Source organism: Streptomyces sp. NPDC007875, from assembly GCF_042868035.1.
Classification (GTDB): Bacteria; Actinomycetota; Actinomycetes; order Streptomycetales; family Streptomycetaceae; genus Streptomyces; species Streptomyces antimycoticus.
This window is the reverse complement of sequence record NZ_JBIADZ010000025.1, coordinates 57,672-114,856: the sequence shown is the minus strand read 5'-3', so window position 1 is coordinate 114,856 and position 57,185 is coordinate 57,672. Positions and strand designations below refer to the sequence as shown.

General features: G+C 71.7%; 46 protein-coding genes, 1 tRNA gene and 1 other RNA gene (1 of these 48 only partly in view). 16 read left to right on the top strand and 32 right to left on the bottom strand.

Annotated elements, in window-relative coordinates; all coding sequences use genetic code 11:
- Positions 1-48 precede the first annotated feature (48 nt).
- Complete coding sequence (locus tag ACFYOY_RS37430; protein WP_211125312.1) at positions 49-954, bottom strand: LysR family transcriptional regulator; 906 nt, start codon at positions 952-954, stop codon at positions 49-51.
- 180 nt (positions 955-1,134) lie between these two features.
- Here ACFYOY_RS37430 and ACFYOY_RS37425 point away from each other — a divergent pair, with 180 nt between their 5' ends.
- The 3 genes from ACFYOY_RS37425 to ACFYOY_RS37415 all read left to right on the top strand — a co-directional run bounded on the left by ACFYOY_RS37425 (position 1,135) and on the right by ACFYOY_RS37415 (position 6,654).
- Positions 1,135-2,010, top strand: coding sequence for an alpha/beta hydrolase (locus tag ACFYOY_RS37425; protein ID WP_351895828.1), 876 nt, complete (start codon positions 1,135-1,137; stop codon positions 2,008-2,010).
- A 175-nt stretch (positions 2,011-2,185) separates the two neighbouring features.
- A tRNA-Cys gene (locus ACFYOY_RS37420) sits at positions 2,186-2,260 on the top strand.
- A 320-nt stretch (positions 2,261-2,580) separates the two neighbouring features.
- Complete coding sequence (locus tag ACFYOY_RS37415) at positions 2,581-6,654, top strand: amino acid adenylation domain-containing protein (protein WP_388592089.1); 4,074 nt, start codon at positions 2,581-2,583, stop codon at positions 6,652-6,654.
- 135 nt (positions 6,655-6,789) lie between these two features.
- Here ACFYOY_RS37415 and ACFYOY_RS37410 read toward each other — a convergent pair whose 3' ends face one another.
- The 10 genes from ACFYOY_RS37410 to ACFYOY_RS37365 form a co-directional block, all read right to left on the bottom strand.
- Positions 6,790-9,111 carry a xanthine dehydrogenase family protein molybdopterin-binding subunit gene (locus tag ACFYOY_RS37410; protein ID WP_093462213.1) on the bottom strand — a complete coding sequence of 774 codons (2,322 nt, stop codon included), beginning with the start codon at positions 9,109-9,111 and terminating at the stop codon, positions 6,790-6,792.
- Positions 9,108-11,228, bottom strand: coding sequence for a 2Fe-2S iron-sulfur cluster-binding protein (locus tag ACFYOY_RS37405; RefSeq protein WP_388592087.1), 2,121 nt, complete (start codon positions 11,226-11,228; stop codon positions 9,108-9,110). The genes ACFYOY_RS37410 and ACFYOY_RS37405 overlap by 4 nt, the downstream gene beginning before the upstream one ends.
- Positions 11,225-12,124, bottom strand: coding sequence for a xanthine dehydrogenase family protein subunit M (locus ACFYOY_RS37400; RefSeq protein WP_043237255.1), 900 nt, complete (start codon positions 12,122-12,124; stop codon positions 11,225-11,227). The genes ACFYOY_RS37405 and ACFYOY_RS37400 overlap by 4 nt, the downstream gene beginning before the upstream one ends.
- A gap of 303 nt (positions 12,125-12,427) precedes the next feature.
- Positions 12,428-14,083, bottom strand: a complete 1,656-nt coding sequence (locus ACFYOY_RS37395; RefSeq protein ID WP_351895852.1) for a beta-N-acetylhexosaminidase — start codon at positions 14,081-14,083, stop codon at positions 12,428-12,430.
- 96 nt (positions 14,084-14,179) lie between these two features.
- On the bottom strand, positions 14,180-15,049 hold the full coding sequence (locus ACFYOY_RS37390; protein WP_351895858.1) for a carbohydrate ABC transporter permease: 870 nt from the start codon (positions 15,047-15,049) through the stop codon (positions 14,180-14,182).
- A complete protein-coding gene (locus tag ACFYOY_RS37385; RefSeq protein ID WP_351895864.1) occupies positions 15,046-16,044 on the bottom strand; it encodes a sugar ABC transporter permease in 999 nt (332 codons plus the stop codon). Before ACFYOY_RS37385 ends, ACFYOY_RS37390 begins: the two co-directional genes overlap by 4 nt.
- Positions 16,041-17,378 (bottom strand): extracellular solute-binding protein, encoded by a 1,338-nt coding sequence (locus tag ACFYOY_RS37380; protein WP_351895870.1) that lies wholly within the window; start codon positions 17,376-17,378, stop codon positions 16,041-16,043. Before ACFYOY_RS37380 ends, ACFYOY_RS37385 begins: the two co-directional genes overlap by 4 nt.
- A gap of 157 nt (positions 17,379-17,535) precedes the next feature.
- Positions 17,536-17,946 (bottom strand): hypothetical protein, encoded by a 411-nt coding sequence (locus tag ACFYOY_RS37375; protein WP_208519710.1) that lies wholly within the window; start codon positions 17,944-17,946, stop codon positions 17,536-17,538.
- 138 nt (positions 17,947-18,084) lie between these two features.
- Positions 18,085-18,375 carry a DUF3039 domain-containing protein gene (locus ACFYOY_RS37370; RefSeq protein ID WP_079059403.1) on the bottom strand — a complete coding sequence of 97 codons (291 nt, stop codon included), beginning with the start codon at positions 18,373-18,375 and terminating at the stop codon, positions 18,085-18,087.
- A 21-nt stretch (positions 18,376-18,396) separates the two neighbouring features.
- A complete protein-coding gene (locus ACFYOY_RS37365) occupies positions 18,397-18,984 on the bottom strand; it encodes a YqgE/AlgH family protein (RefSeq protein ID WP_059144558.1) in 588 nt (195 codons plus the stop codon).
- Positions 18,985-19,238: 254 nt separating this feature from the next.
- Between ACFYOY_RS37365 and murA the strand changes: the two genes are divergently transcribed.
- Positions 19,239-20,582: a UDP-N-acetylglucosamine 1-carboxyvinyltransferase gene (gene murA, locus ACFYOY_RS37360; RefSeq protein WP_351895887.1), complete on the top strand. Its 1,344-nt coding sequence runs from the start codon at positions 19,239-19,241 to the stop codon at positions 20,580-20,582.
- 287 nt (positions 20,583-20,869) lie between these two features.
- Here murA and ACFYOY_RS37355 read toward each other — a convergent pair whose 3' ends face one another.
- On the bottom strand, positions 20,870-21,151 hold the full coding sequence (locus ACFYOY_RS37355; RefSeq protein ID WP_009717479.1) for an HU family DNA-binding protein: 282 nt from the start codon (positions 21,149-21,151) through the stop codon (positions 20,870-20,872).
- 255 nt (positions 21,152-21,406) lie between these two features.
- Positions 21,407-22,828: an NAD-dependent malic enzyme gene (locus ACFYOY_RS37350; protein WP_351895896.1), complete on the bottom strand. Its 1,422-nt coding sequence runs from the start codon at positions 22,826-22,828 to the stop codon at positions 21,407-21,409.
- 269 nt (positions 22,829-23,097) lie between these two features.
- Between ACFYOY_RS37350 and ACFYOY_RS37345 the strand changes: the two genes are divergently transcribed.
- A complete protein-coding gene (locus ACFYOY_RS37345; RefSeq protein ID WP_014061093.1) occupies positions 23,098-23,307 on the top strand; it encodes a cold-shock protein in 210 nt (69 codons plus the stop codon).
- Positions 23,308-23,584: 277 nt separating this feature from the next.
- On the opposite strand, the gene ACFYOY_RS37340 is transcribed toward ACFYOY_RS37345, so the two are convergent.
- The 6 genes from ACFYOY_RS37340 to ACFYOY_RS37315 all read right to left on the bottom strand — a co-directional run bounded on the left by ACFYOY_RS37340 (position 23,585) and on the right by ACFYOY_RS37315 (position 31,598).
- Positions 23,585-26,101 carry a HelD family protein gene (locus ACFYOY_RS37340; protein WP_388592081.1) on the bottom strand — a complete coding sequence of 839 codons (2,517 nt, stop codon included), beginning with the start codon at positions 26,099-26,101 and terminating at the stop codon, positions 23,585-23,587.
- 63 nt (positions 26,102-26,164) lie between these two features.
- Positions 26,165-26,926, bottom strand: a complete 762-nt coding sequence (locus ACFYOY_RS37335) for a zf-HC2 domain-containing protein (protein WP_351895905.1) — start codon at positions 26,924-26,926, stop codon at positions 26,165-26,167.
- The gene (locus ACFYOY_RS37330) at positions 26,923-27,444 is read right to left on the bottom strand and encodes a sigma-70 family RNA polymerase sigma factor (RefSeq protein WP_020870913.1); all 522 of its coding nucleotides are present in this window, start codon (positions 27,442-27,444) and stop codon (positions 26,923-26,925) included. Before ACFYOY_RS37330 ends, ACFYOY_RS37335 begins: the two co-directional genes overlap by 4 nt.
- Before the next feature lie 272 nt (positions 27,445-27,716).
- Positions 27,717-28,310 (bottom strand): ABATE domain-containing protein, encoded by a 594-nt coding sequence (locus ACFYOY_RS37325; protein WP_351895916.1) that lies wholly within the window; start codon positions 28,308-28,310, stop codon positions 27,717-27,719.
- A gap of 568 nt (positions 28,311-28,878) precedes the next feature.
- Positions 28,879-30,045, bottom strand: a complete 1,167-nt coding sequence (locus ACFYOY_RS37320; RefSeq protein WP_351895923.1) for a uroporphyrinogen-III synthase — start codon at positions 30,043-30,045, stop codon at positions 28,879-28,881.
- Between the two features lie 155 nt (positions 30,046-30,200).
- Positions 30,201-31,598: a nitrate/nitrite transporter gene (locus ACFYOY_RS37315; RefSeq protein ID WP_351895929.1), complete on the bottom strand. Its 1,398-nt coding sequence runs from the start codon at positions 31,596-31,598 to the stop codon at positions 30,201-30,203.
- A gap of 216 nt (positions 31,599-31,814) precedes the next feature.
- Between ACFYOY_RS37315 and ACFYOY_RS37310 the strand changes: the two genes are divergently transcribed.
- Complete coding sequence (locus ACFYOY_RS37310; RefSeq protein WP_351895934.1) at positions 31,815-32,084, top strand: hypothetical protein; 270 nt, start codon at positions 31,815-31,817, stop codon at positions 32,082-32,084.
- Here ACFYOY_RS37310 and ACFYOY_RS37305 read toward each other — a convergent pair.
- Entirely contained in the window at positions 32,059-33,048 is a 990-nt protein-coding gene (locus ACFYOY_RS37305; protein WP_388592078.1) for a LysR family transcriptional regulator, read from the bottom strand. The genes ACFYOY_RS37310 and ACFYOY_RS37305 overlap by 26 nt on opposite strands.
- A 114-nt stretch (positions 33,049-33,162) precedes the next feature.
- On the opposite strand from ACFYOY_RS37305, the gene ACFYOY_RS37300 reads away from it, so the two are divergent.
- Positions 33,163-34,467, top strand: coding sequence for an MFS transporter (locus ACFYOY_RS37300; RefSeq protein WP_351895944.1), 1,305 nt, complete (start codon positions 33,163-33,165; stop codon positions 34,465-34,467).
- A 56-nt stretch (positions 34,468-34,523) separates the two neighbouring features.
- Here the strand turns inward: ACFYOY_RS37300 and ACFYOY_RS37295 are convergent, their stop codons facing one another.
- A complete protein-coding gene (locus tag ACFYOY_RS37295) occupies positions 34,524-35,390 on the bottom strand; it encodes an alpha/beta fold hydrolase (protein WP_351895951.1) in 867 nt (288 codons plus the stop codon).
- A gap of 93 nt (positions 35,391-35,483) precedes the next feature.
- On the opposite strand from ACFYOY_RS37295, the gene ACFYOY_RS37290 reads away from it, so the two are divergent.
- From ACFYOY_RS37290 to yicI, 5 genes are all read left to right on the top strand, one after another.
- Positions 35,484-36,377: a LysR substrate-binding domain-containing protein gene (locus ACFYOY_RS37290; protein WP_351895956.1), complete on the top strand. Its 894-nt coding sequence runs from the start codon at positions 35,484-35,486 to the stop codon at positions 36,375-36,377.
- Between the two features lie 240 nt (positions 36,378-36,617).
- Entirely contained in the window at positions 36,618-37,922 is a 1,305-nt protein-coding gene (locus ACFYOY_RS37285; protein ID WP_388592076.1) for an extracellular solute-binding protein, read from the top strand.
- Positions 37,919-38,839: a carbohydrate ABC transporter permease gene (locus ACFYOY_RS37280; RefSeq protein WP_388592074.1), complete on the top strand. Its 921-nt coding sequence runs from the start codon at positions 37,919-37,921 to the stop codon at positions 38,837-38,839. The genes ACFYOY_RS37285 and ACFYOY_RS37280 overlap by 4 nt, the downstream gene beginning before the upstream one ends.
- A gap of 71 nt (positions 38,840-38,910) precedes the next feature.
- Entirely contained in the window at positions 38,911-39,675 is a 765-nt protein-coding gene (locus ACFYOY_RS37275; RefSeq protein WP_050994104.1) for a carbohydrate ABC transporter permease, read from the top strand.
- A gap of 14 nt (positions 39,676-39,689) precedes the next feature.
- A complete protein-coding gene (yicI, locus tag ACFYOY_RS37270; protein ID WP_388592072.1) occupies positions 39,690-41,960 on the top strand; it encodes an alpha-xylosidase in 2,271 nt (756 codons plus the stop codon).
- 34 nt (positions 41,961-41,994) lie between these two features.
- Here the strand turns inward: yicI and dacB are convergent, their stop codons facing one another.
- A complete protein-coding gene (dacB, locus tag ACFYOY_RS37265) occupies positions 41,995-43,560 on the bottom strand; it encodes a D-alanyl-D-alanine carboxypeptidase/D-alanyl-D-alanine-endopeptidase (protein ID WP_351895982.1) in 1,566 nt (521 codons plus the stop codon).
- 124 nt (positions 43,561-43,684) lie between these two features.
- Between dacB and ACFYOY_RS37260 the strand changes: the two genes are divergently transcribed.
- Positions 43,685-44,092 carry a DUF3592 domain-containing protein gene (locus ACFYOY_RS37260; RefSeq protein WP_351895988.1) on the top strand — a complete coding sequence of 136 codons (408 nt, stop codon included), beginning with the start codon at positions 43,685-43,687 and terminating at the stop codon, positions 44,090-44,092.
- An 85-nt stretch (positions 44,093-44,177) separates the two neighbouring features.
- On the opposite strand, the gene ACFYOY_RS37255 is transcribed toward ACFYOY_RS37260, so the two are convergent.
- The gene (locus ACFYOY_RS37255) at positions 44,178-44,837 is read right to left on the bottom strand and encodes a TetR family transcriptional regulator (RefSeq protein WP_351895993.1); all 660 of its coding nucleotides are present in this window, start codon (positions 44,835-44,837) and stop codon (positions 44,178-44,180) included.
- 98 nt (positions 44,838-44,935) lie between these two features.
- Between ACFYOY_RS37255 and ACFYOY_RS37250 the strand changes: the two genes are divergently transcribed.
- Positions 44,936-45,862: a zinc-binding dehydrogenase gene (locus ACFYOY_RS37250; protein WP_388592069.1), complete on the top strand. Its 927-nt coding sequence runs from the start codon at positions 44,936-44,938 to the stop codon at positions 45,860-45,862.
- Positions 45,863-45,925: 63 nt separating this feature from the next.
- Here the strand turns inward: ACFYOY_RS37250 and ssrA are convergent.
- From ssrA to ftsE, 5 genes are all read right to left on the bottom strand, one after another.
- Positions 45,926-46,295: a transfer-messenger RNA gene (gene ssrA / locus ACFYOY_RS37245) on the bottom strand.
- A 106-nt stretch (positions 46,296-46,401) separates the two neighbouring features.
- Complete coding sequence (gene smpB / locus ACFYOY_RS37240) at positions 46,402-46,881, bottom strand: SsrA-binding protein SmpB (protein ID WP_211125280.1); 480 nt, start codon at positions 46,879-46,881, stop codon at positions 46,402-46,404.
- Between the two features lie 18 nt (positions 46,882-46,899).
- Positions 46,900-48,111, bottom strand: a complete 1,212-nt coding sequence (locus ACFYOY_RS37235; RefSeq protein WP_351896008.1) for a S41 family peptidase — start codon at positions 48,109-48,111, stop codon at positions 46,900-46,902.
- Positions 48,112-48,179: 68 nt separating this feature from the next.
- On the bottom strand, positions 48,180-49,091 hold the full coding sequence (ftsX, locus tag ACFYOY_RS37230; RefSeq protein ID WP_020870885.1) for a permease-like cell division protein FtsX: 912 nt from the start codon (positions 49,089-49,091) through the stop codon (positions 48,180-48,182).
- Positions 49,092-49,100: 9 nt separating this feature from the next.
- Positions 49,101-49,790 (bottom strand): cell division ATP-binding protein FtsE, encoded by a 690-nt coding sequence (gene ftsE, locus ACFYOY_RS37225; protein WP_078641768.1) that lies wholly within the window; start codon positions 49,788-49,790, stop codon positions 49,101-49,103.
- 329 nt (positions 49,791-50,119) lie between these two features.
- Here ftsE and ACFYOY_RS37220 point away from each other — a divergent pair, with 329 nt between their 5' ends.
- A complete protein-coding gene (locus ACFYOY_RS37220; protein ID WP_059144539.1) occupies positions 50,120-50,314 on the top strand; it encodes a hypothetical protein in 195 nt (64 codons plus the stop codon).
- 107 nt (positions 50,315-50,421) lie between these two features.
- Here ACFYOY_RS37220 and ACFYOY_RS37215 read toward each other — a convergent pair whose 3' ends face one another.
- From ACFYOY_RS37215 to ACFYOY_RS37200, 4 genes are all read right to left on the bottom strand, one after another.
- Positions 50,422-51,075, bottom strand: coding sequence for a PT domain-containing protein (locus ACFYOY_RS37215; RefSeq protein ID WP_388592065.1), 654 nt, complete (start codon positions 51,073-51,075; stop codon positions 50,422-50,424).
- Positions 51,076-51,366: 291 nt separating this feature from the next.
- Positions 51,367-52,479: a peptide chain release factor 2 gene (gene prfB / locus ACFYOY_RS37210; protein ID WP_093462255.1), complete on the bottom strand. Its 1,113-nt coding sequence runs from the start codon at positions 52,477-52,479 to the stop codon at positions 51,367-51,369.
- Between the two features lie 40 nt (positions 52,480-52,519).
- Positions 52,520-53,857 (bottom strand): protein kinase, encoded by a 1,338-nt coding sequence (locus tag ACFYOY_RS37205; RefSeq protein ID WP_351896035.1) that lies wholly within the window; start codon positions 53,855-53,857, stop codon positions 52,520-52,522.
- Between the two features lie 218 nt (positions 53,858-54,075).
- A complete protein-coding gene (locus tag ACFYOY_RS37200) occupies positions 54,076-55,788 on the bottom strand; it encodes a protein kinase (RefSeq protein ID WP_388592062.1) in 1,713 nt (570 codons plus the stop codon).
- A gap of 500 nt (positions 55,789-56,288) precedes the next feature.
- Between ACFYOY_RS37200 and ACFYOY_RS37195 the strand changes: the two genes are divergently transcribed.
- Positions 56,289-57,185: the 5' portion of an FtsK/SpoIIIE domain-containing protein gene (locus tag ACFYOY_RS37195; RefSeq protein ID WP_388592060.1), read on the top strand. Its footprint extends 3,777 nt past the window's final position; only the first 897 of its 4,674 coding nucleotides appear in the window; it begins with the start codon at positions 56,289-56,291; the stop codon falls past the right edge of the window.

Genomic DNA, 57,185 nt, shown 5'->3' with positions numbered 1-57,185 from the left:
GCCTCTATGGATGGCGCTTATGGACAAGCGGTCAGCGCACGGCCGGGCTCAGCATCCGACCCGGTTCCCCGCCACCGTCTTCAGTTCCTCCAGCACCCGCGCGGTGGCCGGTATCTCCAGGTGTTCGCGCAGCACATACGCCGAGACATGGCGGCGCGAGGCGGGGTCCAGGGCGCGCCCGGTGACCTTCTGGTGGCACAGGAACGAGAGCACCAGCCCTGGCATCATCGCCACGCCCAGCCCCGCCGCGACCATGCTCTGCACCACCAGATTGTCGTCGGTGGTGAAGGCGATGTCCGGGGCGAAGCCCTGCTCCGCGCATTCGTGCAGGAAGTTGGCGCGGCACCGCAGACACCCGGCGATCCAGCGCTCCTCGCTCAGCTCCGCCAGCTTGACCGCCCGCCGTCTGGCCAGCGGATGCCCGGTCGGCAGCAGCACCGTCAGCTGGTCCTCCAGCAGCGGGATCTCCACCAGCTCGGCGGGGGTCTCCTCGCGCAGCCCGGGATAGGTGAAGGCGAGCGTGATGTCGCACTCCCCGCGCACCACCCGCCCCAGCGAGTCAGGCGGCTCGCCCTCCAGCAGCTCCACCCGCACCCCCGGATGGGCGGCGGCGAGCCGGGCCATGGCCTCGGGGATGAGGGTCGCGTTGGCGCTGGGGAAGGCGCAGACGCGCACCCGGCCCGAGCGCAGCCGGGTGATGGCGCTCATCTGCTGCTGGGCGGTGGAGATGCTGGTCAGGATGGTGTCGGCGTGTCGGGCGAGGGTCTCCCCCGCCTCGGTCAGCCGCATCCCCCGGCCGACCCGGATGAACAGCGGACTGCCCACGGCCCGTTCCAGCGCCTTCATCTGCTGGGTGATGGCCGGCTGGGTATAGCCGAGCGCGCGGGCGGCTCCGGAGTAGGAGCCGGAGCGGACCACCTCGTGGAACGTCTTGACGTGCCGGGAATCGAACACATTCGCATCATACGGAGAAGCGGACGGAAACCATAAGCGTAATTTGGGTCCGCACAAGATCGCCCCAACCGAAGCTTTTGCGTCATGCGGACCGCCGCCCACGGCTCATGCGCCACACCCGGCACACCACGCCCCCGGTCAAGCACGGTCAAGATGACGATGCTGGGGCAAGCTGACTCCATGCCGCACTACACCTCGTACGACGGAACCGAGCTGGCCTACCGCGTCCTGGAGGCCCGGGACGGCTCAGCGGGGCCGCCGCTGATCTGCCTGGCGGGCGGGCCGGGGCGCAGCGCCGCGTATCTGGGCGACCTCGGCGGGCTGAACGCCCATCACACCCTCGTCATCCCCGACAGCCGCGGCACCGGGGACTCCCCGCCGGCCGTCGACCCCAGTGGCTACGCCTTCCCGGGGCTCGCCGAGGACCTCGAGGCGCTCCGCCGCCACCTGGACCTCGCCCGCTTCCCACTGCTCGCCCATGACGCGGCCGCCGCGACGGCCCAGGCGTACGCGGCCGCCCACCCCGAGCGGCTCGCCCGGCTGATCGTGGTGTGCCCGGGCGCGCGACTGCAGGGCGAACTCCCCGAGGACGCCCGGGAGATCTTCGAGTCCCGCGCCGACGAGCCCTGGTTTCAGGAGGCGTATACGGCGGTGCAGCTACTGCCCGACACCACCGACCTCGCCGAGATGCGCAGGCTGCTGCTCCAGGCCGCCCCCATGGCCTACGGCCGCTGGGAGGAGCCCCAGCGGGCGCACGCCGAGAGCGAGGGCGAGCAGCTGGGTCCCGTGGCGCGGGCCGGTTTCTGGCAGGGCGTCGACGAGGCGGGGCGGCGCGCGGTGCTGGCCCGGCTGCGCGAGGTGCCGTGCCCGGTGCTGGCGATCACCGGCGACCGGGACGCGGTGACCGGGATGCGGGCCGGGGAGCTGGTCGCCGAGTCCTTCCCGGACGGACGGGTGCGGCCCCTGCCCGGGGTGGGCCACTATCCGTGGGTCGACGACCCGGATCTCTTCCGCCAGGTGGTCGAGGACTTCCTGGCGGATCGCCCCGCGCCGTGAGCCGGGGCCCGGCCGCCCCCGGACGGGCGTATCCGGACGGGCGTATCCGGGCGGGCGTATCCGGGCGGGCGTATCCGGCGGCCATGAACGCAGTGTGTCAGTCGTATGGCAGCCCCCGCCTCGGCGTTGTGCCCGCCCCACCCCCGTCCTATCGTCGGGAACAGAGCACGACATCGGCCGTGTGCCCGAGTGGTTGAGGGGCTCGACTGCAAATCGAGTTACGTGGGTTCGATTCCCGCCACGGCCTCCACACACCTTGCGCGGGCGCCCTCAGGGGCGCCCGCGCAATGGGTTGCCGCTCGGTGAACTCTCGGACATGCTCTGGACACATGCGCCCTCCTGGCGCATGCTCATCCACGCCATCCAGCCACCTCGGCGCCAGGGATACCCCAGGTAAATCCCTAGGACTTCGGCGATTTTCACACTCTCGCCACCGAACGGTCTCCTGACCCCCTCACTGAGTGCAATTGCGTCTCATAGGGTCAGTGTGGTGCCTGCGGCCGCGCGGAAAACGACTCCCGGTCGGCAGGCACCTTTTTCGACCGTGGTTCCATCCTCAATGGGGGAAATGTGCAGCCCGCCGCACCGGCCGCCCGTCTGCCGCTCTCGACCGGCCAGAGTGAGATCTGGTTCATTGAGCAGCTGGAGCCGCCGGAGAGCACCACCTTCAGGGTCGGCGAGTACCTGGAGATACAAGGACCGATAGACACCGAGATATTCGAGCGGGCGTTGCGCCGGGCCGTGGCGGAGGCCGAGCCCTACAACGTGCGGGTCGGCGAGGACGACGGGGAGCCCTGGCAGATCCTGGACCCGGTGACCGACTGGGAGCTGCCGAAGCTGGACCTCACCGGCGAGGACGACCCCTGGGCCGTGGCCGAGCGGTGGATGAAGAACGACCTGGCCACGGGGGCGCTCAAGCTGGGCGACTACCCCGCGTTCTCGTTCGCCCTGCTGAAGGTGGAGCCCGAGCGCTTCCTCTGGTACCAGGGCACGCACCACATCGTGTCGGACGCCGGATCGGCCGCCCTGCTGGGCCGGCGGACCGCCGAGGTGTACACCGCGCTCATGGCGGGGACCGACCCGGCCGAGGGGGAAACGGTCTTCGGCTCCCTGCAGGCGATGGTGGACCAGGACGCGGAATACCGGGCCTCGCCGGATTTCGCCAAAGACCGCGCGTACTGGCTGGAACACGTCGGCGATTCCCCGCGCCCGGCGCGGCTTTCCACCCACCCCACCAGGGAACTTTCCACCGTCCTGAGGCAGACCGCCTACCTGACCGAGGAGGAAGCGGTCGAGCTGCGGGCCGCCGCGCGTAAATACGCCACCCACTGGTCGGCTATGATCATCGCAGCGACCTCCCTTTATCTGCATCGATTGACCGGTAAATCGGACATCATTCTCACGCTGCCGATCTCGGGCCGTACCGATGCCACCGCCCGCGCCATTCCCGGGATGTTCGCCAATGTGGTGCCGCTGCGTATACAGGTGCGCGCCGATATGCGAATACGGGAGCTGGTACGGCAGATCTCACGGGAAGTCAGGCAGGCCCTGCGCCATCAGCGTTACCGCCGTATCGACCTGGCCCGGGATCTGCGACTTCCGGACGGCGGAAACGGATTGCTCGGCCCGCACGTCAACATCATGACGTACGACTACGACTTCCACTTCGCCGGTCACCGGGTCAAGGGCCACAACCTCTCCAACGGAACCGTCGAGGACCTCTCGATCATGGGATACGACCGGTCCGACGGGACCGGTATCCGGATCGACCTCAACGCCAATTCCAACCTCTACACCGAGGACGCCCTCATCGCCCACCGGGAGCGCTACCTCGGCCTGCTGCGCTCCCTCTCCGACACCTCGGACCTGCAGCGCACCGTCGGCTCCCTGGAACTGCTGTCCGCCGAGGAGCGCCGGCGGGTCCTGGACGCGCCGGGCGAGACGGCGCATCCGACCTCCGGCGCCCTCCTCCCGGAGCTGCTGGCGGCCCAGGCCGCCCGGACCCCCGACGCCCAGGCCCTGGTCTGCGATGACACCGTGCTCAGCTACGCGGAGCTGGACCGGGCGGCGAACCGGCTGGCCCGGGTGCTCATCGCGCGCGGCGCCGGGCCCGAGCGCATCGTCGGCGTGGCTCTGCCCCGCTCCGCCGACCTGGTCATCGCGCTGATCGCGGTACTGAAGACGGGGGCCGCGTATCTGCCCCTGGACCTGGACTACCCGGCCGAGCGGCTGGCGTACATGCTCGACGACGCGGGCCCCGCCCTCGTCGTCACCCGCGCCGACAGCGCCGGGGCGCTGCCCGCGCGCCACGGTGTGGGGCGGCTGCTGCTGGACGTCGTGGACATCACGGGCGCCCGGGGCGCGGCGCACGTTTCCGCTCCGGCGGTGGCGATCGACCCCGAGCACCCCGCGTACATCATCTACACCTCGGGCTCCACCGGCCGTCCCAAGGGCGTCCTCGTGCCCCACCGGGCCGTCGCCAACTCCCTGGAGTGGATGCGGGACGCCTACCACCTCACCCCCGGGGACCGGATGCTGCAGAAGACCCCGGCCGGGTTCGACGCCTCGGTCTGCGAGTTCTTCCTGCCCCTGCTCAGCGGCGCGGCCCTGGTGGTCGCCAAGCCCGGCGGCCACAAGGACCCGGCGTATCTGGCGCGCACGGTGCGCGAACAGGGCATCACCGCACTCCAGTTCGTACCGTCGATGCTCCAGGCGTTCCTCGCCGACCCGGACGCCGCCGACGCGTGCGCGGGCATCCTGCGACGGGCGTCCAGCGGCGGTGAGGCGCTGCCGCGCGAGACCGCCGAGCGGTTCCACGAGCGGTTCCCCGGCGTGCCGCTGAACAACCTCTACGGGCCCACCGAGACCACCATCCAGATCGCCCACCACCCCTCCGCGCCCGGCGGTGAGGGGCCGGTGCCGATCGGCCGGCCGGTGTGGAACACCCGGATGTACGTCCTCGACACCGCCCTGAAGCCCTGTCCGGCCGGGGTCACCGGCGAGCTGTACGTGTCCGGGGCGCAGCTGGCCCGCGGCTATCTGGGCCGACGGGCCCTGACCGCCGAGCGGTTCGTCGCCGACCCCTACGGCCCGCCCGGCACCCGGATGTACCGCACCGGCGATCTCGCCCGCCGGCTGCCGGACGGCGACGTCGAGTACGTGGGTCGCACCGACGGCCAGGTCCAGCTGCGCGGTTTCCGCATCGAGCTGGGCGAGGTCGAGGCGGCGCTGCGGACGCTCCCCCAGGTCGCCGAGGCCGCCGCGGCGATCCGCACCGACCGGCCCGGCGACCAGCGGCTGGTCGCCTATGTGACGTCCGCCGGGGACACCCCGCCGGACGCCGCCACGGCCCGCGAGGCCCTGGGCGAGGTGCTGCCCGAGCACATGGTGCCCAGTGCGGTCGTGGTGCTCGGCACCCTCCCCCTGGACGCCAACGGCAAGCTGGACCGGGCCGCGCTGCCCGCGCCCTCCTTCGAGGCCGCCACGGGCGGCCGCGCGCCCCGCACCCCGCGCGAGGAGACACTGTGCGCGCTCTTCGGCGAGGTCCTGGGGGTCGACGGCGTCACCATCGACGACGACTTCTTCCTGCTCGGCGGCCATTCACTGCTCGCCTCCAAACTGGCCAGCCAGGCCCGCGCCGCGCTGGCCACCGAGCTGTCGATGCGCGACCTCTTCGAGGCGCCGACCGTCGCCCGGCTGGCGGCCCGCCTGGACGCCGCGGGACCGGCCGCGGCGCAGCGGCAGCAGCCGCTGGACATCCTGCTGCCGCTGCGCGGCGAGGGGCAGCGCCCGCCGCTGTTCTGCGTCCACCCCGGCGGGGGTCTGGGCTGGTCGTACACCGGGCTGCTCCGCCATCTCGCCCCGGACCAGCCGGTGTACGCCCTCCAGGCGCGCGGGCTGACCGAACCGGACATCCTCCCGGCGAGCGTCGAGGAGATGGCCGCCGACTATCTGCGGCAGATCCGGACCGTCCAGCCGGCCGGTCCGTACCATCTGCTCGGCTGGTCCTTCGGCGGGCTGATCGCGCACGCCATGGCCACCCGGCTGCAGGCCCAGGGCGAGGAGGTCGCCGTACTGGCCGTGGTCGACGCCTACCCCGACAACGCCCAGGCGCTGCCCGAGGCACCGGAGCTCAGCAAGCGTCAGTGGCTGGGGGTGCTGCTCGACGACATCGGGGGCGGCGACATCTTCGCCCCGGGCTGGCTGGAGGCGCACCCCGACGGGGCGGACGGCACCGCCGACCTGGTGGCGGACCTCTGCCGGGAGACCGGGCTGCCCGCCCGGCTGCTGGAGGGCGAGACCAGCTTCCCGCTGCTCGACATCCTGCTCAACGACCAGGAGCTGATGCGGAAGTTCGCGCCCGAGCGGTTCCACGGCGACATGCTGCTGTTCTACGCGGCGGAGGAGATTCCCGGCTACCGGCGCGATCCGCTGCATGTGCCGGAATCCTGGCGCCCCTTCGTGGACGGCGCCCTTACGGTGCACGGCATCCCCGACCACCACTACCGGATGATGCGGGAGGAGTCCCTGGACCGGATCGGCCCGGTGGTGGCGGCGGCGCTCGAACCCGGCCGCCCCGCGCTCGGCACCGGCCGCCCGGCCGGGCGCGACCGCCCCGTGCTGAGCGCGGCCGCCATGCGCTGAGCCCGGAAGCCGGGCCCGGAAGCCGAGTACGAAGGCCGGGCCCGGAGAACGGGCGCCCCGCGACGGCGGGGCGCCCACGGCCGACGCCTTACGGACGCGTCGGCTGCCACGGCCGGCGTCTTACGGACGCGCCGGTTACGTGCGGTTGACGACCGCCGCCTGGGGGCGGATCGGGAGGCGGTTGACCGGACGGCCGGTGGCCGCGCGGACCGCCGCCGCCACCGCCGCCGGGGAGGTGACCACCGGCACCGCGCTGACCGGCTTGGCGCCGAAGGGGGCCACCACGTCCCGCTCCTCGACCAGCTTGACGATGCGGATGTCGGGGACGTCCAGGGCGGTCGGCAGGGCGTAGCCGGTCAGGTCCGGGTGGCGGACCACACCGCGCGAGGTGCGCAGGTTCTCGGTGAGCGCCGCGCCGATGCCCTGGGCGACGCCCGCCTCGATACGGGCCCTGAGCTGACGGGGGTTGAGGATCCGGCCCACGTCCTGGGCCACCGTCATGTCGACGACCCGTACCGCGCCGATCTCGATGTCGACGTCCACCACGGCGCGCACCGCGCAGTAGGCGAGCCCGACGAAGGCGTCACCCTGCCCGGTCTCGTCCAGCGGCTCGGTGGGATGCGGACGGCACTGCGCGGTGGCCCACAGCTCCTTGCCCTCCAGGGCCTCCTCGACGGTGGTGCTGAGCACCCCGTCATACGAGGTGATCTTGCCGTCGGCGATGCTGAGCAGCTCGGTCGACATGCCGAACGTATGCGCGAGGGGCTGCAGGAGCTGGGTGCGGACCATCTTCGCGGCCCGCTCGACCGCACCGCCGGAGACCCAGGTGTGGCGGCCGCGCGAGGCGGGCCCGGCCGGGGGCTGATCGGTGTCGATGGGCGCGATATGGACCTCTTCGATACCGAGGACGTCCTGGACGATCTGGCGGGCCAGGGTGGCGAAGCCCTGGCCGGTCTCGACTGCCGCGCAGATGACCGTGGCCACCGGGCCGGTGACCTTGACGGTGGCGGTGGAGACCTCGTCGGCCCCCTCGGCGCCGAGCATATGGACCATGCCCAGTGCGTAGCCGACCCCGCGCCGCACGGCGGCCGGGTCGCCCGCGCCCTCCAGGCCGCCCGGCAGCAGCCACTCCTCCTCCGGGTCGTCCTTGGGGAGGGCGGGCAGCGGTGCGTCCCTTACGGCCTGCAGCAGTTCGGCGACCGGCGCCGGGCAGGTGACGGTCTGTCCGGTGGGCAGCAGATCGCCGGTGGCCATCACATTGCGCATCCGGATCTCGACGGGGTCGATGCCCAGCTTGGCCGCCAGCTTGTCCATCTGGCCCTCGTACGCGGCGCACACCTGCATGGCGCCCTCGCCGCGCACATGGCCGGAGGGCGGGTTGTTGGTGCGCACGGCCCAGCCCTCGATGAAGGCGTGCGGGACGACGTAGGGGCCGCAGGCGAAGGAGACGGCGGCGGCCAGGGTGTCCCCCGAGGAGTCGGCGTAGGCCCCCGCGTCCAGCAGGATCTGCGCCTCGACCTTGACCAGCTTGCCCTGGGCGTCCGCGTGGTGGCGGTAGCGCAGCAGCGTGGGGTGGCGGTGGGCGTGGCCGAGGAAGGACTCCTCACGGGTCGCGGCCAGCTTCACCGGATGGCCGGTGCGCAGCGCCAGCAGCCCGAGCGGCAGCTGCATCCCCGGGTCCTCGCGCTCGCCCATGGCGCCGGGGACGCCGGTGACGACGACCTTCACCCGCTCCGGCTCCAGCCCGAAGCAGGCGGCGGCCAGGTCGCGGTCGGCGTGCGGATCGGTGGAGGCGGTGTAGATCTCCACCCCGCCGTCGGGGCGCGGCACGGCCAGGCCCGCCTCGGCGCCGATGGGCGCCGGGTCCTGACGGCCGATGCGGTACAGCCCCTCGGCGATGACCTCGCCGACCACGTCCGGATCGCCGAAGGACAGCGGGATATGGCGGACCAGATTGCCGTCGGGGTGCAGCGGCTCGGCGGAGAACGCCTGCTCGGGGTCGGTGACCGGCTCCAGCACCTCGTACTCGACGGCGATGGCGGCGGCCGCCAGCCGGGCCGTGTCGGGGTGGTCGGCGGCGACCGCAGCGATGGGCTCGCCGTGGTGGCGGACCAGGTCCTTGGCGAAGACCGGACGGTCGGCGACCCGGCGTCCGTGGGAGGCGTCGCCGGGCACGTCGGCGTGGGTCACCACGGCCCGTACGCCGGGCATCTCGACGGCCTGCGTGGTGTCGATGGAGACGATGCGCGCGTGCGGGTGCGGGGAGCGCAGCACCGCGGCCCACAGCAGCCCCTCGGCCCACAGGTCGGCCGCGTACGGGAAGGTGCCCGTGGTCTTGGCCGCCGAGTCGGCGGGCGGCAGGGACACGCCGAGGCCCATGGTGGACGGGGGCTGGATGGGCGTTCCGGCGGCGGGGGTGGCGGTGACGGCGCCCCCGCCGTCCGCGATTCCGGTCATGCCGATGCCCTTCCGCTACCGCTTCCGTTGACGCTCCCGTTGCCGGTGATGCCGTGCGGTCCCGTCTGGTGCGGGATACGGGCCGGGTCCTGGTGGGCGTCGGGTCCGCCGTCCGGCTCGGCCTGCGCCGCCTCGTCGGCGGCCTCGCGGCCCGCGACGACCTCGCGGACGGCGTCGAGGATCCCGCGGTAGCCGGAGCAGCGGCAGAGGTTGCCGGAGATCGCCTGGCGGGTCTCCTGGTCGGTGGGGGCGTGGTTGCCCTCGAGGAGGTCGTGCATGGTCATCGCGAGCCCGGGCACGCAGAAGCCGCACTGCACGGCCCCGCATTCGGCGAGCGCCCGCTGGACGTCGGAGGGCTGTCCGCCGGTGGCGAGGCCCTCGACGGTGCGGACCTCGCTGCCCGCGGCGGTGGCGGCGGGCACCAGGCAGGAGGCGACGAGCCGCCCGTCGACCTGGACCGAGCAGGCCCCGCACTCGCCTTGCGAGCAGCCGTCCTTGGCCCCGGCGAGGCCGAGGCGCTCGCGCAGGACGTAGAGCAGCGACTCGCCGATCCAGACGTCGGTGACGGGGCGGTCGGCGCCGTTGACGCGCAGCACGTAGGAGGCGAGCGGATGCTCGCTGTGGCTCGGCTGCTCATCGGCGGCCGGGGCCGCCTCGACGGAGACGGGGTCCGTAAGGGGCTCGGCGGGGGCGTCAGCGGCCTCGGGAGCGTCCGTCGGGGTCCCGGCCGGGGCGGGCGCCGCGGCGGCCTCAGCGGCCGCGAACTCGCCCTCGGCCGCAGCCGGTTCAGGCTCGGTCGCGGGCTCGGCGGGCTCCGGCTCGGCGACGTCCGGCAGCGCTTCGGCGGGGGCCGCCTCGGCGGCGCTCGGCGCGGCGTCGGGGGCGTCGGTGTGGCCTGCGCCGTCCTCGGGGCCGGGGTGCGGGGCGTGCCCATGGGCGTCGCCCGCGAACCGGTCGTCCGCGAAGGCACCGGGCCAGCTCGCCTCCTGGGGCAGCCCGGGCGCCGGGCTGCCGTGCGGCGGGGTCTCCAGCCCGGCGTGCTGACCGTCGACCGGGAACTCGCCGGAGCCCCCGGTGACCGGGCCGCCGGGCCGCCGCCCGGGGTCGTCGGCGGGCGTCCGCTCGCCGGGCGCCGGGCTGTTGTGGGGCGGGGTGCCACGGGGCGGGGTGTGCAGCCCCTGGTGCCCCTCGGCCGCGAACTCGCCCGCGTCCCCGGCGGAGGGCCCCGGCCACGCCGGGTCCTGGCGGTCGGGCATGCGCAGCCGGCGGCGGGCGGGCGGCTGCGTGGGCGCGGCCGACGGGGCGGACGCGGCCGGGCCCGGGTGGCCCTCGACCGCGTACTCCCCGGAGTCCTCCACGCCCTCCTCGGCGGCCGGAACCGACCACTGGCCGGTGTGTCCCTGCTGCTGCCCGGGCGGGGGCTGGTGCGGCTGGTGGGGCTGCTGCCGGGGCGCCGAGCCGGCGAAGGGCATCCGCAACTGGGCCGTCGTCTGCGGGTCCTGGGGGCCGTCCGCGTGGCCGCCGTACGGCGGGGCGGCCGGGCCGGGGTGGTCGTCGACCCGGTACTCACCGGTCTCGTCCACACCGTCGTCGCCCGCGACCGGGATGGTCCACTGGCTGGTCTGCACGGGCCCGCCCGCGCCGTTGTCGGACGAGGCGGGCACCGGCCAGTCGTCCACCGGCCAGTCGTCCACCGGCTCCTCGGCCGCCGGAGCCGGCCAGTGGCCGGTGTGCGGCGGGAGGTGGCCCTGCTGGTCCTCGGCGGGCACCGGCCACTGGACGGAGCCGTGCGGATCGTGCCGGCCGCCGTACAGATAGCCGCCGTCGGTCTCCGCGGTGGTCCAGTGCCCGGTCATGCCCTGGTCGTGGGCGGACGGCTGCCACTGGCCGCCATGGGACGGGTCACCGTGCCCCACGTCCATCGGCGGGGGCGCGTAGCCCGTGCCGGGCGCCGCGAGCGGGTCCCAACGGCCGGACGGATCGGTCGGGTCCGGGTGGGCGTAGTCGGGCGGCAGCTGTACGAACGCCGTCGACTCGGCGTCGTACTCCGGGCCGTGCGGCATCGGCTGCCATCCGCTCCCCGGATCCGGCCGGTGCGGCTGCTGTTCATCACTCACGCGAGTGCCCTCCCCAGAGCTCGGCGGGCCAGGGCCGCCACAGTACGCCTCAGGTGGATCGCGGCAGGTGGCAGGGGGACCGGCTCGCTTCCGTCCTGCGGCGGCAGCGGATCGGGGATGCACGCGGCGGCGACGTACTCGCCGAAAGCGGTGGTGACCTGCGGGTCGAGATGGCCGCGGTCGCCGTCCCAGTCGATGAGCGAGGCGACCCAGCGCTCGGCGTCCAGGGGGCGCAGCGGCATCGGCGCGACCGCCCCGACCGCACAGCGCACGCCGCGCCGCGCGGGGTCGAGGACGAGGGCGACGGAGGCGGTGGCCCGGCCGGGTCCGGTGCGCCCGGTGGCCTTGATGAAGGTCTGCGGGGCGTGCAGCAGCGGAACCCGGACGAATCCGACGAGTTCACCGGGGTTCAGCAGATCGACCCCGGCGAGCAGATGGCTGACCGGGATCTCGCGGCGGGACCCCTCGGGCCCGGCGATGATGACGGTGGCCTCCAGCGCGGCGAGCACCGGCAGCGCGTCGCCGGTGGGGGCGGCGGTGACGATGTTGCCGCCGAGGGTGCCGGCGTTGCGGATCTGCGGTGGTCCGGCGGCCCGCGCGGCCGCGGCCAGCGCCGGGATCAGCGCGGCGAAGTCGGGTCGGCCCATCCGGGCGTGGGTGAGTCCGGCGCCGAGGAGGGCGTGCCCGTCCAGATAGCGCCAGCCTCGGATTTCGCTGATCCGGCCGAGGCCGACGAGCGCGGCGGGCCGCAGCAGGCCGGAGTTGACCGCGGCCATCAGATCGGTACCGCCCGCCACGGGCACGGCGGCGGGCATGGCGGCCAGTGCCGCCACGGCCTCGTCGAGCGTGCCCGGCAACGTCACCGTGTGCGCCGCCTGCGGTGCGTGCGTGGTCAACCCAGCTGCCCCTTCCCCGGTGTCCCGGCTGTTGCGCCGTACGGTACGTGCTGACAGCCCGGACGTGGCAACTCTGGCACATCTTGCGAGCCCGCCGTCGCGGGGGTCCGTGATCCGTGGATCCGTCCCTGACCTGGGGGATGGTACGGGTTTGGGGCAAGGTCTCCGCCGGGAGTGGATTGCCACGTTTCAGGGACCCTTGTGCGAATTGGTCTTGCGCCGGAGGGACTACGCTCCCGGGGGCGGCGGAGCACCGGCGCGCACCCTTTTCAGGGCCCGGTCCCCCGGCCGCGGCGGGCCGGCTCACACGACCGGGGGCGCTCCCTCGCGCGGGCGTCCGAGCAGACCGGGGCGCCGCTGCCAGGGAAGCGGCCCGGCGGGCGGGCGGTAGCTCACGCCGAGCGCGTCCAAACGCGCGTAATGTGCCTCCATGCGCCCCTGGAACGCCCCGAAGTCCCGTTCGGACGACGGCGGCAGCGCCGACCAGACGACCTCGGCGAAGGCGGCGAGCCGGGGGAAGGCCTGGTAGTCGACACGCCGGCGGTCCTCCATCACCTCGGTCCAGACATTGGCCTGGGCGCCCAGCACCCGGTCCGCGTCGGCGCCGGTGAGCTGCGGTGGAACCGGTTCGAAGCGATAGACATCCTCCAGGGTGCGGACATAGCCGATCGGGACCGGCTCGTCCTCGCCCGGAGCCTGCCGGTGGTCGAAGTACACCTGCTGCTCGGGGCACATGACGACGTCGTGGCCGGCCCGCGCGGCGGCGATCCCGCCCGCGTAGCCGCGCCAGGAGGAGACCGCGGCACCCTCGGGCAGCGGGGCGTCGGCCGCGCCGCCCTCGAGGATCTCGTCCCAGCCGATCAGCCGGCGCCCGCGCTCGGCGAGCCAGTGGCCGAAGTGGCGGATGAACCAGCTCTGCAGCCCGTCCTCGTCGGCGAGGCCCTGTGCGCGGATGCGCTCCTGGGCGGCCGGGGACGCCTTCCACTGGTCCTTGGGGCACTCGTCGCCGCCGATGTGGACGAAGGTGCCGGGGAACAGCTCCAGGACCTCCTCCAGCACCTGCTCGAAGAAGCGGAGCGTGTTGTCGGTGGGGGCGAGTACGTTCGGGTTGACGCCCCAGGTGGTCCAGACTCCGAGGGAGGCGGTGTCGATGACATCGGTGTTGCCCAGTTCCGGGTACGCGGCGATGGCGGCCTGCGAATGCCCGGGAATGTCGATCTCCGGCACGACGGTGATATGCCGCTCGGCGGCGTACGCGACGATCTCGCGGATGTCGTCCTGGGTGTAGTAACCGCCGTGCGGCCGCTCGTCCCACAGCGGGGACGCCCGGTGGCCGAGCTTGGTGCGCTCACGCCAGGCACCCGTCTCGGTCAGCTTCGGATAGCGGCGGATCTCGACGCGCCAGCCCTGGTCGTCGGTGAGATGGAAGTGGAAGACATTGAGCTTGTGGGCGGCGAGCAGGTCGAGATAGGCGAGGACACCGTCCTTGGGCATGAAGTGGCGGGCCACATCCAGCATCAGCCCGCGCCAGGCGAACCGCGGCGCGTCCTCGACCGTCCGCTCCGCCAGCTCCCAGGTGGCCTCCGCACCCCTGAGCGGGGCGCGGCGGAAGGCGTCGGGGCCCAGCAGCTGACGGAGCGTCTGCGTGCCCCAGTGGACGCCCGCGGCCGTGCCGCCCGCGATCTCCACCCGGCCGTCGGCGACGGTGAGCCGGTAGCCCTCGGGCTCCAGCGCGGCGTCGATCCGCAGCGTGACGGTGTCGGGGCCGCCGGGTTCGCCGTCCGGCAGGGACAGGCCGAGCGCCTGGCCGAGGGTGGTGCGCAGCAGGCGCGCCACACCCTCGGTGCCGGGGCCCGCGGCCAGGGCGGTGTGCCGCGGGTGGATCCGCGCGCCCGCGCGGCCCGTACGGCTCTGGTCATGGCGGGGCGCGGGGATCAGCCCCGCGGCGTCGTGTGTCATCTGCTCCCTCACCGGCCCTTGTCGGCGTTTGTCAGCGCTTGTCGATGCTTGTCGGCGCTTTGCCAGCCCTTGTCGGCCCGCTCGTCGGTCTCTTCGTCAGTCCTTCACGGCGCCGCCGAGACCGGAGACCAGTCGGCGCTGTACGAGGACGAAGAAGATCAGCACAGGGATGGTCATGACGGTGGACGCCGCCATGATGCCTCCCCAGTCGTTGCCCTCGGCCTTGAAGAAGACCAGCAGCGCCATCGGAAGGGTGGAGTTCTCGGTCGCGCTGATGATGAAGGACTTGGCGAACAGGAAGTCGTTCCAGGTGGAGATGAAGGAGAAGACGCTCGTCGCGACCAGTCCGGGGAAGACGAGCGGGAAGAGGATCTGCCACAGGAAGCGGGAGCGGCTGGCCCCGTCGAGATAGGCCGCCTCCTCCAGTGCCTCGGGCACCGCCTTGACGAAGCCGCGCAGCATCCAGATGGCGAACGGCAGCGAGAAGGCGATATGCGGCAGCATCAGCGAGCCCAGGGTGTTGAGCCCGATCCCCGGCACCGACTCCCCCAGATCGCGCATCAGGAAGAACAGCGGGATGGTCAGCGCCTCGATCGGCACCATCTGCGCGACCAGGAACATGATCAGCAGCGTGGTGCGGAAGCGGAACCGGAAGCGGGCGACCGCCGTCGCCGCGAGGAAGGCGATCAGCGCCGAGGCGACCACCACCACCGCGGCCACCAAGAGGCTGTTGAGGAAGTAGCGCCCGAAGTCCTCCTGCTGGAAGACGCGCCGGAAGGAGTCCAGCGACGGGGCCGTCGTCCACGGCCGGGGCTCGGTGGACTGGATCTCCCCCTCGGGCTTGAAGGCCGAGAGCACCATCCAGTACAGCGGGAAGGCGACCACGGCCGCGACGATCAGGGCGGTGGCCTCGGCGGCGAAGCGCCAGGGACGGCGGATGCGCAGCGAGACGCGCGAGTGGCTCACAGTTCTTCTCCCTGGCGTCGCAGCAGCCGCAGATAGACCAGCGTCACGACCAGCAGGATCAGCAGCATCACCACGCCGATCGCCGAGCCCAGGCTGTACTGCGAGGACGCGAACGCCTTCTGGTACGCGTACACGTTGAGCACCATGTTCTGGCGCGCGATCCCGCCGCCGTCCGTCATGACGTAGATCTGGGTGAAGACCTTGAAGTCCCAGATGATGGACTGGATGGTCACCACGACGAGGATCGGCCGCAGCATCGGCGCCATGATGGTGCGCCAGATCCGCCAGGTGGAGGCGCCGTCGAGGGCGGCGGCCTCCAGCACCTCGGTGGGGATGGCCTTGATGCCCGCGTAGACGGTGACCATCACAAACGGGAACGAGCACCACACGACCTCGAACAGCACCAGGGCGAAGGCGCTGTAGCGGTCGTAGGTCCAGGAGTAGTTCTCGAACCCGGAGAGCCCGAACCACACCAGGATCTTGTTCACCGGCCCGAAGTCGGCGTCGAAGAGGAAGACCCAGACCGTCGAGCCGGTGACCGCCGGGGTGGCCCAGGCGCCGAGCGCGGCCAGCATCAGCGCCAGCCGCGGAATGGCCCGTACGCGCGTCAGCAGCACCGCGAGCCCACAGCCGACCGCGAGGGTGGAGACCACGCAGACGGCGGCGAAGAGCAGCGTGGCCACGACCACGTTCCAGAACTCGCTGTCGCCGAACAGCTCGGCGTAGTTGGCGAATCCCTGGAAGGTGGTCGGTTCACCGCCGCTGACCTGCGCCTGGGTGTACTCCAGGAAGGAGATCAGACCGAGCTGGTAGATCGGGTAGACGAGCAGCCCGCCCAGGACGACGAGCGCCGGGGCGAGGTAGAGCCAGGGCGTCCAGGCTCCCCGCCGGGAGCCCTTCCTGGCTCGGCCCCCGGCCGGGACGACGGGGCCCGGCCGGGACCGGCGGCCCTTGGCGGGGGCGCGCCGGGCGTGCTGTGCGGTGCCGGAGCTCACTGCTGGAATGCCTCGTCCATCTTCTTCGCGGCGTCCTTGGTGGCGGTCTCCACGTTCTTACGGCCGCTGACGATCTCCTGGAACATGGTGGGCAGGACGAGCTGCGCGTCGATGGCCGCCCAGCCGGGCGAGGCGGGCACGAACTTGGCGCTGTCGTTGAGCGTCTTCACGAAGGGCTTCACGAAGGGGTCCTTCTGCGCCACGTCGCCGCGCACATCGGTGAAGGTCGGCAGGAAGCCCATGGCGTCGTAGAGCTTGCGCTGGGTCTGCTTCCCGGAGAGCGTCTGCAGCAGGTCCACGGCGAGCGTGCGGTGCGTGGTGCTCTTGAGCACTCCGACGTTGTTCCCGCCCGCGAAGGCCGGGGCGATCTCGCCCTTCTTGACGCCCGGCAGCGGCACGACCTTGTACTTGCCCTTGACCTTGCCCGCCTCGATGGCCTGACGGCTGAAGTCGCCGCCGATCGCCATGCCCGCCTTGCCCGAGGCGAACGCCTCGATGGTGTCGTTGCCGCCCCACTGGGCGCACTTGGCGGCCGGGCAGTTGTCGTTGCCGAAGAGCGAGGTGTACGCCTTGACGCCCTTCTGGGCGTCGGCGCTGTCGATGGCCGCCTCGTACTCGTTCGAGCCGAACTTGCCCTTCTCGCTGGCGAGATCGCCGCCGTTGGCCCAGATGAAGGGCATCGCGCCATAGGTGTAGGCGCCGCCGACCGCGAGCCCGTACAGATCCGACCGCTCCGAGCGGATCCTCTTCGCGGTCGCAATCAACTCATCCTGGGTGGTCGGCGGCTCCAGGTCGAGGTCCTTGAAGACGTCAGTCCGGTAGTACAGCGCCCGGACTCCGACGAAGAGCGGAGCGCCGTAGACCTTGCCGCCGATGGTCAGCGAGTACTTCGCGGTGGGGTCGATGTTCGTCGAGTCGCCCCAGGCGCCGAACTCCTTGCTGATGTCCAGCAGTCCGCCGTCCTTGACGTAGCCGGCGGTGTCGGTGTTGCCGTACTCGATGACGTCCGGAGCGCTCTTGGGGTCGTTGAAGGCCGCCTTGATCTTCTGCGCCCGGGTGTCGATCGGGATGTAGGTCACCTCGACCTCGGTCCCGTCGTGCTCCTTCTCGAAGCCGGCGACCGCCTCGTCGATCACCTTCTTCTTGGGCGCGTTGTTGACCTCCTGGAAGAGCCAGACACGCAGCTTGCCGCTCTTCTCATCCTCCTTGGAGCTGTTGTCGGAGGTGGAGGGAGCGCATCCGGTCGCGGCCAGCCCCGCCAGGGTCAGTGCCGCCACGGGCACGGTGACGCGGGAGGACAGCCGGGAGAACGCGGAGTGATGGGACGACTTCATGAGGACCCTTAAACATTTGGCGTTGCAACATATGCAACGCATGTTTCGCTCAGCACAATATGCGTGAGGCTAGGGAACCTTGAGCGACGCCACAAGAGGTCTGAACCACTCCGTGACCAAATGAGCCGAACCGCTGCGCGGCGAAACGAACTTCGCGCTAGCGACGCGGCAACTCCTCGCCCGGATAGGCGGGTTCAACATACGGCACGGCCTCCACCCGCGCACCCGCTTCCTCCAGGCGCGCGATCACCCGGTCCCAGTCGGGCCAGGTCTTCCGGATCCGCTCGAGGACGCGGTCGCTGGCCACCAGCACCACGTCACAGCCCGGGTCGGCCGCCCACTCCAGAAGTCTGGGAAGGGTCGGCTGCGCGACCGACATCACACAGCTTCCGGCGGGCCGGTAGCCGCGCTCGGCGGCCAGCCGCCCGCACTGTTCCAGCTGGGCGTCCCAGTCCTTCTCGAACTGGCAATAGGCGCTGGCGCCTTCCGCGTCGGGCTCGTCGACCTCACGCGCCCCGAACACCAGATAGGCGGCCCGCGCCGCCCCGTTCTCCGTACGCCCGCTCATGGGCCGACCCTACTGGGGTCATCCGGCGCACGGCAGGGCGCACAAGCACGGCATGCCCGGCCCGCGACCCCCGAGTGGGGTCACGGGCCGGGCGAGCCGCCTGTCGCGCGAGGCTTTTCCGTCAGGGCCTACGGCCGGCTACTTCTTGCCGTCGCCGCCGTCCTTGCCCTTGTCCCCACCGGCGCCCATGCCCTCGAAGATCTCCTTGCACATGGGACACACCGGGTACTTCTTCGGGTCACGACCCGGGACCCAGACCTTGCCGCAGAGTGCGACGACGGGAGATCCGGAGAGGGCGCTCTCCATGATCTTGTCTTTCTGTACATAGTGGGCATAGCGCTCGTGGTCGCCGTCACCGTGCGACACCTGAGGTGTCGGCTCAACGAGGGTCCCCGTGCCTGCCCCGCGCTCGGGCTCAAGAGTGCTCATACAGCCCTAGGGTACTCATGCCTAGTTGAGAGAAGGGTCGTCCGGATACGTGGCGACCATGGCCAGCTCGCTGCGCTGGCGACGCAGCACCGCGCGCCACAGCCGCTCGGGGGCGGGCGAGGACACATCGCCCGGTTCGGACTCCACCACGTACCACGCGCCCTCGGCGAGCTCGTCCTCCAGCTGGCCGGGCCCCCAGCCCGCGTAACCGGCGAAGATGCGCAAGGACCCCACGGCGGCCGCCAGCAGCTCCGGCGGCGCCTCCAGGTCGACCAGCCCGATCGCCCCGTGCACTCTGCGCCAGCCGAGTGGCCCGTCCTCGGTGCGCGCCGGGGACCGGCCCGATTCGCCCGGGACGACGGCCACGCCCAGCGCGGAGTCCAGCGAGACCGGACCGCCCTGGAAGACCACCCCCGGCTCCCCGGCCAGCTCGGCCCACGACTCCAGGATGTCGCCCACCCCCACCGGGGTCGGGCGGTTCAGGACCACACCGAGCGAGCCCTCCTCGTCGTGATCGAGGAGGAGCACCACCGCGCGGTCGAAGTTCGGGTCAGCAAGCGCCGGTGTCGCGACAAGCAGCCGTCCTGTGAGCGAGGACACCTCGGTCATGGCCACATGATCCCCCATATCCGGGCCGGAGGGGGAGTGGAAGACGAGTCCCGTATGAGAGCAGGTCGGGGCGCAAGACAGCAGATGCGGCGCACGTGACTGTGGGCTCTTCGAGAGGGACGGAACGTGTTGCCGCCCACACGGGAGGACTCAATGCGCGCAAGAGTCTTACGGAGGCGGTCTCCAGGGCCATTACTCTTGCCCTTTGGCCCCTGTGCCTTTTGGCCCTGCCCGTCTCAGGAACGCGAGACCCGATGACCCGCTCGAACGATGTCCTGCTCGTCCACGGCGGCACCCCGCTCGAAGGCGAGATCCGTGTCCGCGGCGCGAAGAACCTCGTGCCGAAGGCCATGGTGGCCGCCCTGCTCGGCAGTGGTCCCAGCAGGCTGCGCAACGTCCCCGACATCCGCGATGTGCGGGTGGTGCGCGGGCTGCTGCAGCTGCACGGCGTGACGGTGCGCCCCGGTGACGAGTCCGGTGAGCTGGTGCTCGACCCCACGCACGTGGAGAGCGCCAATGTCGCCGACATCGACGCGCACGCCGGTTCCTCGCGGATCCCGATCCTCTTCTGCGGCCCGCTGCTGCACCGCCTCGGCCACGCCTTCATCCCGGGCCTGGGCGGCTGTGACATCGGCGGCCGGCCGATCGACTTCCACTTCGACGTACTGCGCCAGTTCGGCGCGACGATCGAGAAGCGGGCGGACGGGCAGTACCTGGAGGCCCCCCACCGGCTGCGCGGCACCAAGATCCGCCTGCCGTACCCGTCGGTGGGCTCCACCGAGCAGGTGCTGCTGACGGCGGTGCTCGCCGAGGGTGTGACGGAACTCTCCAACGCGGCGGTCGAGCCGGAGATCGAGGACCTCATCTGCGTGCTGCAGAAGATGGGCGCCATCATCTCCATGGACACCGACCGCACGATCCGGATCACCGGTGTCGACAAGCTCGGCGGCTACAACCACCGCGCCCTCCCGGACCGCCTGGAGGCCGCCTCCTGGGCCAGCGCGGCGCTGGCGACCGAGGGCAGCATCTATGTGCGCGGCGCCCGGCAGCGCGAGATGATGACCTTCCTGAACACCTACCGCAAGGTGGGCGGCGCCTTCGACATCGGCGACGAGGGCATACGGTTCTGGCACCCGGGCGGCAAGCTCGACGCGATCGCCCTGGAGACCGACGTCCACCCCGGCTTCCAGACCGACTGGCAGCAGCCGCTGGTGGTGGCCCTGACCCAGGCGTCGGGCCTGTCCATCGTCCACGAGACGGTCTACGAGTCGCGGCTGGGCTTCACCTCGGCGCTCAACCAGATGGGCGCCCACATCCAGCTCTACCGCGAATGCCTGGGCGGCTCCGCGTGCCGCTTCGGCCAGCGCAACTTCCTGCACTCCGCGGTCGTCTCCGGCCCCACCAAGCTCCAGGGCGCCGACCTGGTCATCCCCGACCTCCGCGGCGGCTTCTCCTACCTGATCGCGGCCCTGGCGGCCCAGGGCACCTCACGGGTCCACGGCATCGACCTGATCAACCGCGGCTACGAGAACTTCATGGAGAAGCTCGTGAAGCTGGGCGCGAAAGTGGAGCTCCCGGGCGGCACCGCCCCCGCATAGCCCCCCTCCCCCGGCCCGACGGCCGGGCCCCCACCACCACAGCCCGCCCCGACACCCGCGGCGGGCTGCCCCATCCCCCACCCCCAGCCACGACGCCCCGGCTGGGGGCCCGGGCGTTACCCCCGGGGGGGGACACAACATGGAGAGCCTCGTGAAGCTCGGCGCGAAAGTGGAGCTCCGGGCGGGCGCACAGCCCGCGTAGGGCCTCGTAGACGGGTCTCAGGGCCCGTAGGAGCGCCAAAAGGGGCGGTCACCCTTGGGTGACCGCCCCTTTCGTTCGCGAGGGCTTACTTGCCCTTGGCGGCTTCCTTGAGCTTGGAGCCCGCGGAGACCTTCACGCTGTAGCCGGCCGGGATCTCGATCGGCTCACCGGTCTGCGGGTTGCGCGCGGTGCGAGCGGCACGGTGGGTGCGCTCGAAGGTCAGGAAGCCGGGGATGGTGACCTTCTCGTCGCCCTTCGCGACGACCTCACCGGTCACCTCGGCGAGGGCGGCCAGCACGGCGTCGGCGTCCTTTCGGGTCACCTCGGCGCGCTCGGACAGAGCGGCCACCAGCTCACTGCGGTTCATGTTGTACTCCCGTGTTCATCTTGCCAATGAGGCGTGAGATCGAAGCCGATGCTGCCAGGGCCCTCGGACAGTCCCCGGACCCGGGTCTGCTGTTCAGACCCTCGCGCCCGGAACGCATCCTGCCCGCACCTGTGGCGGGAAAGCCAATCCGGAGCCCTCGAGAGTCACACGAAAAGCGCCGTGGCGGTCATTTTCCTGCCCGCCACCCTATGGCTGCCTCCGGGACCCCACAGCGCGCGACGCGCCGTGCCGGGCCTAGACCGCAGTGGTACCGGTCACAGGGCGCGCCGCGTCCCGTACGGCTCCGGCGACCGCCCCCGCGACCTTGTCGTTGAAGACGCTCGGAATGATGTAGTTGGCATTGAGCTCGTCGTCGTGGACGACGTCCGCGAGCGCGCCGGCAGCGGCCAGCATCATCTCGGTGTTCACCGTACGCGACTGCGCGTCCAGCAAACCACGGAAAACGCCCGGGAACACCAGCACGTTGTTGATCTGGTTCGGGAAGTCCGAGCGCCCGGTGGCGACAACCGCGGCCGTCTGGCGGGCGATCGCCGGGTCCACCTCGGGGTCGGGGTTGGCCAGGGCGAAGACGATCGCACCGTCCGCCATGGCGGCCACGTCGTCGCCCGAGAGCACGTTCGGGGCCGAGACGCCGATGAAGACGTCCGCGCCCCGCACGGCCTCGCGCAGGGTGCCCGTGACGCCCTCCGGGTTGGTGTTGTCGGCGATCCAGCGCAGCGGGGACTCCGGGTCGGCGGAGACCAGGTCCTCGCGCCCGGCGTGCACCACACCGTGGATGTCGGCGACCACCGCGTGGCGCACGCCCGCGGCGATCAGCAGCCGCAGGATGGCGGTGCCGGCGGCGCCCGCGCCGGACATGACGACCCTCACATCCTCGATCTTCTTGTCGACCACCCGCAGCGCGTTGGTGAGGGCGGCCAGCACCACGATCGCGGTGCCGTGCTGGTCGTCGTGGAAGACCGGGATGTCCACGGACTCGCGCAGCCGCGCCTCGATCTCGAAGCAGCGGGGGGCGGAGATGTCCTCCAGGTTGATCCCCGCGAAGCCGGGGGCGATGGCCTTCACGATCGCGACGATCTCGTCGGTGTTCTGGGTGTCCAGGCAGATCGGCCAGGCGTCGATGCCCGCGAACCGCTTGAAGAGGGCCGCCTTGCCCTCCATGACCGGCAGGGCGGCCTTCGGGCCGATGTTGCCGAGGCCCAGGACCGCGGAGCCGTCGGTGACGACGGCCACACTGTTGCGCTTGATGGTGAGGCGCCGGGCGTCCTCCGGGTTCTCCGCGATGGCCTGGCAGACCCGGGCGACGCCCGGGGTGTAGACCATGGAGAGGTCGTCACGGTTGCGGATGGGGTGTTTCGACGACATCTCGATCTTGCCGCCGAGGTGCATCAGGAACGTACGGTCGGAGACCTTGCCGAGCGAGACACCCTCGATGCCCCGCAGCTTCTCCACGATTTCCTGGGCGTGCGCGGTCGAGGTGGCGGCGATGGTGACGTCGATACGGAGCTTCTCGTGGCCGGAAGCGGTCACATCGAGGCCCGTGACCGAGCCACCGGAGGACTCCACGGCCGTGGTCAGCTGGCTGACCGCGGTACCGCTCGCGGGCACCTCCAGCCGGACCGTCATCGAGTACGAGACGCTGGGCGCCGTTGCCATGGCCTGCTTCCTCTGCTTTCCCTTGTACATGCTGTCCGGGCCGCGGAAATGCCGGGCCACGTCCTCAGATAGTTGCACCTACCTCTCGGTACGGGGTAACCCGGCCCGACTTTCGGACATATTGTTCTGACATAGCAGAGTGGGGTCACCCGAGTGGAAAGCCCCACTCCTTCGCGGGAACCCCTGGCGAGGCGGGCCGTCCGCCGCATCCACCGTCCTAGGCTCTGGCGCGCTACAGCGTCAGAGGAAGAGACAAGAGGAGCGCGGGCATGGCTCAGGGCACCGTGAAGTGGTTCAACGCCGAGAAGGGCTACGGCTTCATCGCCCAGGAGGACGGCGGACCGGACGTCTTCGTCCACTACAGCTCGATCGACGGCAGCGGCTACCGCAGCCTGGTCGACGAGCAGCGGGTCGAATTCCAGATCGTGCAGGGCCGCAAGGGCCCGCAAGCCGAAGAGGTCCGCATCCTGGGCGGCTGATACCGCCCGGCGCGGACCTCTTACGGAAGAGAAGGGTGACACCGACCCGCCATGCTCGCCTCGCGGCAAGTGGTCGCTCGAAGCGACGAAGGTTGGGCCCGGGGGCTTGGATCGGGCCGGTGCCACATCAAGGCTAACAAACAGGTCCGGGAAGGGATTCCCCTCCCGGGGGTTGATTTCGCCCCCGCCGTTCCGAGCGGGCCCGGCCCCCCCCTTCGGCCGCCTCCCAGCGGCGGCCGAAGGGCCTGGGCGCCCCCGGCCGAGCCTGGCGGGAGATTCACTCCCGCAGCAGGTCGGGGACGCCGTGGGCGTCCGGCTCGTCGCGGGTGCCCGACACCACCGTCAGCCGCTGGGTCGCGCGGGTGAGCGCCACATACAGCACCCGTAGCCCCGCGGGCGACTCGTCGGCGATCTCGGCGGGCGAGACCACGACCGTCGCGTCGTACTCCAGCCCCTTCGCCTCCAGGCTGCCCAGCGCCACCACCCGGTGGCCCAGGCCGGTCAGCCACTGGCGGGCCTGCTCGCGGCGGTTCATCGCGACGACGACGCCGACGGTGCCCTCCACCTCGTCCAGCAGTCGGAGCGCCTCCCGGCGCGCGGCCGCGCCGAGGTCGCCGTCCACACCCGGTGCGAACCGCGGCTCCACGCCCGTGGAGCGGACCGCCTCGGGCGCGGGGGTGCCGGGCATCGCCAGCGTGAGGACCCTGGTGGCCAGTTCGGCGATCTCGGACGGGTTGCGGTAGTTGACGGTGAGGGTGAAGCGGCGGCGCGGGCGGCTGCCGAGCGCCTCGTCCCGGGCCCGCCCCGCCTCGTCCGGGTCGGACCAGGAGCTCTGGGCCGGGTCGCCGACGACCGTCCAGGTGGCGTGGCGGCCGCGCCGTCCCACCATCCGCCACTGCATGGGGGTGAGGTCCTGCGCCTCGTCGACGATGACGTGGGCGTAGTCGGTGCGCTCTTGCTCGGCCCGATCGGCGCGGCTGCGGCGGGGGCCGACCCGGTCGGCGTAGGTGGTCAGCTCCTCCAGACCGGTGAGCTGGTCCAGCGGATCCACCTCGCGGGGGGCGGCGGGGCGGGCGGGGAGGCCCAGGAGAGTGTTCAGCTCGTCCAGCAGCGCCACGTCGTGGACCGACAGCGGGCCCTGTCCGTCCGGGCCGAGCCGGGCCAGCGACCGGGCCACCTGACGGACCTCGCGCGGGTTGAGCACCCTCCGCGACCAGCGCCCCAACCGCTTCTCGTCGGCCATGGCGGCGAGGACGGACCGGGGGGTGAGCTCGGGCCACCAGGCATCGAGGAACTCCTGGAAGACGTCCTCGGAGGAGATGTCCTCGTCGAAGCCCTCCCGCGCCTCGGCGGCCAACTCGGGGTCGGTGTACCGCCTGGGCGCGCCGGAGCGGGTCCACAGCGCGTCCAGGAGCAGCCGGCGGGCGCGGGGGCGCAGCAGGTTGACGGGTGCGGTGCCGCCCAGCACGTTCTGGCGGATGCGGCGCAGCTCATCGGCGTCCAGCTCGATCCGGGCACCGAAGGCGACCACGCGCAGCCGCTCCGGCGGGCCGCCAGGTCTGGTCCCGGAGCCCGCGCCGGGTCTGCCGCCGTCCTTCGACGGGGTCGCGGCGGGGGCGCCGAGCGCCGCGTCGAGAGTCAGCTGGCCGTCGTCCGACGGCGGGGCCGACGAGGGGTCTGACGAAGAGTTTGATGGCGAGGCCGATGCGGCGGCCGCTCCCCGCGGCATCTCCAGCGCGCCGCGGGCGGCCTTGCGCAGCACCCTCAGCATCCGGGAGGAGCCCTTGACGCGGGCCACGGCCGGGGTGTCGTACGTGGTGGCCTCGGCGCCCTCCACCAGGGAGCCCACCGCGCGGATGGCCACCTGGCCCTCCTCGCCCAGTGAGGGCAGCACGCCCTCGGTGTAGGCGACCAGCAGCGGGGTGGGGCTGACCACGAGGATGCCGCCCGCGTAGCGCCGCCGGTCCTGGTAGAGGAGGTACGCCGCGCGGTGCAGCGCGACCGCCGTCTTCCCGGTGCCGGGGCCGCCCTCGACCTCGGTGATGGAGGCGGCGGGGGCGCGGATCACCTGGTCCTGCTCGGCCTGGATGGAGGCGACGATGTCCCGCATGGTGTGGCCGCGGGCCTGGCCCAGCGCGGCCATCAGCGCGCCGTCGCCGACCACCGGCAGCGCGGCGCCGTCGAGGGTCGCGCTCAGCTCCGGGCGCAGCAGGTCGTCCTCGACGCCGAGCACCCGGCGGCCCTTGCTGCGGATCACCCGGCGGCGGACGACGCGGCCGGGGGCCACCGGGGTCGAGCGGTAGAAGGGCGCGGCGGCGGGCGCCCGCCAATCGATCACCAGCGGGGCGTAGTCGGCGTCGAGTACGCCGATGCGGCCGATGTGCAGGGTTTCGGCGATCTCCGCGCGGTCGCCGTCCGGGCCGGTGCTGATGGCGTCGTCGGCGGGCTCGACGGAGGTGTAGGCGCCGTCGGGGCCGCGCTCGCCGTCCTTCCCCGGCAGCAAGTCGATGCGGCCGAAGAGGAAGTCCTCGAACTCGCTGTTGAGCCGGTTGAGGTGGACCCCGGCCCGGAAGACCTGGGCGTCCCGTTCGGCGAGCGCCCCGGGCGTACCGACCTGGCCGCGCTTGGCGGCGTCGTCCATGAGGAACTCCGCCTCGTGGATCTTCTCCTCGAGGCGGTGGTACACCCGGTCCAGATGCGTCTGCTCGATCCGGATCTCGCGGTCCCGGACCCCGTCCCCGCCGTCCCGCCGCGGTGCCGTCCGGTCGTCATGCGTGGCGTTCTGCGCGGCCACCCAGGCCCCCTTCTGTGTTCTTAAGGGCAGCCGTCAACCGTACACCCCCGGGGAGAGGGATTCTCAGAGCCTGACCTCGGCCAGGCGCTGGCCGTCCAGCGTGCGGACCTCGAAACGCTCGATGTCGTCGGTGTTCATGGCGGCGCCGCCCTGGGCGTAGAGCGGCTCCTTGCTCCAGCGCGAGCCGTCCCCGTCCGTGATGCCGTAGCCCGATGTGGGCACGGCCCAGGTGGTGATGGTCTCCTCGTGGCCGTCCTTGCCGATGGCCACCAGGTCGCAGGTGCGCGGCCCCTTGAGGTTGCCCAGCTTGAGGGCGACGGAGGTGCCCCAGCCCTTCTGCTGCAGCGAGACGGACGCGTCCACCTTGGTGACCGGGTCCACCGCGCTGAACTTCTTGCCCTGGTCGTACACCTGCTGGGAGGTGGACGCCACCGCCTGGGTCTTCCCGTCGTCGTCGGAGCTCGCGGTGAGCGCCGCGCCCGCGAGCGGGCCGCCGACGATGAGGATGGCGGCCGCGGCGACGAGGTAGAGCCGCCTTCTGCCGGATGCCTTGCGACTGACCGTGACGTCTTCCAGGAGCCGGTCGAGCAGTTCGGGCCCCGGGCGGGCGGTGACCACCGACGGATCCGGGAGCGCGGTGCCGTCGGCGGCGGTGGCGTACTCGGCCAGCAGGGGCGGCAGGCCCATCAGCTCGTCGAGCTCGGCGGCGCACCGCTCACACCCGATGAGGTGGTCCTCGAAGCGCGCCGCGTCGGCGGGGTCGAGCACTCCGAGCGCATAGGCGCCGACCGCGGTGTGCTGCTGGTCGTCCGCTGCCGGCATCATGCCGTAACCCCCCGTTCCTCGAGCGAGAGCTTCAGGGAGCGCAGCGCGTAGAAGACCCGGGACCGTACCGTCCCGGCGGGAACGCCCAGCACTTCGGCCGCCTCACTCACCGTCCGTCCCTTGAAGTATGTCTCGACGAGGGCCGCTCTATGTGCATCGGTGAGGTCATTCAACGCGTCAGAAATGGTCATCTGGCGCAATGCGCGGTCGATGTCGTCCGCGGCGGGCATCACATGGAGCGGTGCCGCGTCCACTTCGTGGGGACGTGCGCGGCGTTGACGGTGGCCGTCGATGACGATGCGGCGGGCCACGGTCACCAGCCAGGGCCGTACCGACCCGCCGGAGCGCCGGAGTTGGTCGGCGTTGCGCCAGGCCCGGAGCAAGGTCTCCTGGACCACGTCCTCGGCGCGATGCCGGTCGCCCGCGACCAGGCGCAGGACGAAGGCGAGAAGCGGGCCTGCGTGCTCCGCGTAGAGCGCGCGCATGAGCGCGTCGTCCGGTGTCGTCCTCTCGGTCACGAGGGCATCTTTGCGTACGCAAGCCGCCGGGTCGAGGGGGGTACGGGCTGGAAACGCTCGGCGTTCATCGGCCACCGTGTGATGTACGTCCCAATTCCCGGCTGAACATCTCCCCCTGCGCGATGCGTACTTGAGTCCGAGTAGGCCGACGCCGGGCGGGTGTCGGCCATCAGGAAGGGCTCCCTCCCCAAAACCGCCCCGCAGGCCCCGGTCCCCCCATCCGGGGCCTGTGTCATGTCTGAATCTGGTTCATGTTTTGCTAATGCTTGGGTTTAGGTGACGGTTGGGGCTACCCGACGACGGTGACGGGCAACTCGTTCGCGGTTTCCGCAGATTTCGCTGGAGCACCAGCGCCTCCGGCGGCCGCGCGAGGTGTCGAGGTAGAGCAGTGAGCAGGTCTCCCCCTCGCAACGCCGCAACTGCCCGCGTGCCACCGGGTCGGTGAGCAACTGCACGGCGTCGCGGGCGATCTGGGAGAGCAGGGCACCGCAGTCGGGTTTCCCGGCGAGGGCGCGGAGCAGGGTGCCGTCGGGGGTCCGTACGGCCCGCAGGGCGGGCGGGGCGGTGGCGGCCAGCGCGTTCATCCGCTCCAGGTCGGCGCCGGCGGCGTGGCCCTCGACCTCGGTGTGGACGATGCGGTGCAGCAGGTCGCGGGCCGCCCGGAAGCGGACGAGCCAGCGGTGGTCCACGACGTCGAGCGGAGTGCCGCCGGGCACCAGACCGGCGCCGAGCAGCCAGGCCCTGAGGGGCTCCACGCCGCCGAGCCGCTCGACGGGCGCCTCGCTGAGCCGGCCACCGACCGTGGCCACCAGGTCCAGGCAGATCCGCCCCGAGTCGAACCGCAGGTCGTAGCCCGACGCCGCCATGTTCCTGTCACCCCTCGGGGAAGGCCCGATCCGGTCACCTTTCAGAGTGCCCGCCCCGGCTGTCACCCGGAACCCCTCCGGAGGCGAGCCCGGGCGAACGCCTCGCAAACGCTGTGCGCAGGGCTCCGCCGTGGTGACCCTGGGGGTACCGGACGCGGGGCCGCGCCACCCAACACCCGGCCCCGGCCGAACACCCAGTGCGGGCCGTGGGCGCCTCCGGCGGATAACCCCCACCCCGCCCCTTCCCGAAACAATGGCGCTCCGCCCCCTGGACCCCCACCGGGGCTCCGCCCCGGACCCCGCTCCTCAAACGCCGGAGGGGCTGAATTTTCCCCCCGGGCGGTCCGGAACCGCACACCACCCATGCCACCGACGGCCAGCCGCGAGACGGCGGGAGGCGGCGGGGTCGCAGGGGTGGGGGCCTGGACGCTTACGTGTATTCGTGGCGCCCATCCCCGGCCCACCCCACGCCCCCGGCCAACGGCGCCGTAAATATACGGTCCAGGGCCCCGCACCCGGCACCCACCACACACCCCACCGCGCACCCAAGGGCGCCCCCGGTGGGCGGCTACGCGTCCGCGTACTTCGTTTCGGCCGAAGGGTCCAGCGCCAGCCGGTAGCCGCGTTTGACCACGGTCTGGATGAGTTTGGGGGAGCCAAGGGCCGTGCGGAGGCGGGCCATCGCCGTTTCCACCGCGTGTTCGTCGCGGCCCGCGCCAGGCAGCGAGCGCAGCAGTTCCGAGCGGGCCACGACCCAGCCGGGGCGGCGGGCCAGGGCACGTAGCAGGGCCATCCCCGCGGGCGGCACGGTGCGCAGTTCGCCGTCGACGACCACGGCGTGGCCGCGGATCTCCAGGCGTCGCCCGGCGACCGGCAACGGGCGGACCCGGCCCGGGAGTTCCGCGGTCAGCAGCTGGACGAGGGGGCCGAGGCGGAACCGTTCGGGTTGGGAGGTGGGTATGTCGTGGGCCTCCAGCGGGAGCGCGGTGACCGGGCCGACGCAGGCGGGCAGCACGTCACGGCGGAGCGCGTCCAGGAGTTCCTCGCGCATCCCGCGCCGTTCGGCCCGGTCCAGCAGGCTCGCGGCGGCGGGAGCGCTGGTGAAGGTGACGGCGTCCAGGGCGCGGGCGACCGTGGCGTCCAGCAGTCGGTCGACGGGCCCGATGTCCTCCGGTGGCATCCAGCGGTAGACCGGCACCCCGACCACCTCCGCTCCCCCGGCGCGCAGCGACTCGACGAAGCCGGGCAGCGGCTCGCCGTGCAGCTGGATGGCGATGCGCTGCCCCTCCACGCCCTCCTCCAGCAGCCGCTCGAGCACCTCGGCCATCGACTCGGAGGGCGGGGACCACTCCTCGGTGAGCCCGGCGGCCCGGATCGCCCCGCGCACCTTGGGCCCGCGGGCCAGCAGCCGCACCTCGCGCAGCCGGTCCAGCAGCGCGTCACCCAGGCCCCAGCCGTCGGCGGCCTCGACCCAGCCGCGGAAGCCGATGGCGGTGGTGGCGATGACGGCGTGCGGGGCGTGGTCGATCAACTGCTTGGTGGCGGCCAGGAGTTCGGAGTCGTCGGCCAGCGGCACGATCCGCAGCGCCGGCGCGTGCATCACGGCCGCGCCGCGGCGCCGCAGCAGCGCGCCGAGCTCATCCGCGCGCCGTGCCGCGGTGACGCCCACGGTGAATCCGGCGAGGGGGCCGACGGGTGCTTCGTCGCCCGCGGCTCCGGTCTGTTCTCGGTGCATGGCTCTCGTCCCGATCTCCCGATTCACTCGCGTATGGGCGCCTCCGTTCCGCATCCTGTCGCCGTCCCGTGACGGTGGCGGTTCACGGAGGTTTCCCATCTGTAACGGGGCGTACGGCCGGGGGCTTCCCCGGTCGACCGTACGCCCCGAGCCGCTCAGACGTCCGCGTAGGCGGGTTGCCGCTCCGAGCGCGGATCATGCGTGTCCTGCTCGGCGGCGGGCGCCGGGGCCGAGCGGGCGCCGCGGAGGTATACGGCCCAGGTGACCGCGGAGCACACGGCGTAGAAGGCGAGGAAGGAGACGAAGGCGGGGGTGCCGGAGTGGGCGCTTGCGAACGACTCCCGGAAGACGAGGTTGATCCCGAGCCCGCCGAGCGCGCCGACCGCCCCGATCAGCCCCATCGCCGCGCCCGAGAGCCGCCGCCCGTAGGACGCGGCCTCCTCGCCCTTCAGGCCCCGGGCGAGGGCCTTCGCCTGGAAGATGCCGGGGATCATCTTGAAGGTGGAGCCGTTGCCGAGTCCGCTGAGGACGAAGAGGGCGATGAAGCCGACGAGGAAGACGGGCAGCGACTTCTGTGCGGAGGCGTAGACGACCACGAGGGTCGCGGCGCCCATGGCGGCGAAGTTCCAGAGGGTGATCTTCGCGCCGCCGCGGGTGTCGGCGAGCCGCCCGCCGACGGGGCGGATGAGCGAGCCGAGCAGCGGGCCGATGAAGGTGAGCGAGGCCGCCTGCAGCGGGGTGCGGTCGAACTGGTTCTGCAGCACCAGGCCGAAGGCGAAGCTGTAGCCGATGAACGAGCCGAAGGTGCCGATGTAGAGCAGCGACATGATCCAGGTGTGGGCGTCCCGCGCCGCCTCCTTGGCCGCCCCGGAGTCGTTGCGCACCGGCGCCAGGTTGTCCATGAACAGCGCGGAGAGCGCCGCCGCGACCACGATCAGCGGGATGTAGACGGCGAGCACGAGCCGCGGATGGGCCGCCCCGGCGGTGCCGATGACCAACAGCCCGATCAGCTGGATCACGGGCACGCCGATGTTGCCGCCGCCCGCGTTGAGCCCGAGCGCCCAGCCCTTCTTGCGCAGCGGATAGAAGGAGTTGATGTTGGTCATGGACGAGGCGAAATTGCCGCCGCCGACACCGGTGAGCGCCGCGACCACCATGAAGGTGGTGTAGGAGGTCCCGGGCTCCATCACCGCGGCGGCGGTGATCGCGGGCACGAGCAGCGTCGCCGCGCTGATGATCGTCCAGTTGCGCCCGCCGAACCGGGCGACGGCGAAGGTGTACGGGACCCGAAGGACCCCGCCGACCAGCGTGGGCATCGCCACCAGGAAGAACTTCCCGGCCGCGTCGACGCCGTACTCCGGCCCCATGAACAGGACCATCACCGACCACAGGCTCCAGATGGAGAACCCGATGTGCTCGGAGAGGATGGAGAAGACCAGATTCCGGGTGGCGATCCGCTCCCCCTTCTGCCTCCAGAAGGTCTCGTCCTCCGGGTCCCACTGCTCGATCCAGCGGCCCCCTTTGCGTGCGGCGGTGGTGGTCGGGGCAGTCATCACGCCTCCACAGTTCTCGGTGTCGCTGCCCGACGGTAGGGACGGCGCATTACCGGGCTGTGGCGGCAGGTGACGCGGACGAAACCTTGCTCTCACCTGTGGGGGCGGGGGGCGGTGAGGGGTCTCCGGGGGCTCGGGGTGCCGGGGCCGGGGCGGGGCCCCGGGGTCTGGTCCCGGAGTCCCGGGATCCCGGGGATTCCCTGCTGCGGTGGAGTCGTGGCCATCGCATACGCGACGCGAGGTATCGCCCGGTACCGTACGCGGTGCACCGCCCGCCCGCCCCGCCGGAGGATCGCGCATGAACTCGTCGACCTCGCCGGTCTGGGCGTCGACGTCGCCGATACCGGCAAGGGTCCTCAGCCGGGTGTCCCGGGTGGGCCGCGCCGCCTCGGTATCGGCGGGGATGGCTGGCTGTACTTCCTGGCCATGCCACGCCTGCGGCTCATCGTCATCACGCGCGTCATTCCGCCATACGAAGATTTCTGATCCCGCCCGCCTCCGGGCGTGGCAGCCAGGCGCCCGGTGGGCGGGCGAGCCAGTCGGACGTGGTGGCGAGCGTGCGGGCCGCGGTGTGGAGGGCGTCCAGGCCGGGGTGGTGCAGGTCGCGGCGCCAGAGCAGGGAGACCGGGGAGAGCGGGACCGGGTCGGTGAGGGGGCGCAGCACCGTGCCGGGGAGGTGGATGAACACCTCGCTGGCCAGCACCGACCAGCGGCGCTTGGTCACCACCCGGATGAACTCCTCGTCCCCCTCGATCTCCGGGAACGGCTCCGCCATCGCGATCCCGCGCCCCGCGAAGAGCTGTTCGGCGAGGTCGGTCCACTCGGTGGTGGTGGGGTTGCCCGCCGCCGCGTACAGGGTCTCGCCCGCGAGCGCGGACAGCGGGATCTCCTCGAGCCCGGCCAGCGGATGGTCCTCGCGCAGGACCACGGCGATGCGCTCGTAGCGGACGAGGCGGTGTTCCAGCCGGGCGAGCACGGCGGGGTCGAGGCCGTGGGCCCGGCCGAAGGAGACGTCGAGGCGGCCGGCGAGGAGTTCGGCGGCGGCCCCGGCCAGTCCGCTGTGGAAGCGGGCCACCAGTTCGGTCTCGGGGCCGAGGCGGTGCCGCGCCTCCGTCAGCACCTGGCTCCCCGTGCTCACCGGGGCGCCCACGTCCACCAGCAGCGGGCGGCGCTCGGCCCCGCTGAAGGCCGCCGCCAGGTCGTCCTGGGCCTGGAGCACCCGCCGAGCGTACGGGAGCAGCCGCTCACCCGCGGCCGTGAGGGCGACCTGGCGGGTGGTGCGGACGAACAGCTCCGCGCCCAACTCCCGCTCCAGGCGGCGGATGTCGCGGCTGAGGGCCTGCTGGGCGACGTAGAGGCGGGCGGCGGCGCGGGTGAAGTGCAGTTCGTCGGCGACGGCGGTGAAGGCGCGCAGCAGGCGCGGTTCGATGTCCCGGTTCACGCGCACCATGGTGGCCGACGCGATCCTTGGCCCTTCACCTGACCGGCATTGACAACGGATATGCGTGAATGAGTCCGGATCAGGTGTTGGACCGGCCCCGGGCGGCCCCGGGACCGTGGTGGGGTGATCCTCTTCCTCGCCTCCCGGCCCGTCGTGCCCCGCCCCTCCCGCCCCGGCGCCGCCTCCGCCCCGCCGCGCCGCCGCCGGTCGCCGCTCGCCCCGTACCGCCGGCTCTTCGCCGCCCCCGGTGCGCTCGCCTTCACGCTCGCGGCCTTCGTCGGACGGCTGCCGGGCTCGATGCTCGGCGTCTCCACGGTGCTGATGATCGCCACGGTGCGGGACTCGTACGCGCTCGCGGGCGCCGTCTCGGCCACCGGAGTCGCGGTGACGGCGGTCGCGGGACCGCTGCTGGGGCGGCTGGTCGACCGGTACGGGCAGGCCAGGGTCGCGGTCCCCGCCGTCGTCGTCTTCGTGGCCGGGGCGACCGCCATGGTGCTGTGCGTCCACGTCGGCGCCCCGGCCTGGACGCTGTTCTGCTGCGCGGTGGGCTCGTCCGGCGTGCCCAGCCTGGGCGCGATGACCCGCGCCCGCTGGGCCGCGCTGCACCGCGACGACCCGGCCGCCCGGCACACCGCCGCCTCCTTCGAGCAGGTCGTCGACGAGGTCTGCTTCATGGCCGGGCCCGCGCTGGCCATGGTGCTGTGCACGGTGGTCCTCCCCGAGGCGGGGCTGGTCACGGCGGCGGCGCTGCTGCTCACCGGCACCCTGCTGTTCGCCGCCCAGCGCCGCACCGAACCGCCGCCGGAACCGCACCCCGCCCGGGGCCGCGTGCTCCTCACCCCCGCTCTGCGGGTCATCCTGCTGACCTTCCTCGCGACCGGCGCGGTCTTCGGCTCGATGGAGGTGGCGACGGTCGCCGCCGTCGGCTCGTACGGGGGCTCCACGGCGAGCAGCGCCGTCCTCGCCCTCCAGGCCGCCGGGTCCTGCGCCGCCGGGCTGGTCTTCGGCGCACTGCCACCGCGCGGTACGGCCGGAGGGCGCCTGGTGGCGGGCGTGGCCGCGATGGCCCTGGCCGTCCTCCCCCTCCTGACCGCCCACAGCCTCGCCACCCTCGCCCCGCTGCTCTTCCTGGCGGGCATGGCCACGGCCCCCACGATGATCACCGGCATGACCCTGGTCCACCGTCTGCTCCCGTCCGCCCGACTCAACGAGGGGATGACCACCGTGTACACCGGTCTGCTCATCGGCATCTCCACCGGCGCCGCCGTGGGCGGCTGGACGGTGGACCACCTGACCCCCACATCGGCCTACCTCACCCCGGCGACGGCGGCCGCCCTCGCCTTCGCCATCGCCTGGTCGGGCCGGGGTTGTCTGCGGGCCCCGCTACGGTCCGTACCGCAAGCACACGGCTCGGAGGGCCGGTCATGAGCACATCGCCGGAACACGCGGACATCCCCGCTCGGTGAGGTTGACCGAGCCGGGCGTCACGACCCGTCCGCCTCCGCCAGGAAGGGCGCCAGCAGCGACAGCAAGGGGCCCGGGTGCTCCTCGGGGAGGTAGTGGCCGCTGTCGTCGATCACGGCACCGCGGACCCCCGGGGCGACCCGGCCGAGGCTGTGGACGGGGGCCGGGCCCCCGGCCCGGCCGCAGCCGATGGCCAGGGTGGGCATCGGCAGCCTCGTGCGGGCGAGTTCGGTGATGGCGGCGGTGTCGGCGGGGACGTTGCGGTAGTACGCGAAGCCGTTGGCCAGCCGACCCGGCCGGGTGTACGTGCTCAGATAGGTGTCGACATCGGCGGGGCGGATGGCCCCGCTCTCCATGGCGTGCGCGTAGAAGTGCTCCAGCAGGATCCGCTCCCGGCCCTCCGCCAGCTGCTCCGCGAGACCGGGCACCGAGAAGAAGCCGAAGTGCCAGAGCCCGGCGCGGGCGATCAGCTCGCTCAGCCCGAAGCCGTGCAGCGGCACGGCGAGCAGGGTGAAGCTGCGCACATGGGCCGGGTGGGCGGCGGCCCACGCATAGCCGATGGGGCCGCCCAGATCGTGGCCGACGACATGGACCCGGTCCAGGCCCAGCTCGGCGCGCCAGGCGTCGAGGAGGTCGGCGGCGATCCGGACGCCGTGGCCGCGCGGGGAGGAGCCCGAGTCGCCGAGGCCTGGCAGGTCCACCGCGAACACCTCATGGTCGCGGGCGAGTCCGGGGATCACCTTGCGCCAGGCGTACCAGGTCTGCGGCCAGCCGTGGAGCAGGACGACGGGGGTTCCCGACCCCGCCCGCACCCAGTGCAGCCGTACGCCCTCGATCGTCGTCTCGTGGTGTTCTCGGTGCTCTCGGTGCTCTCGCGTCGCGTTCATGCGGGCCAGTCGAGCACCGGCACCCCGGTATTTTCTTCTTTGATATATGAGAGGTGAAGGGATTATTCGCGATCGGATATAGGCTTGGCTCTCATGGAGCTGCGCCATCTGCGCTATGCGCTCGCCCTCTCCGAGCACGCCCACTTCGGCCGCGCCGCCGCCGCGCTGGGCATTCGGCAGCCGCCGCTGTCCCAGCAGATCAAGGCGCTGGAGACCGAGTTGGGCGTACGGCTCTTCGACCGCACCGGGCACGGGGTGCGGCCCACCGCCGCGGGCGAGGCGTTCCTGGCCCGGGCCCGGCAGGTGCTGGACCATCTCGACCTCGCCGTACGGGACGCGGCCGACGCCGGCCGGGGCGAGACCGGTTCGCTCGCCATCGGCTTCCTCGGCACCGCGCTGGCCGCCGTGCTGCCCGAGGTGCTCACCGCCTTCCGGACCCGCCGCCCGCAGGTCCGGCTGGAGCTGCGCGAACTCCCCAGCGCCCGGCAGATCGAGGCGCTGCTGGACGGCAGCCTGGACGCCGGGGTCATTTGCGGCCCGCCGCCCGCGGCCGCCCGGCGGCGGCTGAGCAGCCTTCCGCTGGGTCGGGAGACCCTGGTGGCGGCGGTGCCGTCCGGCCATCCGCTGGCCGGTGCCGCGTCCGTGCCCGTACGGGCGCTGGACGGCGAGCCGCTGATCCTCTCCTCCCGGCAGGCCGAGCCCGCCGCCGCCGATGTGGCGCTCGCCGTATGCCGCGCCGCCGGCGTCGAGCCGAGGATCGCGCATGAGGCGCACAATCTGCACACCCTGCTCGGGCTGGTCGCCTGCGGGCTGGGGATCGGCATCGGACCGGCGGGGATGCGGCGGTTCCGGCATGTGGGGGTGGACCTGCTGCCGCTGGAACCGGCCGCCGCCGGGCTGGAGTTCCACCTCGCGCATCGCTTCGGACCGGTGCCGAGCGTCCTGGGCGCCTTCCTCCGCACGGTGCGCCAGGTCCATCGGGGCTGAGGCCCTCCCGCAAAGCTTCCGGGCGCTGAGGTCTTCCGGCCGGGGCACCTCCCAGCGGTAGCTGCGGGAGGCTGAGGCGCCCCGGAGGCGAACCGAGCCCCAAAAGAGGGGCCCGCTCCCTGCTCGTTTTGTCAACGGCATTGACATATCTCTCTCACCCCTCGTATACCTCTCCCCATCGAAGCGCTTCGACGAACGTTGCACGTGCGCCATTCCTTCCCACCCTCCCGGAGGCAGCGGATGTTGACGGCACGGAAACGGACGAAACGAACAGTGGCCGTCATCGCGGCCGCGCTCGCGGGATCCCTGGTCATGGCGGGTTGCGGGGGCGGCGGGGACGAGGCCGGGGACGGCAAGTCGCTCACGCTGTGGCACTACGAGGCGCCCAACAGCGCCATGGGCATCGCCTGGAAGCAGGCGATCGAGGAATTCAAGAAGAGCCATCCGGGCGTGTCGGTGAAGGTCGAGGAGAAGGGCTTCGAACAGATCCAGAAGACCGCCTCGATGGTCCTCAACTCCGGTGACGCACCCGACCTGATGGAGTACAACAAGGGCAACGCCACCACCGGGCTGCTCTCCAAACAGGGCCTGCTCACCGACCTCACCCCCGAGGTCACCAAACGCGGCTGGGACAAGCCGCTCAGCCCCGGGGTGCGCACCACCAGCCGCTACGACGCACAGGGCGTGATGGGCTCCGGCAATTGGTACGGGATCCCCAACTACGCCGAGTACACGATGGTCTTCTACAACAAGACCCTCTTCGAGAAGCACCACGTCAAGGTCCCGACCACCTTCGCCGAATTCACCGCCGCCCTGGAGGCGTTCAAGGACAAGGGCGTCACCCCGCTCGCCAGCGCGGGCGCCGAATACCCCGCCCACCAGTACGTCTACCAACTCGCCCTGACCAAGGCCGACCGCTCCTGGGTGGACGCCTACGAGCAGTACAAGGGCAAGCCGGACTTCCACGACGCCGCCTGGACCTATGGCGCCACCACCTTCGCCGACTGGGTCAAGAAGGGCTATATCGCCAAGAGTTCGAGCGGCGCCAAGGCCGAGGACGCGGGCGCGGCCTTCATCGCGGGGAAGTACCCGATGTTCTTCTCCGGCAGCTGGTGGTTCGGCCGCTTCAAGTCCGAGATGAAGGACCAGTGGGGCACGTTCCGCTTCCCCGGCTCCCAGCTCACCCTCGGCTCCGGTGGCAATCTCTGGGTCGTCCCCAAGGGCGCCAAGAACAAGGAACTCGCCTACGACTTCATCGACATCACGATGAAGAAAGGCATCCAGAACACCCTCGGCAACAACGGCGGAGTCCCCGTGGCCGCCGACCCCTCAGCGATCACCGACCCCAAGTCCAGGAGTCTGATCCAGGACTTCACCGCCTACTCCGACGGCGACGGCCTGGCCTTCTATCCCGACTGGCCGGTCCCCGGCTTCTACGACACCCTCGTCTCCGAGACCCAGAAGCTGATCATCGGCAGCGCGGATCCCGACGCGTATCTGGACGCGCTGAAGAAGGCGTACGACGCGGGCGCGCCGAAGGGATGAGCACCCACAGCCACGGCGTACAAGGGCGTCGCCGCGAGTATCCGTACGCCCTGTTCCTGCTCCCCGGCGCGCTGGCCTTCCTCGCCGTCATCGTCGTCCCGTTCCTGATGAACACCGGGATCAGTCTCACCCACTGGCAGGGGGTGGGCAGCCCGAAGTGGGCCGGGCTGGACAACTACCGCGCCCTGCTGGACGACTCCGCCTTCTGGGAGTCCTTCCGGCACAGCCTCGCGATGGTGGTGGCGATGGCCGTGCTCCCCACCGTGCTCGGCCTGGTGCTGGCCGCCGCGCTCTTCGACTACGTCGCCAAGCACATCGGCACCCGCACCGCGAGCGTGCTGCGCGCCTGCTTCTATCTGCCGCAGGTGCTGCCGATCGCGGTGGCCGGGATCGTCTGGAGCTGGATCCTCGCCCCGGAGGGCGGCGCGCTGAACGAGGCGCTGGACGCCGTCGGCCTCGGCTCGCTGCGCCATGACTGGCTGGGCGACCCGGACTTCGCGCTCTACAGCGTGATGGCCGTGATGGTCTGGGTCCAGCTGGGCTTTCCGCTGGTGGTCTTCATGGCGGGGCTGCAGCGCGCCGACCCGTCCCTGCACGAGGCGGCCGAGCTGGACGGGGCCTCGTGGTGGCGGCGGTTCTGGCATGTGACGCTGCCGCAGATCCGCCCGGAGATCTCCGTCGTGCTGCTGTGGTGCACCATCGCGGCGCTCAAGGTCTTCGGCGCGGTGTATGTGCTCACCAAGGGCGGGCCCGGTGGGGCCACCAATGTCCCCTCGTACTTCTCCTTCCAGTCGTTCTTCGAGAAGACGCAGGTCGGCTACGGCTCCGCGGTCTCCACCGCCCTCACCGTGATCATCCTGGCGCTGGCCCTGGTGGCCTTGCGCCTGCAAACCCGGGCGGAGGACCAGCAGCGGTGAACGCCCACAAGCGACACCACACCCCGGCCCGCTTTCCGGTGCTGGCCGCGCTGGCCGTGGCGGCCGTACTCATGGTGCTGCCGTTCCTCGTGGTGGCCCTCAACGCGGTGAAATCGCCCGCGGAGTACTCGGCGAACGGCCCGCTGAGCCTGCCCGAGGGGATTCATCTGGACGGGCTGCGGGACTTCTGGCAGCGGGTCGACTTCGGCCGGAAGCTGTTCAACTCCGCGCTGATCTCCGGCTCGGTGGCGGTGCTCGCCGCGCTGCTGTCCGTGCTCAACGCGTATGCGATCGGCATCGGGCGGGTCAAGGGCCGCCCCTGGGTACTGGCCTTCTTCGTGCTGGCCAACATGCTGCCGCAGGAGGCCCTGGTCTATCCCGTGTACTACCTGTCCAAGCAGGTGGGCCTGTACGACACCCGGCTGAGCGTGATCATCGTCTTCACCGTGATCCAGTCGGCCTTCGGCACCTATCTGCTCTCCTCCGTGCTCGGCGCCTTCCCCAAGGAGGTCATCGAGGCGGCCCGGATCGACGGCGCCAACAAGTGGCAGGTGCTGTGGCGGGTGGTGGTGCCGGTCAGCCGCCCCACCCTCGGGGTGCTGCTGGTCTTCTTCTTCATCTGGACCTGGAACGAGTTCCTGCTGCCTCTGGTGATGCTGATCTCCAACGACAACCAGACGGTCTCGGTGGCGCTCGGCGTCCTCCAGGGCCAGCGGCTGATGGACGCCACCATGACCAACGCGGCCGCCCTGCTCGGGGTGCTCCCCGCGTTCTGCTTCTTCCTGATCTTCCAGCGGACCCTGACCCGTGGCATCGCCATGGGCGCGGTCAAATGAACGAGGAGGGCCGCATGAAGTTCAGCGACGGCTACTGGAGGCTGCGCGAGGGCGTCCGCGCCGCGTACCCCCAGGGGGTGCTCGATGTGGAGACCGGCCCCGGCACCCTCACCGTCCACGCCCCCACCCATCCCGTCCGCCACCGCGGCGATCTGCTCAAGGGCCCCGCCCTCACCCTGACCTGCACCTCCCCCATGCCCGATGTCATCGCCATCCGGATCACCCACTTCGCCGGCGGGGTGGAGCGCGGCCCGTCCTTCGAGATCGCCCGCCAGGAGTGCGACGCCGAGGTGAGCTGCGACGCCGAGGAGGCCCGGCTCACCTCGGGCGCGCTCTCGGTGCGCTTCGCCCGCACCGGGCCCTGGCGGATGGACCTCGAGGCCGCCGGGCGCACGCTCACCAGCAGCGGCGCCAAGGACATGGGCATCATGGAGACCCCCGACGGCCACCACCACCTGCGCGAACGGCTCGCGCTGCGGGTCGGCACCTCCGTCTACGGCCTCGGTGAGCGCTTCGGCCCGCTGGTGAGGAACGGCCAGGCCACCGACATCTGGAACGCCGACGGCGGCACCGCCACCGAACAGGCGTACAAGAACGTCCCGTTCTTCCTCACCGACGCGGGCTACGGCGTCTTCGTCGACCACCCCGGCCGGGTCTCCTTCGAGGTCGGCTCGGAGACGGTCTCCCGGATCCAGTTCAGCGCCCGGGACCAGGAGCTCACGTACTACGTCATCCACGGGCCCACCCCCAAGGAGATCCTGCGCCGCTACACCGCGCTCACCGGCCGCCCCGCGCTGCCGCCCGCGTGGTCCTTCGGGTTGTGGCTGTCCACCTCCTTCACCACCTCCTACGACGAGGAGACGGTCAGCGGCTTCGTGGACGGCATGGCGGAGCGCGGACTGCCGCTGTCCGTCTTCCACTTCGACTGCTTCTGGATGCGCGAGTACCAGTGGTGCGACTTCACCTGGGATCCGCGGGTCTTCCCCGACCCGGAGGGCATGCTGCGCCGACTGCGCGAGCGGGACCTGCGGATCTGCGTCTGGATCAATCCGTACATCGGCCAGCGCTCCCCACTCTTCGCCGAGGGCAAGGCGGCCGGCTATCTGCTGAAGCGGCCGGACGGCTCGGTGTGGCAGTGGGACCTGTGGCAGCCGGGCATGGCGCTGGTGGACTTCACCGACCCCGACGCCCGCGCCTGGTACGCGGCCAAGCTGACCGCGCTGCTGGACATGGGCGTGGACTGCTTCAAGACCGACTTCGGCGAGCGGGTGCCCACCGACGCGGTGTACGCGGACGGCTCCGACCCCGAGCGGATGCACAACTACTACACCCACCTCTACAACCGCACCGTCCACGAGGCGCTGCGCGAGCGGCGCGGTGAGCGCGAGGCGGTGGTCTTCGCGCGCTCGGCCACGGCGGGCGGCCAGCGGTTCCCGGTGCACTGGGGCGGCGACTGCGAGTCCACCTACGAGGCGATGGCCGAATCGCTGCGCGGCGGGCTCTCGCTGGGGCTGTCCGGCTTCGGCTTCTGGAGCCATGACATCGGCGGCTTCGAGGGCACCCCGGACCCGGCCCTGTTCAAGCGGTGGATCGCCTTCGGGCTGCTGTCCTCGCACAGCAGACTGCACGGCTCGTCCTCCTACCGGGTGCCGTGGCACTTCGACGAGGAGTCGGTCGAGGTACTGCGCTTCTTCACCCGGCTGAAGCTGCGGCTGATGCCGTATCTGTACGAGGCGGCGCGGCAGGCGCACACCGAGGGCGTCCCGGTGATGCGCGCCATGGTCCTGGAGTTCCCCGACGACCCGGGATGCGCGGGCCTGGAGCGGCAGTACATGCTCGGCGGGGATCTGCTGGTCGCCCCGGTCTTCGACGACGAGGGCGAGGTGAGCTACTACGTGCCCGAGGGCGTCTGGACGCATGTGCCGAGCGGGCGGACGGTGCACGGCCCGCGCTGGGTGCGCGAGACCCACGGCTTCCGCAGCGTCCCGCTGCTGGCCCGGCCCGGCGCGGTGATTCCGTTCGGGGCGGCCGACGACCGCCCCGACGCCGACTGGGCGGACGGGATCACGCTGCGGGTGTACGAACCGGCGGCGGGCCGCCCGGTCACGGTGCGGGTGCCGCGCCCGGACGGCACGACGGCCGCCACCTTCACCGTCGTCCGGGAGGGGGCGGTGCTGCGCGCCGAGGCCGCCGGCACCTCGGCGCCCTGGCGGCTGGAGGTGGCCGGCGGCCCGTCGGCCGAGGCGGCGGCGGGGACGGCGGTGCTGACGCTGCCGATGCCGTAGCCGTAGCCGTAGCGCTAGGGCCTAGGGCTAGCGCTCAGCAGCGCCGGGGCTTGACCCAGGCGCATTCGAGTCCGGCGTCGGCCGTGGCGCCCCGTACGGCACGGGGCCGCACCGCCTCCGCATGGCCCTCGCCGGACTTCGCGAGCGTCACCACGATCGCGTCCTCCAGGCTCTTCACCGACTCCGCGAGGTAGTTGTTGAGGACGACGCTGTAGACCAGCTCCCTGCCGTCCGCGTCGGTGACATAGCCGGAGAGCGCGGAGGCGCCGGTCAGGGAGCCGGTCTTGCCACGTGCGTTGCCGGCCGCCGGGGTGGAGCACATCCGCGTCCGCAGCGTGCCGCCCACGAACCGGTCCGGGGCGCAGGCCACCGGCAGCGAGGCGTACCAGTCGGCGTACCAGGGCTCGTCGCGCACCGACAGCAGCAGCTCGGTGAGGCGCCCGGCCGCGATGTTGTCCATCCGGGACAGCCCCGAGCCGTCGACCTGGCGCACCGCGCCGGTGTCCACGCCCTGCTTCTTCAGCCAGTCGGCGATGGCGCCGAGCCCCGCGTCCCAGGTGCCGCGACCGGCCGTCGCGTAGCCGATGGCCTTGGTGAGCGCCTCGGCGTGGATGTTGTTGGACAGCTTCATGAAGGGGATCAGCAGTTCCTTGAGCGGCATGGAGCGGTGCGCGGCGAGCGTCCGGGCATCCGCCGGAGTGGCCCTGCCCAGGCGGGTGGGCCCGGCCACGCGGACGCCGTGCCGGTCGAGGGCGTCGGCGAAGACCGAGGCGGCGTAGCCGGTGGGACCCCAGACGCTGACCCACTCCTTGGCGGTCGCCGCCCCGGCCGGAATCGCACCGCTGACGGTGATGGTGTTGGATCCGTGCCCCCGCTCGACGGTGAGGCTGCCGCTTCCGGTGGTCGCGCGGTTGTCGATCCGTACGTAGGAGTTCGGCGGCGTGACCGTGGCCTTCGGCCGGTCGCCGGCGGCCGCGCCCGGGGCGACCTCCACGATGACGCTGCCCGCGTCGTAGTCGGTGTCGGGGGCCAGCGTCAGCGCGGAGATCTGCGCCGCGTAGTACGAGGACTCGTCGTCGGCCGCCCAGGAGCGGCCCACCCGCTGCGCGTCGAAGCGGGTGTCATCGGCGATCAGCCGCCCGCTGACCTTGGTGATGCCCGCGTCGGCGACGCTCTTGGCCAAGCGGTCGTAGTCCCCCGCGAGCATCGTGGGGTCGCCGGTGCCGCGCAGATACAGATCGCCCCGGAGCGTACGGCCGTGGCGGCTGCCGTCGGTCAGCACATCGGTGCCGAAGCGGTGGTCGGGGCCGAGCAGCCCCATGGCGGCGGCCGAGGTGAACAGCTTGGTGTTGGAGGCGGGCATCAGCCGGTCGTCGGCCCGGTGCCGGTAGAGGGCGGCGCCGGAGTCGGCGTCGGCGACCACTACCCCGGCCGCGCCGCCCCTCAGCAGGGGGTCGGCGAGGATGGTGTCGAGGGCGTCGCCGATCCCGGCGCGGGAGGTGTCCGCACCGGCAGGCGAGCTCCAGGTGAGGGTGCAGGCGAGTCCGATGACGAGGGGCCAGATCCAGCCGCTCACACGACGCTTCAGGGGTCTGCTCATGTCACGGGAGGATCCCGCACCCCGTCATTTCGCGACAGGGCGCGCGGGCGGCAACCGAAGTTCCGGATCAACACGTCTCCTGTGGCGGGCGGGGGAATCGAAGACGACGAGAGGTGATTCATCGATGGGCGCTCCCGCGGCCGAGGTGCTGTGCATCACGATCGGGCTGTTCCTCTACGCCCGCGCCGTCCGCGACACCCGGCTGGTGCGACGGCTGCGCCGCGAGGGGCTCCGTACGGAGGGGCTGGTAGTCGCCAACATCGTGGACCGCCGGGACCGGAACCGGAGCCCGACCCAGACGCCGGTCATCCGGTTCCACGACCACCAAGGCTACGAGGTGGAGTTCACGACCGCGATCCAGGGCATCGGGATGGGGCTGGCGACCGGCCGGAGAGTAGGCGTGGTGTACCTCCCGGGCGAGTCGCAAAAGGCCCGGGTGTGGATGCGGCGCCAGCTGGTGGGCCCGGCGGTGGGCATGACCCTGATCGGCACGCTCTTTCTCGGCTTCGGCCTAGTGATCGCCTTCAGCTGACCATCGCCCGTGGGGCGAGGGCGCGAGGTCACCGCCGTGGGCGGGCCGCTCAGCCGGCAGCCGGTCCGGGCGGAGGCGCCGGTCGTCAGGGGGACGTGGTCAGGGCGAGGCTTTCGGGAAGGGCGGCTACCGCCTCACGGAGGCGAGCGGCCAGACCCTCCGTGGTAGGCGGCTCGTCACAAGCCGCCTCGCCGGCCTCAGCGGCCCGCGCCACCCAACTCGCCAACGCCCCGTGGAACGCGGCGACCAGCATGTCCACGGCCAGCCGGGGCCGCAGGTCGCCCGGCCCCCCGAGGCCGAACCGGCGGTGCAGGATCTCCAGCGCCTGCTGCGTGGTGGCCTCGCAGAACTGCAGACCGTGCGCGCCCATCGAGGGGGTCCGCTCGGCCAGCCGCCGGCTGAGCAGCATCCGCCGGGCCCAGCCCTCGTCGTCCACCCGCTCCAGCGCGGCCAGCAACGCGTCCCGTCCCAGCTCCACGACCGGCAGCGCGCCCGGGTCCGCGGTCTCCAGCTCCTCCAGGAAGGCCCGCCACAGGTCCTGGTCGGGGGCCATCGCGACATCTTCCTTGCTGGTGAAGGTGCGGAAGAAGGTGCGCTTGGAGATCTCCACCACCTCGCACAGCTCATCCAGCGTCACCCCGCCGAAGCCGCGCCGGGTGAACAGCTCCAGCGCGGTGTCTATCAGCGCCTGACGGGTGCGCCGCTTCTTGCGTTCGCGCAGTGAGGAGTTGGGAGCGGCAGTCACGGCGAAAAGTGTAACCGTCGGCGACGATGCCACTTGCGCGCTTTTGCCACTCAGTGGCATAACTGTGATCGTCACCCTTCATCGAAAGGCGAACCGTCATGCGCGCCCTGCTCGTTGACCACTCCGCCCCCGCCGGCCTCCGCCTCGGCGAGGCCGGCGACCCCGAACCCGCCCCGCACCAGGCGCTGGTCCGGGTGACCGCCACCTCCCTCAACTACGGCGAGGTCGCCCACCGGACCGAGGCCCCCGAGGGCACCGTGCTGGGCTGGGACGCCGCCGGGGTGGTCGAGCGCGCGGCCGCCGACGGCTCCGGACCGGCCGCCGGAACCCCCGTCGTCACCCTGGGCGCGGACGGCGGCTGGGCGGAGCTGCGCGCGGTGGACACCGCGATGCTCGGCGTCCCGCCCGCCGGTGCCGACCCCGGCGCGATCAGCACCATCCCGGTCGCGGGCGCCAGCGCCCTGCGCGCCCTGCGCCGGATCGGCGACACTCTCGGCCGGCGCATCCTGGTCACGGGCGCCACCGGCGGCGTCGGCCGGTACGCCGTCCAGCTCGCCCGGCTCGGCGGCGCCCATGTCATCGCCTCCACCGGCGACCCGGACGCCCACGGCGACGGCCTGCGGACACTGGGCGCCCACCAGGTGGTCAGGGACCCGGCCGAAACCGACGAGCCGGTGCACGGAGTGGTCGACAACGTCGGCGGCCCGCAGCTGGTGGCGGCGTACGACAAACTCGCCGCGCACGGCACTCTGGTCTCCGTCGGCCATGTGACGGGGCAGCCCGAGACCTTCCCGTTCGGCGCCCTCTACGGAAACGAAGGCCGCCACGACCGCTCGATCGCCACCTTCTACCTGCTGGACGGCGCCGATATCGGCCCGGACCTCGGCTGGCTCGCGGAGCGCGTCGCGGCGGGCGACCTGGACCCCCAGATCACCTGGCGCGGCGGCTGGGACCGGGCCGAGGAGGCCGTCACCGCCCTGCTGGACCGCCGCCTCCACGGCAAGGCGGTCCTGGACATCGGCTGATCACGGGCCTGAAAACACGACGAGGGCCCCGCCGGCTGGCGGGGCCCTCGTCGTACATGGGATGAGTGGAGATGGCGGGAATCGAACCCGCGTCCACCGGTGTGGAATCAGGACTTCTCCGAGCGCAGTCCGCTGTGATTTTCTCGGCCCCGGAGATCACGCGGACAAGTCTCCGACGGGCTCAGTCACTGTTTGATTTCCCACTACGCCCCGTGACCGGGCTTAGTGGTTTAGTTCCCTAGCTGATGCCAGGATCCGGGTCGGGAACAGCCCCGGGCTGACACTTCGCAAGTCGCTACTTAGGCAGCGAGGGCGAAGGAATCGCGCTTGGTGTTGGCGATTATTGGTTGCGACATATGGTTAACGAGATCATTGCCGCTTCCTCGGCTCGCTTCTCCTGCTTCGACAGCCGCTGTCGAAACCGATCATCCCCATGTGGTGTTTTCAAAGGTGGTGCCGCGCCCTCGGAGGGGCACAGCGCCATCATAGGTGAACAACGCGCGACGGGGCCACATCATTCCCGCCGCCTGGAGCCCAGCTCAGGCCCGCTGCCGCCGCCGGGCCGCGGACATCGCCCGCTCGGACTCCCGGCGGTCCTGCCGCTCGCGGAGCGTCTGGCGCTTGTCGTACTCCTTCTTACCCTTGGCCAGCGCGATCTCGACCTTGGCCCGGCCGTCCTTGAAGTACAGGGCCAGCGGCACCAGGGTGTGCCCGGTCTCCTGCGTCTTGCCGATCAGCTTGTCGATCTCCGCCCGGTGCAGCAGCAGCTTCCGCCGGCGGCGCGCCGAGTGGTTGGTCCACGTCCCCTGGCTGTACTCGGGGATGTGCACGTTGTGCAGCCATGCCTCGCCGCCGTCGAGCTGGGCGAATCCGTCCACGAGCGAGGCACGCCCCTGACGCAGCGACTTCACCTCGGTCCCGGTCAGCACCAGACCGCACTCGTACGTATCCAGGATGTGATAGTCGTGCCGCGCCTTCTTGTTCTGCGCGATCAGCTTGCGACCCGTCTCTTTAGCCATAGCCAAGCCATTCTCGCACTAGGACCCGCCCCCGAGGCCACTCAATACCGTGCGTGCCCGCGCCTCGGCCGACGGGCCGTCGTCGCCCTTGACCCTCAGGTCCGGGTCGATGCCCTCGCCGTCGACGTTACGCCCGGCCGGGGTCCGGTAGTGGCCCACGGTGAGCTCGGCGACCGAGCCGTCGGGCAGTTCGCTCGGCATCTGCACCGAGCCCTTGCCGAAGGTGCGGGAGCCCACGACCACGGCGCGGCCGCGGTCCTGCAGGGCGCCGGTGAGCAGCTCGGCGGCGCTCATGGTGCCGCCGTCGACCAGCACCACCAGCGGGCTGTCGGTGTCGCCGCCCGGTCGCGCGTCGAGAACTCGCTGGTCACCACGGACGTCATAGGTGGCGACCAGGCCACCGTCGAGCAGGGAGGAGGCGGCGGTGACGGCCTCGGAGACCAGCCCGCCGGAGTTGCCCCGCAGATCGAGCAGGATGCCGTCGCCCCGGGGGGTGGAGCGCACCGCCCGCCGGATCCGCTCTCCGGTGCCCTTGGTGAACGAGTCGACCTTGATCCGGACGGCGCCGGGTCTGTGGGCGTCGTAGCCGCTGAGCCGGTCGACGGTCACCGGGTCGGTGGTCAGCCGGGCACGGCGGAGCTCTTGCGTCCACTTCTGTGCGCCACGCCGCAGCCCGAGCTCCACCCGGGTGCCCGGGGAGCCGTCGGCTGGGCCGCGCAGCAGGGCCACGACCTCGGTGACGGGCCGCCCGGTCACGTTCTTGCCGTCGACCGTGCGCAGCCGGTCACCGGCCCGGATCCCGGCCTTCTGGGCGGGGCTGCCGGGCTCGACGCGCTCGACCGCGATCCGCCCCTGGGCGTCCCGGTGGGCGGAGATCCCGACGCCGACGTACGCACCGTCGAGCTTCTGGCGGAAGCCCTCGTACTCACGGGCGCTGTAGACCGCGCCCCACCGGTCTCCGCTGCGGCTGACCACCTCACGGGCGGCCTTCGAACCGGACTTCCCGTCCTCCTGGGCCGCGGCCGCGGCCGCCTTGACCTGGTCGCTCTCGACCGCGCCGACATAGGCCCGAGCCGGCATCCGGGCGGGCTGGGGGGCCTGGCGCGGTCCGGGCTCGGCGCCCCAGGAACCGACGGCCGCCCCGGTGGCGAGCACGCTCACGAAGACCAATGTCAGGGCGGCCCCGTGGCGAATGCGGCGGGGATGGACGAACAAACACGGGCCCGACATGCCGGTGAGTGTAGGGCACCAACAGGCGCCGTACCGGGGGTTGTCCGGTACGGCACCGTAGGCGAATGTCACACCTTGAGGTACTTGCGCAACGCGAAGAACGCCGCGAGCGCGGGCATGAGCAGGCCAATCGCGAGCACCAGCGGCAGCTTGGCGAGCACCGCGTCCCAGCCGATGAAGTTGATCACATCGATCTTGTCCACCAGCCAGTTGTTGACCAGGAAGTACTGCCCGCTCACCAGCAGTACACAGGCGAAGCCCGCGCCCAGCAGCCCCGCGATGGCGGCCTCCATGATGAACGGCATCTGGATATAGAAGCTGGACGCGCCGACCAATCGCATGATCCCGGTCTCCCGGCGGCGGCTGAACGCCGACACCCGCACCGTGTTGACGATCAGCATCAACGCGACGATCAGCATCAGCGTCATCACGCCGAGCGCCGCGAAGTTCATGCCGTTGAGCAGATTGAACAGGTCGTCGACCAGGGCCTTTTGATCCTGGACCTCCTGCACCCCGGGGCGGGCGGCGAAGGCCGTGGAGATGACGTCATAGCGCTCGGGGTCCTTCAGCTTGATACGGAAGGACTCCTGCATCTGGTCCGGGGTCAGGGAATCGGCCAGCGGCGAGTCACCGAACTGCTCCTTGTAGTGCTTGTACGCCTCCTCACTGGTCTCGAAGTGCACCGACTCGACGATGTTCATCTGCTTGAGCTCGGACTCGATCTCCTGCTTCTGGGCCTCGGTGACCGCGCCCTTGGCGCAGTTGGCCGAGGTCTCCTTGTCGTTCTTGTTGCAGAGGAAGATCGAGACGTTGACCTTGTCGTACCAGTAGCCCTTCATCGTGCTCACCTGCTCGCGCATGAGCAGGGACCCGCCGAACAGGGCGAGCGAGAGGGCGACGGAGACGATGACCGCGAAGGTCATCGTGAGATTGCGGCGGAGACCGACGCCGATCTCCGACAGGACGAACTGGGCGCGCATGGCGTCCTTTCAGTGCTGGTAGCCGTAGACGCCGCGGGACTGGTCGCGGACGAGGCGGCCCTTCTCAAGTTCGATCACGCGCTTGCGCATCTGGTCCACGATCTGCTGGTCGTGTGTCGCCATGACGACGGTGGTGCCGGTCCGGTTGATCCGGTCCAGCAACTTCATGATGCCGACGGACGTCTGCGGGTCCAGGTTTCCCGTCGGCTCGTCGGCGATCAGCAGCATCGGACGGTTGACGAACGCGCGGGCGATGGCCACCCGCTGCTGTTCACCACCGGAGAGCTCGCCGGGCATACGGTCGTCTTTACCGCCCAGTCCCACCAGATCGAGCACCTCGGGGACGGTTTTCCGAATGGCGGTGCGCGGCTTGCCGATCACCTCGAGCGCGAAGGCGACATTCTCCCCGACCGTCTTGTTGGGGAGCAGCCGGAAATCCTGGAAGACGGTCCCCAACTGGCGGCGCATCTGCGGCACCTTCCAGTTGGACAGCCGCGCGAGATCTTTGCCGAGCACATGGACCGCGCCATGGCTGGCGCGCTCCTCGCGGAGGAGCAGCCGGAGGAAAGTGGACTTCCCCGACCCCGAGGAGCCCACGAGGAAGACGAACTCGCCCTTCTCGATCTCGAGCGAGACATCCCGGAGTGCGGGACGGTTCTGCTTGGGGTATGTCTTGGATACGTTGTCGAATCGGATCACTGGAGCACCACGGTGACCTGGGTAGCGGTACGGGCTGCAGCCGAAGCGGCTCCCGTCGGTGAGCGTGACCCTACGCGAAGCGCGCACGGGCGCGCAGTCCGCCGTCCGGCGTGGGTGGGTTTCTTCACTGCACTATTGGGGTCAAACGGTTGACAAACTGCCTGTCGTGGCGGCTGAAACGGCCACGAAACCGGTACGGATGCGGCACGGAATCGTGCGGGGCGCGCCGAACCGGACGGAAGCTGGCACAGTGGAAGGGGAACAAACCCATTTCGCTGGGCGTTGGTCCCGTGTCTACTGCGGCACCGCCGCGCGGGAGGAGAAAGCGCATGACGTACGACAGGCTCGTCTGCGCCAACTGCGCGAGCCCCGTCAGCGAGGGCCGCTGCCCGGTCTGCCGGGCCAGCAGGGAGCGCCTGCAGCAGGACGGCATCTTCGGGGGGCTGACGCCGGCCGCACTGATAGCGCTGCTGGTGGCGCTCATCGCGGTGGCCGTGCTCGCGCATGAGATGGCCACGGCGTAACGGAGCGTTACGCAGGCTGTACATCGGGTGTGGCACACCCTCTGAACGCACAAGGGGCCCGGAGCTCTGGAGAGCTCCGGGCCTCTTACCGTGCGTAGAGCGCGCGCTCAGGCCACGTTGTTGCGGTTGACCAGCCGCGGCACAAAGCGGAAGCCGATACCGCCGGCGATCATCGTCGCGGCGCCGACCAGCAGGAACGTGGTCTCGGAGGAACCGGTCTCGGCCAGCTGCTCCTTGGCCTTGCCCTGCTCCACCGGCTTGGAGCCGACGTTGTCGGTGCCGGTGTTGTCGTCGCAGTTGGTGCTGTCGAGGTCCACGGTGCAGGTGCTGTCGTCGCCACCACCGCCGCCGCCACCCTGGCCGGGCGAGCTCGGCCCGGCGGTCGGCTCGTCGGTGGGCTCGTCCGTCGGCTCACCGGTCGGCGGCTGAGTGGGCTCATCCGTCGGCTCACCGGTCGGCGGCTGAGTCGGGTCGTCGGTCGGCGGGTCGGTCGGCTCGTCCGTGGGCGGGTCGGTCGGCTCGTCGGTCGGCTCGCCCGTCGGGATCGAGGTCGGCTCGTCGGTCGGCTTGCCGTGGCCGTTGCCGATGCCGACACCGACGTCCAGGCCCTTCTCGTCCGCGTTGGCGGAAACGTTCACACCGCCGATACCGACATCCACACCAACGGCCGATGCGGCGCCGGCGGCGGTGAGCGATGCGCCGGCGGCGATCACCGCACCGGCAGCTATGCGCGCAACGCGCAGCCGCGTCTTCTTCGTCATCTGCCTGCTACCCCCAGTAGCTGTACTCGTCAATGGAGCAGCTATGCACGGGGCAACGGCTCGGGGTGTCGCATTCTCCGCGGTCCCCATCCCTCTGAGGCGGTCCGCCGGCCCCCGTTCACACGCGCCCCAGTCATACGCATGCCGCGCGTCAGCCTTCCCAGTTTTCAGATCATCGTCAAGGCCATTGCATGCGAGATGTCCGCTATGGAAGTGGATGCGGCATGCATGGGTACAGGACTGTGACCAAAACCGCGGTGCACGGGGCCCGTTGGGGGCAGAGCGGGAAGGTTACTTCCCCTGCTCCTGCTGCTTGCGCCAGCGAATCCCGGCCTCCAGGAAGCCGTCGAGCTCACCGTCGAGCACCGCCTGCGGATTGCCGACCTCGAACTCGGTGCGCAGATCCTTGACCATCTGGTACGGGTGCAGGACGTATGAACGCATCTGGTTGCCCCAGGAATTGCCGCCGTCGCCCTTGAGCGCGTCCATCTTGGCCTGCTCCTCCTGGCGGCGCCGCTCGAGCAGCTTGGCCTGGAGGACGTTCATCGCGGTCGCCTTGTTCTGGATCTGCGAGCGCTCGTTCTGACAGGAGACGACGATGCCGGTGGGGATGTGGGTCAACCGCACCGCGGAGTCGGTGGTGTTGACGCCCTGGCCGCCGGGGCCCGAGGAGCGGTAGACATCCACGCGCAGCTCGGACTCGTCGATCTCGATGTGGTCGGTCTGCTCGACGACCGGCAGCACCTCGACGCCCGCGAAGGAGGTCTGGCGGCGGCCCTGGTTGTCGAACGGCGAGATCCGCACCAGGCGATGGGTGCCCTGCTCGACGGAGAGCGTCCCGTAGGCGTACGGGATCTGCACGGCGAAGGTGGTCGACTTGATGCCGGCCTCCTCCGCGTACGACGTCTCGTAGATCTCGGTCTTGTAGCCGTGGCGCTCGGCCCAGCGCAGATACATCCGCTGGAGCTGCTCGGCGAAGTCGGCGGCGTCCACCCCGCCGGCCTCGGCGCGGATGTTCACGACCGCCTCACGGGAGTCGTACTCGCCGGACAGGAGGGTGCGCACCTCCATCTCGTCGACCGCCTTGCGCACGGCCTCCAGCTCGGCCTCGGCCTCGGCGCGGGCGTCCGCGTCGCCCTCGTCGGCGGCGAGCTCGAACAGCACCTCGAGATCGTCGATCCGGCCGCGCAGTTCCTCGGCCCGGCGCAGGTGCCCCTGGAGATAGGAGAGCTTGCTGGTGACCTTCTGTGCGTTCTCCGGGTCGTCCCACAGGGACGGGGCCGCCGCCTGCTCCTCGAGCACGGCGATGTCGGCCCTCATCTTGTCGAGGTCCAGGACGGCCTCGATCGACCCCATGGTCGAGGAGAGGGACTTCAGCTCTTCGGATACATCGACGACTGCCACGGGACCAGCGTAACCGCTACGGAAGACTGGCCGTCCCCGGTCATGGCGTACCGGGGTCCTGGGAGACGGAGTGCTCGCCGCCCTTGGGCTGATCGCCGCCGTCGTCGCCGCCCGCCACCAGCCAGCCGCCGAGCCCCACCGCCACCAAGGCGGCCAGCGTGATCGCGGCCACCTTGAGCCGGCGGCGGCGCAGCGCGCCCGCGACCGCGGGGTTACGGGCCGACCCCGCCCGGCGCTGACCGTGCACCCGGGGGGCGCGGGCGGTGCCGTGGGCGCCGCCCGCGAGCTCGTCCGCGCTGGGCACCCGCATGCTGGTGTGGGTCTCGCGGCTGGAGTCCGGCACCGCGCCGGGGACCAGCGGCACCGCGCCGCGCCGCCGCGAGGGCGTAGGAGCGGGTCCGGCGGCGGGCACGGAGACGCCGCGGTGCGGGGTCTCCGCCTCCGCGCCCTCCCGCTGCTCGCCCTCCTGCTGCTCATCGGGCTCGTCGATGTCCAGCGGCGGATATCCGGCCAGGCCGGGCAGCAGCTCGCGCAGCCGGGTGGCCAGCTCGGAGGCGCGCAGCCGGGAGGCGGGCGCCTTGGCCAGGCACTGGAGGAGGAGCTGCCACAGCTCGTCGGGGATCCCGGGCAGCGGCGCCACGGTCTCGGTCACATGGCGGCGCAGGATCGCGCCCGGATGGCCGCCGCCGAAGGGCGTGAAGCCGGCCAGCATCTCGTAGAGGACGGTCGCGAGGGCATACACATCCACGCTGGCCCGGGGCGGCAGCCCCTCGACGATCTCGGGGGCGAGATAGTCCGGGGTGCCGATCACGCTGCGCGGGTTCGGCGAGCGGCCCTGGGACGAGGCCCGGTCGCGGGCCGGCTGGGCGCGGATCGGGGTCGGCTCGTCCACCAGGCGGGCGATGCCGAAGTCGGTCAGCAGGGCGGGGTGCGCACCGCCGGGGCCGAGCGGGCCCCGCATGTCCAGCAGTACGTTCTCCGGCTTGACGTCGCGGTGGACGACCCCGGCGGCGTGCGCGGCGGACAGCGCGTCGGCGACGTCCGCGGCGATCGCCACGGCGGCCTCGGGGGCGAGCCGGCGCTCGCGGTCGAGGCGGGTGCGCAGATCCGTACCGCGGATCAGGTCCATGACCAGCGCGAGGTCATTGCCGTCGACCACCAGGTCGCGCACCCCGACCACCCGGGGGTGGTCGAGGCCGAGCAGTACGGTGCGCTCCTGGACGAAGCGCTCCACGAGCTCCTGGTCGGAGGAGAGGTCCTCACGCAGGAGCTTGATGGCGACGGGGCCCTCGGGTCCCTCGCCCAGCCACACCGTGCCGGCGCTGCCGCGCCCCAGGAGCTGGTGCGCGGTGTACCGACTGCCGATCTTCCGTGACAAGACTGCTCCGAATCCTCCGACAAGGGGGGCGCGTTGGCGACAAAGCTACGCGGCTACTGGCGCGTTGGGTGCACCAGACAACGCCAACTGTCACTTCTGCGGCGGAAAACACCCTTCGGATGTCGACAAATCACCGGAGTCGGAGGTGGGGAGGCGAGGATCGGGCCGGAGAGTCGGGGCGGAGACGGGCCTGAAACAGGGACGGTGGCGCTGACGGATCAGCTGCTGGGGCCGCCGAGGTCCTCGATCCACTTCTGGACGTCCTTCGCCCAGCCCGAGACCGCGTCCCAGTAGCTCTGCCCATCGGCGATCCAGTCCTTGAGCGGGCTCAGCTCCCAGACCAGCCAGGAGCCGATGATCAGGACCACGATCACGAACAGGCAGCCCTTGAGGCACCCCAGACCCGGGATCTTCATCCGGTTGGGGCTGGAGCCGCGCTGCCGGGGCTCCCGGCGCGGCTCCGGCTGCTGCGGCGGCGGGGCGTAGCGCTGCGGCTGGGGCTGCTGGGGGTGGTGCGGCGCCGGAGCGTACTGCTGCGGCTGCTGCTGGGCGTACGGCGGCGGCTGCTGGCGGCCCCGCCGGCCCTGGGGCGGCTGCTGGGGCTGCTGATACTGCTGCGGCTGCTGGTATTGCTGCTGCTGATACTGCTGCTGCTGGGGCGCGGGGCGGTGCGGGCGGCGGCGCAGCGGGTCCTGGCTCGGGTCGAGGTACTGGACCTGGGTCTGCTCATTGCGGTCGCGGGCCGCGCGCAGCTGGTTCTGCCAGGGGTGCGGATCGTCCTGGCCCGGCGGCACGGGCGGCATGGCGCGCGTCGGATCGGCGCCTCCGGCCGGGCCGGAGCCGCTCGGCAGCACCTGGGTGGGGTCGGCATTGCCCCCGGCGTTCGCCCCGGTGGTCGGCATCACATTGGTGGGCGCGGCCGGGTCGTACGAGGGGGTGCCCCCCGGTGCGTTCGGGAGCACCTGGGTCGGGTCGGCCGAGTCCGCGGGCGCGGTGTCCGGGACCGGGGCGGGCGCCGGGTCCGGGGCGAGCAGCGCGGCGACGCCGAGCGCCGCCTCGGCCTGCGCGGCGGAGGCGTGCACCCCGACACCGGCGGCGACCACGCGCAGCGCACGGGCCAGGCTCTCGGCGCTCGGGCGCTCCTCGGGCCGCTTGCGCAGACAGCGCTCTATGACGGTCCACAGCGGCTCGGGCACGGTCGAGGGGCGGCGCGGCTCCTCGCTGAGGTGGCGGTGGAGGACCTCGAGGGCGGTGTTGCCGGCGAACGGCGGACGGCCGGTGACCAACTCGTAGAGCATGATGCCCGCGCCGTAGATGTCCACCGCGGAGGTCTGCGGACGGCCCTCGGCGGACTCCGGCGCCACATAGGCGGGGGTGCCGACGAACTCCTGGGTGCGGGTGAGGCCGGGCGAGTCGGCGAGGCGCGCGATGCCGAAGTCGGTCAGCATCGGGTGCATTTCCTGGCCCTCGCCGGTGCCCGCGAGCAGCACGTTGGCGGGCTTGAGGTCGCGGTGCACGACGCCGTCGGCGTGGCTGGCGGCGAGCGCGTCCGCGATCTGGGCGGTGAGGAGGGATGCGGCGACGGGGGTGAACGGGCCGTTGCTGCGCAGGTATTTGTGCAGATCCGGGCCGTCGATCAGGTCCATGACCAGGGCCAGCAGATCACCCTCGACCACCAGGTCACGGGTGCGGACGATGTTGGGGTGGGTGAGCCGCAGCAGCACCGAGCGCTCGCGGAGAAAGCGCATGACGATGTCCGCGTCGTTCGCGAGCTCCTCCTTGAGGACCTTGATCGCGACGGTCTCGCCGGGCTGCCCGGCCACGGCGGCCTCGGCCCCCGCCGCCTCCCGCTGGCTGGCCCGCCATACGGTGCCCGTGGCTCCGCGCCCGAGCGGCTCCTCGAGCAGGTACTTGCTGCCTACCGGCCGCACGTCATGCGCTCCCTGATCGTGGTCTTACATCGGTGGTCTGCTTGCTGCTCTGCTTACTGCTCTGCTTGACGGTCTGCTTGTGGTGCTCGTCCGCACCACTGTAATGGCGACGCACGGTGAGCCCTATCCGATCACCACACGAGGGTCCGCGCGGGGGAAGACGTGTGATCCGGACAGATGGTTGCCAGTGTTGGTCCAGGCCGCTCGATCGCCGCTCGATCCGGCACCGCCGGGCGTCTCAAGGGCAGCCGTTCCGGTCGCAATCAGCCAGTTTCGGCCGACTAGCCGACCAATCAAGATCATGTGGCGCCGGGCGGCGGGCGAAGTGTCGGTGGCAGGTGCGAGGATGCAGGCAGCACGGAAGCGCCGAGCGGCGGGGGGCTCACGCTCCGTGACCCGTACGACCCTGTACGGACCTGTACGTGCCGAAGGGCCTGGGGGCGGTGGTGGGGGTCGGCACCCCTGCCCGGCCCCCCGGACAGAAGGGACCGTTGACGGCGATGCAGATTCGGCTGACCGTCCTCGGGCCGCGCAGCGCCCACCCGGGCCGTTCCGGCCACCATCCTGCGCCCGCGTCCGCGCCGCATGCCCTCATGGGCGCGGTGGACGTCCTGGTCACCGCCCCTGTCGGCACGGCCCTCGCCTCGGTGGCCAGTGGGCTCGCCGACGCGGTCGCCGCGGCCGGGTACGAGGCGGGGGGCGGCAGCGGTGGCGGCGGCGCGGTGGTGCTGTACGCGGGGGGCGAGCGGCTGGACCCGCAGCGCTGTGCGCTGGGCGAGCCGCCGCTGGTGGACGGCGCGGTGCTCTCCCTGCACGCCCCGGCCGACCCCGACTCCGGCCACTACCCCGGCTATCCCGGCCTGCCCGAGACCGCCGTGGCCGACGCCACGGTCCATCTGGACGTGGTCGCGGGGCCCGACGCGGGCGGCGTCCATCTGCTCCACGGCGGCCAGGTCCGCATCGGCCGCTCCGCCGACGCCGACGTCCCGCTGGACGACCCCGATGTCTCCCGGCTGCACTGCGCGGTCACCGTCGCCGAGGACGGCCGCGTGACCATCGCCGACCTCGGCTCGACCAACGGGACCGCCGCCGACGGCGTCCCGGTGGGCACCCATCCGGTGCCTCTGGAGCCGGGGGCGCTGCTGCGGATCGGCGAGTCCGCCCTGCGGCTGCGCGTCCCCTCCGCGGATTCCGCGTTCCCGTCGGCCCCCTCGCGCCTCCCGGTCCACGCGGACGGGGAGGGCCACCTCCGCGTCACGCCCGCCGGGGACCACCCCACCCACGCGGAGGGCCCCTGGACCGGCGCCCCCCAGTCCGCCCCCACCCACTCCGCCGAGGGCACCTGGACCCCTCCCGCCCACCACCCGGGCACCGGCTGGACCCGAGTCGCCCAGCCC

Excerpts from the sequence above, each read along its gene's own strand:
- ACFYOY_RS37425 (WP_351895828.1), top strand. The coding sequence starts at position 1,135 with ATGCCGCACTACACCTCGTACGACGGAACCGAGCTGGCCTACCGCGTC.
- ACFYOY_RS37410 (WP_093462213.1), bottom strand. The coding sequence starts at position 9,111 with ATGACCGGAATCGCGGACGGCGGGGGCGCCGTCACCGCCACCCCCGCC.
- ACFYOY_RS37395 (WP_351895852.1), bottom strand. The coding sequence starts at position 14,083 with ATGACACACGACGCCGCGGGGCTGATCCCCGCGCCCCGCCATGACCAG.
- ACFYOY_RS37380 (WP_351895870.1), bottom strand. The coding sequence starts at position 17,378 with ATGAAGTCGTCCCATCACTCCGCGTTCTCCCGGCTGTCCTCCCGCGTC.
- ACFYOY_RS37375 (WP_208519710.1), bottom strand. The coding sequence starts at position 17,946 with ATGAGCGGGCGTACGGAGAACGGGGCGGCGCGGGCCGCCTATCTGGTG.
- ACFYOY_RS37370 (WP_079059403.1), bottom strand. The coding sequence starts at position 18,375 with ATGAGCACTCTTGAGCCCGAGCGCGGGGCAGGCACGGGGACCCTCGTT.
- ACFYOY_RS37365 (WP_059144558.1), bottom strand. The coding sequence starts at position 18,984 with ATGACCGAGGTGTCCTCGCTCACAGGACGGCTGCTTGTCGCGACACCG.
- murA (WP_351895887.1), top strand. The coding sequence starts at position 19,239 with ATGACCCGCTCGAACGATGTCCTGCTCGTCCACGGCGGCACCCCGCTC.
- ACFYOY_RS37355 (WP_009717479.1), bottom strand. The coding sequence starts at position 21,151 with ATGAACCGCAGTGAGCTGGTGGCCGCTCTGTCCGAGCGCGCCGAGGTG.
- ACFYOY_RS37350 (WP_351895896.1), bottom strand. The coding sequence starts at position 22,828 with ATGGCAACGGCGCCCAGCGTCTCGTACTCGATGACGGTCCGGCTGGAG.
- ACFYOY_RS37345 (WP_014061093.1), top strand. The coding sequence starts at position 23,098 with ATGGCTCAGGGCACCGTGAAGTGGTTCAACGCCGAGAAGGGCTACGGC.
- ACFYOY_RS37335 (WP_351895905.1), bottom strand. The coding sequence starts at position 26,926 with ATGATGCCGGCAGCGGACGACCAGCAGCACACCGCGGTCGGCGCCTAT.
- ACFYOY_RS37325 (WP_351895916.1), bottom strand. The coding sequence starts at position 28,310 with ATGGCGGCGTCGGGCTACGACCTGCGGTTCGACTCGGGGCGGATCTGC.
- ACFYOY_RS37320 (WP_351895923.1), bottom strand. The coding sequence starts at position 30,045 with ATGCACCGAGAACAGACCGGAGCCGCGGGCGACGAAGCACCCGTCGGC.
- ACFYOY_RS37315 (WP_351895929.1), bottom strand. The coding sequence starts at position 31,598 with ATGACTGCCCCGACCACCACCGCCGCACGCAAAGGGGGCCGCTGGATC.
- ACFYOY_RS37305 (WP_388592078.1), bottom strand. The coding sequence starts at position 33,048 with ATGGTGCGCGTGAACCGGGACATCGAACCGCGCCTGCTGCGCGCCTTC.
- ACFYOY_RS37295 (WP_351895951.1), bottom strand. The coding sequence starts at position 35,390 with ATGAACGCGACGCGAGAGCACCGAGAGCACCGAGAACACCACGAGACG.
- ACFYOY_RS37290 (WP_351895956.1), top strand. The coding sequence starts at position 35,484 with ATGGAGCTGCGCCATCTGCGCTATGCGCTCGCCCTCTCCGAGCACGCC.
- ACFYOY_RS37285 (WP_388592076.1), top strand. The coding sequence starts at position 36,618 with ATGTTGACGGCACGGAAACGGACGAAACGAACAGTGGCCGTCATCGCG.
- ACFYOY_RS37280 (WP_388592074.1), top strand. The coding sequence starts at position 37,919 with ATGAGCACCCACAGCCACGGCGTACAAGGGCGTCGCCGCGAGTATCCG.
- ACFYOY_RS37275 (WP_050994104.1), top strand. The coding sequence starts at position 38,911 with ATGGTGCTGCCGTTCCTCGTGGTGGCCCTCAACGCGGTGAAATCGCCC.
- yicI (WP_388592072.1), top strand. The coding sequence starts at position 39,690 with ATGAAGTTCAGCGACGGCTACTGGAGGCTGCGCGAGGGCGTCCGCGCC.
- dacB (WP_351895982.1), bottom strand. The coding sequence starts at position 43,560 with ATGAGCAGACCCCTGAAGCGTCGTGTGAGCGGCTGGATCTGGCCCCTC.
- ACFYOY_RS37260 (WP_351895988.1), top strand. The coding sequence starts at position 43,685 with ATGGGCGCTCCCGCGGCCGAGGTGCTGTGCATCACGATCGGGCTGTTC.
- ACFYOY_RS37250 (WP_388592069.1), top strand. The coding sequence starts at position 44,936 with ATGCGCGCCCTGCTCGTTGACCACTCCGCCCCCGCCGGCCTCCGCCTC.
- smpB (WP_211125280.1), bottom strand. The coding sequence starts at position 46,881 with ATGGCTAAAGAGACGGGTCGCAAGCTGATCGCGCAGAACAAGAAGGCG.
- ACFYOY_RS37235 (WP_351896008.1), bottom strand. The coding sequence starts at position 48,111 with ATGTCGGGCCCGTGTTTGTTCGTCCATCCCCGCCGCATTCGCCACGGG.
- ftsX (WP_020870885.1), bottom strand. The coding sequence starts at position 49,091 with ATGCGCGCCCAGTTCGTCCTGTCGGAGATCGGCGTCGGTCTCCGCCGC.
- ACFYOY_RS37220 (WP_059144539.1), top strand. The coding sequence starts at position 50,120 with ATGACGTACGACAGGCTCGTCTGCGCCAACTGCGCGAGCCCCGTCAGC.
- ACFYOY_RS37215 (WP_388592065.1), bottom strand. The coding sequence starts at position 51,075 with ATGACGAAGAAGACGCGGCTGCGCGTTGCGCGCATAGCTGCCGGTGCG.